Raw genomic sequence first — 57,671 nt, 5'->3', positions numbered from 1 at the left:
GTTTACAATAATAAAGTACTGGGTAAACCGAAAAATGAGGAGGATGCCTTCGCGATGTTAAAACTTCTTTCAGGGAATACCCACAAGGTATTAACTGGTGTGTGCATCATGGACCATGAAAAAGTAAATAAATATTGTTCAATTAGCGAGGTTACTTTCAACAATTTAAGTGATGAAGAAATCAAAAAGTATATCGCAACCAAAGAACCAATGGATAAAGCGGGGGCATATGGTATACAAGGCTTTGGTGGCTGCTTTGTTAGTGAAATAAAAGGTGATTATTATACAATCATGGGATTACCATTATCATTAGTTTATCAAGAATTAATGAAGATATTTTCTTGATATTTACTAGCTATTTAGTTATTATAGAATAGCGCCGCCTTGGTATAGTGGTAACACACATCCATGGTAAGGATGAGCGGGCAGTTCAATTCTGCCAGGCGGCACCATTTAAATTAAACGAACCTGTGTCAAATGCACAGGTTTTTGTGTGCTTATCTTTAATAGTTATAGGGAATTATCGCTCTTTTACTAATAAATAGGTAGGAGGATATAGGGAGGAAACTAAATAATATAGTTAGTTTTGAAGATGGAGAATTAGAAATTAGAGTTAAGGTAGACAAAATAAACGATACTGTTTGGTTGCTTTACAGATAATATTGGATTACACTTGAAAAATATTTTTAAATGTTGTGGGCTTAACAGAAATTCAGTTACCGAGAATTCCTTGTCAACTGCTAGTGATGGTAGACGATATAATGTTAAAGTCTACAATTTGGATGCAATAATATCCATAGGTTATAGAGTTAACTCAGTGAAAGGAGTTAAATTTAGGCAATGGTCAACAAAAGTACTTAAAGAATACACGTTAAAAGGATTAGTTTGATACGTATGTCTTTTAGTATTTAGTAGACTTTTCTAGTTTATTAGTAAGAAGTTCTCGTGCGGTTAAACAAATAAAAATATCCAGTAGGATATTTTTTGATTGTTTTTATGAGCATTATGATCATTTTTCTATTCAAGAATCTTATCAGAAACAGTTACTGTAATTGCGATACCGGTATTACAATCACTATCTCTAAAATCATCCATGTTATTTGTAGATTCAATTGTGTTTTTATCAGTTCCAGTTTTCACAAAAATAGTAGTTTCTTTATTTAGTTCTAAAGGTATTTCATTACTAAGAGCAGTTGCTTGGGTAGAGATAGAATCTTTGAAGTCTGTATCAAGAGAAGGTGTAGAATATTTACTATGTCCATCTTTGTCAATTGTAATTAATTCGAAGCTATTCTCTGTTATTCGAATTGCGATTCGACCTTCTTTACAGTTTAAATCACCTGAAATATTTCCACTTTCCACCCATTGATTTTCTTGATATATCCAAAGTTGTATAGTGATAGATTTCACCTTGTCATTAACAGAGAGATCATAAAAGTAAATGTTATCATCAAATAAATCCAAAATTTCATTTGTTTCTTTAGAAAGTTGACTAGGTTTTAACGACATACTGTTTTTTTGGGTAGTTGTACATGAGGTAAGTGTTAATGTAAGTAATAATAAGAAAATCATAGAATATTTTTTCATTAAATTGCTCTCCCTAAATAGTGTTTTATTTGTATAACATAACACAAAGAAATGGATGAATCAACAGTGCACTATTGTTTTGTATAAATGATAAATAAAACTAAAAAAACAAGTGAAAAATGAAAAGAAATAGAAGATGAATTTAATGGAAAATAAATTCATTTTCTTTTTGTTTTTAATTCAATATTCTTTTGATTTTAAAAAGAAAAACTAAGTTTTTACTTTAATGTTCTATTAATTTTTCTTAATATTTTGTTTAAACTTTATGTGATTTTAAAATTTATTTATTGGTAAAAAATAAAACCAGTACAATGTGTTAATAGTTTTTAAATAGCATGAATAAAGGACATGTAAATAATTTTTTATAACTAAACTTATAGAGTAATGTTAATGGATACTTTTGAGTAAATCACATTAATTGACCATATAAATATCGAGTGTTATTGTGAATTTATCGATAGAGAAGGATTGAAATTTGATTGCGATAAAGCAAATGTTTATTCGTTTCAACAACTCTCTACTGACCATAATAATCGTTATCTTGTTCAAATAGAAGGAAGTGGGGTGAGCGTGCTCAGCAAGAAAAAATGGTTATTATTGGAAATCGAGATTTACCCAAAAAAAGGAGCATAAAAAAACATGTTACATTTTAAAAAAGACCTAAAAAAAGACTCTAAGAGTCTAACACCAAATCTAGCAGTATTTACAGAGGATACAAACTTCCCTAAAAACAAATTAAATGAAGAATCTATCCCTGCAGAAGTTGCTTACAGATTGATTAGTGATGAATTAATTGATGAAGGTAATGCAAGACAAAATCTTGCAACATTCTGTCAAACATATATGGAGCCAGAAGCTAATAAGCTAATGTCTGAATGTTTGGCAATTAATGCTATCGATAAATCAGAATATCCAAAGATGACTGAAGTAGAAAATTATTGTGTTAATATTCTAGGAGATCTTTGGCACGCACCAAGTAATGGTACAACACTTGGTACTTCAACAGTAGGATCATCAGAAGCATGTATGCTTGGTGGACTTGCAATGAAATTCAAATGGCGTGAAGAAGCAGAAAAAGCAGGAATTGATATCAATGCGAAGAAACCTAATTTAGTTATTTCTTCAGGATTCCAAGTTTGTTGGGAAAAATTCTGTGTTTATTGGGACATCGAAATGAGAGAAGTTCCACTTGATGAACAACACATGAGTTTAAACATTGATAAGGTTCTAGATTACGTTGATGATTATACAATCGGTGTAGTTGGTATATTAGGAATTACTTATACAGGAAAGTTTGATGACATCAAGGCTTTAGATAAGCTAATTGAGGAATATAATAAAACAGCAAAAATTAAAATTGGTATCCACGTGGATGGTGCATCAGGTGCAATGTTTGCCCCATTTGTTCATCCAGAAATTGAATGGGATTTCAGTTTGAAAAACGTTCGTTCAATCAGTACTTCAGGACACAAATATGGATTAGTATATCCAGGTGTTGGTTGGGTTTTATGGAGAGACCAAGAGTTCTTACCTAAAAACTTAATCTTCTATGTTAACTACTTAGGTGGTGAAGAACCAACAATGGCTATTAACTTCTCACGTTCAGGAAGTCAAATAATTGGACAATACTATATCTTTATGAGATATGGCATGAATGGTTTAAAACTTGTTCAACAACATACTCGTGATATGGCAGTAAGTATTACAAGAGAAATTGAAAAAATGGGAATCTTTGAAATTTACAATGATGGTGATAATGTTCCAGTAATTTGCTATCGCTTAAAGAATCCTGAAAATCATAAATGGAGTTTATATGAATTAGCAGATCGTTTGGCTATGAAGGGATGGCAAGTTCCAGCATATACATTGCCAGCTAATTTACAAAGTACAGTAATTCAAAGATTTGTTATCCGTGCAGATTTTTCTGCAGAAATGCGTGACTCATTAATACAAGATTTAACAATGGCAATTGATTATCTTGAAAAGAATACTCACACTGATACTGCAGGTAAATCAATGTTAGGAAAACAAGGATTTACACACTAGTTAGTAGTGTTAAGAGAGGAGATTTAATATGTCTAACAAAAACCCAGTTAATACCAAAAAACATTTAACATTATTTGGATTCTTTGCTTTAACAGCAACGATGGTAATGACTGTATATGAATATCCAACATTTGCATCATCTGGATTATCATTGGTGTTCTTTCTAATTGTAGGTGGTCTATTCTGGTTCTTGCCAGTAGCACTATGTGCAGCTGAAATGGCAACAGTAAAAGGATGGGATACAGGAGGTGTATACTCTTGGTCTGGTAATGTCCTCGGCGAAAAATGGGGCTTTGCCAACATTTTCTTCCAATGGTTTCAAATCACAGTTGGATTTGTAACAATGATTTATTTCATACTAAGTGCATTATCTTATGTATTGAATTGGGCACCATTAAACAATGACCCAATGGTAAGATTCTTCGGTGTACTTATCGTATTCTGGGCTTTAACTTTCTCGCAATTTAAAGGTACAAAGTTAACAGCCAAAATTTCAAAAATTGGATTTAGTATTGGAATTATGATTCCAGCAGTAATCTTATTTATTCTAGCAATTGCATACTTTGCAACTGGTGGAAAGAGCAGCATGTCATTAGAACTTAGTTCTATGATCCCAGATTTTTCTAAATTAAATACATTAGTCGTATTCGTTTCATTCATCCTTGCTTATGCAGGTATTGAAGCATCAGCAACTCATGCAAACGAAATGACAAACGTTAAACGTGATTATCCATTAGCAATTCTTGGATTAGTTATATTAGCAATTATTCTTAATACAATTGGAGGTATCTCAATTGGTGCAGTTGTTCCTGCAGATAAATTGGGACTATCAACAGGTGTATTACAAGGATATAGCGGATTATTAGCACATTTTGGTAAAGGATTAGATTGGGTAGTAAGAATCATCGCATTATTAATTGCAGGTGGTGTTATTGCCGAAGTATCAGCTTGGGTTGTAGGACCTTCTTGGGGAATGCAAGTAGCTGGTAAACAAGGGTTATTACCAAAATCATTATCAGCAACAAATAAAGAAGGTGTACCAACAAAGTTCTTATTACTTCAAGGAGTAATCGTAACAATTTGGACAGCTATCTTAACATTTGGTGGAGGTGGTAACAATAACTTATCATTCTTCACAGCAATTTCATTGACTGTAGTTATCTACATCATTGCATATATCATTTTCTTTGTCGCATACATTGTGTTTGTATTAAAACATGATGATCTACCACGTGCATTCCAAATTTCTAAGAGTAAAGGTATTCGTTTATTCTTTGGATTCTCAGGATTAATTTTATCAATTATCGCATTTGGTATTTCATTTGTACCTCCATCTCAATTATCTGGTCCAGGTGTATCGACAACTTACTTAACTATTCTTTCAGTTAGTTTTGTGGCAGTATTGTTTATACCATTCATTATTTATCACTTTATGAGAAAGAAAAACCCACTTCCAGCTGGTCAAAAAATGCCAGACCTAAGTGATGGTAGTGATGAATAAAAATAACTGAAGAATAAAACGGTGATTTAAAATCACCGTTTTTATTTGCGTTTAAATAGATTGAGGGGAAGTTCTTTAAGAAGTGGTGCTCTAAATAAGAATAGAATTAAAAAGTATGTTAAGATTCCTACGGATATTTGTAAAAGATTAACAAAGAAATTAGCTCCTAGAAAAACACCAATATAATGTGTAGGGATAAACATGATAAGTGAAGCGATGCATACAATAAATAATTCCTTTACTTTAAAGTCAAAATCAATTCTATTCTTAATATAAAAGTATTGAACAAGTGTAACACTTAATTCAGCAACCACAGAACCAATAATAGCGCCAAATACACCATAGGTAGGAATAAGAGTCCAGTTGATTAAGAAATTAACAATAGCTCCCACTACAACAGAAAGTGTGTAGGGTTTTGTATTTCCTGTAGGTACAAGAAATTGAGTTCCAAATACATTACTTAAGGATATAAATAAAATAATAGGTGATGTGCATTGGATGAGTAGTCCAACAATTTGATAAGATTCAGGTAGAAACCAATCCACGAAATTTTGTATCATTGCACTTATTCCAAAGATCATAGGAATTGAAAGGTATAAAGCCAGGCGCAATGTTTTGTTGAGGTAGTTATTTACTGCAACCCTGTCACCTTTAGAGTGGACATTTGATACACGTGGTAACATAACTGTTCCAATTGAAGTTATAAAGAATAAAAACATTTTTACAAATTTTTGTGTTTGCTCATAAAGGTTTGTCTCAACGTAGACAGGTCCAAGAATTTTAAGCATAGTGATATCTAAAATGGAATATACGCTAATTGCGATTTGAGGAATAAATAAGGCAATATTTGGTTTAATATGTTGGATAATACCTTTTAGAGAAATAGGTACAAAATGAATGTATTGTTTGAGTTGTAACCACATAATGATTTGGCCAAGAACTCCAGTACATGTGTTAATTAATACAAATATAAATAAATCATTAGGACCTTTTACTAGCATAAAGATGAGAACAACACCAATGATTTTGACTATCATATTCCTAATTGATGCACTTTTGAAATCTTCTACACCATAAAAGAACCAAGTAATATCAAAAGCTACACTAAGTAGTGAAATACTTTGTATAAGAAGAATTGTTTGGTATTGATCGCCAATGATATAGATGTAAAAGAAAAAAGCTAATGAAGCAATGAGCATACTAAATACTTGCATTGCGAAAATTTCAAAAAATGTTTTTGATAATTTTGTAGAATCATCACGAACCCTTGCAATTTCACGATTACCGTAAATATTGATTCCCATAATTCCAAATAATACAAACCACTGAACAAGATTTGTGGTATTTGTATTAATTGTTAATGCATTAATACCAATTACACGAGTTGTATAAGGTGTCACAATAAGAGGCATTATTACAATTAACATTTGATAGATGACACTATAAATATAATTTTTAACAATTTTTCTTTCCATATGAATAACTCTTTTCTAAAGTTTGAAAATGGAGATATCAAAGTTGATACCTCCATTGTAAGGCATAAAATATGCAAAGTCTAAATTTTATTCATAACGTAATGCTTCGATTGGATCCATCTTTGCGGCACGGTTAGCTGGATAATATCCAAAGAAAACACCAATACTCATACTAAATACTACAGAAATTATACAAGCTGATATGCTTGTGGTTGCAGGGTAACCCATGAGTGATGAGCCGATTGAACCCATTATTATACCTAGAATTACACCAAGCAATCCACCAATTAAGCAAATCACCACGGCTTCTACAATAAATTGAAGTCGTATATTTCTGTTGGTTGCGCCAAGTGCTTTTCTAGTTCCTATTTCTCTAGTTCTTTCGGTGATGGAAACGAGCATGATGTTCATAACACCGATACCACCTACCAACAAACTAATCGCAGCAATGGCGGCAATAGCAAGAGTAATGGTGGATAACATTTCGGTCATAGATTCAAGCATACTTTCCATGTTTGAAGCAGAAACAGTATATGAATCATTTAAAGTATAATAACTTTGAAAGAATGAAGTTGTGTTCTTTAAAAATGAAGAACTATCCACTTCACTATTTGCTACAACAGTGAAGGAACTATATCCTGCTTGAGAATTTGTGTATTTCTTAGCTGTGGTAATGGGTATGTAGCAATCAGTGGTTATAGACGAAGAACTCATGACTTGTCCATTGGAATCATATTGATAAACACCGACAATGGTAAATGTTTTAGAAAAACCATTTAGAGTCAATTCAATTGTTTGACCAATTGCATTTGCACTTGTACCGAAAATATCTTCAGCAAATTCAGTCGAGATAACACATAACAATTTTTCAAGATCCATATCGGATTGATTAATAAATCTTCCGGTAACTAACTCAATGTTATTTGCGATTTGGTAGTCTGAATTAGTACCTACTAAATTAACGGTTGCAGTGTTTTGATTTTTTGTAATCTTGGATTGGGATAAATTTTCAGATATCGAAATTGCTTTAATTTCATTTGAAAATACTTTTCGGTAGTCATCAATCATTTGATTTGAAATTAAATCTTCATCATCGTAAGAAGGTTTTGAAAACATTCTTATAGAAGTCATCCCTTCACTTGTATTTGTAGATGATTTTTCGACTAAAGAAACATTAACGTTTTGAATGCCAAAGCTTGACATTGAATCGGTAATTGAGGTAGTCATTGAATTACCTAATGTAACGATAGCAATAACAGCACTAATTCCAATTATAATTCCAAGCATTGTTAAGAGCGCACGCATTTTATTTACTCTTAGACTTTGAAGTGCGAGAAGTATGTTATCCCAAATGTTCATGATAACCTTCACCTTTACAATCACTAATAATTTGTCCATCTTTTAATGTAATGATGCGTTCTGTTTCTTTTGCGAGTTCTTGACTGTGTGTTATTAAAACAATCGACATTTGTTTTTCTTGATGGAGTTTATGAAATAAGTCCATGATTGATCGTGATGTTGATGAATCTAGAGCTCCTGTAGGCTCATCGGCAAGAAGAAGGGTTGGATTATTGCTAATTGCTCTTGCAATCGCTACACGCTGTTTTTGACCTCCTGAGAGCTCATTAGGTTGATGCTTCATACGATCTTTCATACCCACAAGTTCAAGTAATTCCTTTGATCGTTTTAAACTTTCTTTTTTACTTACTCCAGCATATAACATGGGTAACTGAACATTTTTAATTGCAGATAATTTTCCAATTAAATTAAATGTTTGAAATATAAATCCGATTTTCTTACAACGTATATGAGATATCTCAGTGTCTTTTACTTTTGATATCGGAATATCATCTAATATGTACTCACCTTCAGTTGGTCGATCCAATGCACCAATGATATTCATCAAAGTCGACTTACCACTACCGGATTCACCTACAATTGCTACAAATTCACCAGGATAAATTTTTAAGTTTAAACCATGAAGAATTTCTAATTCGTTTGGTTTTCCAACAAAGTAGCGTTTTATAATGTGATCTAATTGAATAATTGGATACTTATTCATTATGGTCGACCTCCTTGTCCGCCAGGCATAGCACCACCAGACGATTCGGTAATAATGACATTACCACTCATTGCAGGACCACCAGATTCAGAGAATGAATTCATATTGCTGTCAGTGACAGTTGCTTCTTCTTCATTTGCACTTGCACGAACTTCTATGCCTTCTTTGATATTGGCACCAGAGATTTCTGCATAGTAATCTGTTTTATTACCAACAGTAACTTCAGTTTCAACAAATTCACCTTTTTCATTCTTTACATAAATAATAGAAGTTCCATCTTCTTTTTCTTCGATGGCATCAAGTGGTACTGTGAAGACATCATCAGTAGAAGAAATTAATATTTCAACTTTTGCACTCATACCAATAAGAAGCGTACTATTTGAAGAAGTAATTTCTACCTCGACTTGGAAACCACTAGATGAACCCTGTGATCCAGCAGTTGCAACAGGTGATATTTGAGTTACAACACCCGTTAACTCTTCATCAACTGCATCACTTGTAATACGTGCAGTCATTCCAACAGCTATTTTTTGAATGTCGTATTCATCGATAGAGAATGTCATTTTCAATGAATTGGTATTTTGTATAGTTGCAATTGTACCGCTTGCTTTACTACCGATTGTGGCATTTAAAGAAGTTACTTTACCACTTGATTTTGCTTTTAGTGTATAGTTTTCAAGTTGTTCTAATAAATCATTTAAATCAGAAGCAGAGCTTGTAGTAGATGTAAGTGTTTTATATGTTTCGCTTACTTTTGCATCTGCACTACTAAAAGTTTCTTGTAACTTGGATAGTTGTGAATTTGCACTATCATATGCTGATTTAGTAGATGTCATTGCATTGTATAATTCTTGATAGTTTGAATTTGATTTAGCTTGATCTAAATTTGTTTTTGCTGTTTCAAATTCTTGGTTTGCTAAATCATAATCATTCTTTGCAGTTGTATATTCTGTATATTCAGTTGAACTTGTTGCATCACTGCAATCTGATTGATATCCTTTCGCAAGACATGAGCCTTCTTTTTGATTTAGTGTAATCCCTTTATCTTGTAGATTACTTTGAGCGCTATTAAATATATTCTGTTGTGTAGTAATTGAATTTTCTACGACTTGATATTCGCTCAATGCTTTTTGATATGCAGTATATGCGTTATCAGTAGTTGTTTTTTGTGAATTGTAATTATTCCATGCAGTATCTTTTGCAGCTAATGCATTATCATAATTAGTTTGATTTGTTTCTTTATTTGTTGATTGTGAGTCTCTTGCTTTTTCAATCTTTTTTTGTAGTTCGGATGAATCTAATGTACAGATTACATCTCCTTCTTCAACAGTATCCCCAACTTGAACAAAAACATCTTGTATAGCTGCCTCGACATTACTTGTCACACTACTTGTATCTTGGCTTTCGATGTTACCAGTTGCACTAACTGTTTCTTCTAAATTACTTTTTTGTAATATTAACGTACGTACATAACTTTCATCTTGTTTCTTTGGACTTGTAGTTTTTGCAGAAACCTTATTAAAAATAGTTGTAATGAGTATTCCTGCACAAACTAATGATACAAGGATCATAAGAATTCTTATCTTCTTTGGTAAATGTTTTACCGCTTTAAAACTAGTCTTTTTCATAGTACTCTCCCTCATAGTAAGTAAGTTTAGATTAAACGACTTATTTGAGGATAAAGTGAGTGTTGATTGAATTTTATGTGAAGAAAGCTGTAATCTAGATGACTAAACTACAGCTTTCTTATTTCTTTCGTAAATAATTTTCATGCCTCTGAAGGCTAAATCAGGAATGAAATCATCAATTAAATCAGTTTCAGAATAGATGATTTTTCCAAGTCCACCAGTAGCAATAACTTTTACATCTTTTCTTCCTAACTCTTTGAGCATTTGTTTAACAATATATTCAACTTGACCAATATAACCAAATACAATTCCGGATTGCATACCATTGATGGTATTCTTTGATAGGATTTGATTTGGTTTTTTTATTTCGATTTCTGGAAGTTTTGCGGTTTGATTCCAAAGCGCTTGGGCAGAGATTTCAATACCTGGTGAGATCACAGTATATTCAAAGACTCCCTTTTCTGATACATAATCAAATGTAGTTGCAGTTCCAAAATCTATGATTAAACAAGGTTGATGATAAGTGTGATAAGCTGCGGCAACATTTACTATGCGATCTGCACCAACTTCTCTAGGATTATCTGAATTCACTTGAATACCTGTTTTGACACCAGGACCAATAATGATCGGTGTGCGGTTTAAATATTTGATTATGCAACTATTTAGTGAATACATCACTTTTGGCACAACGCTAGAAATAATTACATCTTCAATTTGTTCGGAGTCTATATTGTATTTAGCTAATAAGGTACTTAAACAAATACCATATTCATCAGAAGTTCTTGGTGTTTTTGTAGTAAGTCTAAAATTACCTACTAAGGTATCTTCATCAAAAATACCCATCGTTATATTTGTATTGCCAACATCAATTGTGAGTAACATAGTCTTCTCCTTTAAAACATTCTTCGAGTACTCGGTAAGCTAACTCCTCTTTGCTCATTAATTCAAGGTGAGTGATGGATTGAGGACGAATGATAACAACTTTGTTTGTATCTGTTTGGAATCCAGAATCTTTTTCATTAATGCTATTTGCGATAAGCAAGTCACAGTTTTTATTGATACATTTGTTTGAAGCATTCTCAATTAGATTTTCTGTTTCCATAGCGAATCCACATAATATTTGATTCGCTTGTTTATTCTTACCAAGGTAGGCAAGGATATCATCAGTTTTACTTAATTCTAATGTGAGTGTTTCACCTTGTTTCTTTATTTTATTAAGAGCAGGTTCTTTTACTGTATAATCAGCAACAGCTGCAGTTTTAATAATGCAGTCTTGATTGCTAGCGTATTTTTTAACTTCTTCAAACATTTCTTTGGCACTTTTAATTTGAATTGTATTTATCATAGGGCAAGGCTCTAAATTAGTTTGACCGCTGATTAAAGTGACATCTGCGCCAAGGTTTCGTGCTGCCTTTGCGATAGCGTATCCCATTTTTCCGCTAGAATGATTTGTAATAAAGCGAACAGGATCAATTGCTTCTTGCGTAGGACCAGCAGTTACAAGAACTTTTTTTCCAAGTAGAGGTTTGGGAGAGCATGCATATTCAATTGCATCTTCGATGGTTTGTACATCAGCAAGCTTTCCTTTTCCTTCATCACCACAAGCGAGTAGACCACTTGTTGCTTCAACGATCATGTAACCTAGCTGATTGCACTTATCTATATTCTCAACAGTAACAGGATTATTTAACATACCCGTATTCATAGCGGGGCAAATGATTTTTTTGCAGGATGCTGCCAAGAAGGTAGTTGTTAGCATATCATCTGCTAAGCCATGCACTATTTTAGCGATAACATTTGCAGTTGCCGGAGCTATAACAAAGACATCGGCTTTTTTAGCGAGTGAAATATGTTGAACATTGTATTCGAAGTTACGATCAAATGTATCAACACTAACTCGATTACCACTTAGCGATTCAAATGTTAAGGGTGCAACAAATTCAGTTGCATTTTTGGTCATAATAACGTGTACTTCATACTCTTTCTTTTTTAGGTTACTTACAAGTTGACAAGCTTTGAATGCTGCAATACCACCTGTAACACCAATGACAATACATTTTTTCATAATTAATTCCTCTCTACAATAGGTTTTAATGCTTTATATAATGCTGTAACAAGAACAGCTGCAACAATCATTTCGGCAATACCATTGGTTGTGATTACGGCAATTAAAACGTTCATAAGTTGAGAAACCAAGACACCTTTTGCAGCAGCGTATGAACCACCAAAGAAGATGAAAATGAGTCCCATAACCAATAAGGTATGAATTAATGTATTGATGATAGCAGTAAGTGCTACATTCAATGTTGGTTTCCATTTAAAGCGATTAAAAAACTGATACAACCATCCGCTAAAGAATCCCAAAAAGATTCTAGGACCAAACACAATAAGCAAACTTGCAAAATTACCACTTGTTCCCCCTATTGATACAAAAGGTGAGAAAACAAAAGAAGTAATTGTGGGTTGTGATGTATTAATGATTAGACTCATTAAGCCAAACACAAATCCAACTGCAGCTCCATATTTGGAGCCAAGCAAAATACCTGCAAGAATTACTGGAATGTGCAAAGTCGTCGCGCGAATGACTCCAAGTGGAATAAATCCAAGGGGAGTAAGCATCAGTACAATTTCGATTGCGATAAAAAATGCTAGAAAAACAAAAGGTTTAAGTTGTTTAGATTTCATAAGTTCCTCCTATCACTTCCTAAATGGAATGCAATGAATTGAAATCGGTTTGATATAAACTTTATAAACGAATAAGGGTCCAAAGGATACCTTTTCTAAAGTGATTTTATTATAGCGCGTATCTTTTGAAATGTCAGTAATTTTAAATTATAATTAATTTATAAAAGGAGTACCTACATATGAAATATTTAGTTTTTTCAGATATACATGGTTCATTAGAAGCGGCACAATTTATACAAAAGAAATTCTTAGAAGGGAAAGTAGATAAGATTTTATGCTTAGGGGATTTTCTATATCATGGTCCTCGAAATGATTTGCCAGAAGATTATAATCCAAAAGAAGTATTTGGTATATTAAACTTAATGAAAGATCATATTTTAGCGGTTAGAGGTAATTGCGATAGTGAAGTAGATCAAATGGTTCTAGAATTTCCAATGATGAGTGATAATTATGAATTCATGTTAGGTGATAAAAAAGTATGCTTAACACATGGTCATCTAAACATACCGGATAAGAAATTTGATGTTATTTTAAGTGGTCATACGCACATTCCTGTAGCTGAAAGAGAAGAGGGTGTTGTTTATTGTAACCCAGGATCAATTTCTATTCCAAAGGGTGGATATGATAAGAGTTATGGTGTATTGAGTGAAGATGAATTTATCGTGTTAACTATGGATGAAGAAATCTTGATGCAAATTGAAATTTAAAGAAAATAGGATATCCATTAGGATATCCTATTTTAATGATCTTTCTAAACGAGCATTACTAACTGCAATCGTTTTATTATTCTTGATATAGACTCTTGTTAATCTCTCACTCAAGTTAGTTAGTATTTCATAAGGAATCGTTTCTAAATCTTTGGCAACTTCTTGTACAGGGATATGTTGTCCAAAAAGTTCAACTTTAGTACCTACTGGATAAAACTTGGTTGTATGAATCATGCATTGATCCATGCAAACTCTTCCAACGATAGGAGCTAATTCACCCTCGATATATACAGAGCGTCCTTGATTTTTTCTTAACCAACCATCTGCATATCCAATTGGTAGTGTTGCGATAATCTCTTTTGATGTTGTTGTATAGGTCGCACCATAGCTGATAATTTCACCTTCATCAACTTCTTTTATACAAGATATTGCTGAATATAAAGAGAAGACAGGGTGAAGTGTTTTATCATGTGCACTAATACCATACATAGAAATGCCAAGACGACCATAATTAGTGAAATCTTCATCCAATGACAACAAAGCGTCGGAATTATCACAATGAATATAATCGAAATTATAATCAAGAGATTTTACTTGTTCAACAAAACGGTTGTATTGTTTCAGTGTTAATGTTTGATTTGGATCATCGGAACAAGCAAAATGAGTAAAAATTCCCTCAGGTAATATTTGATTTTGAAGACAAAGGGATAAGGCTTCTTTACACTCTTCTATCTTTTTAAGACCAATACGATTCATCCCAGTATCAACTTTAATGTGGACGATTAAGCCTCGTACATCTTTTTTTATAACTTCTTTAAGCCAATCTAACGAAACGACGGTTGTAGAAATATTGTATTCGATACACAAGTCAATGTCTTTTGGATCAACGTAACCTAAAATAAGTATCTTTTCGCGACAACCCTCATTTCTTAAAACAATAGCTTCATCTAAGCTAGACACTGCAAAAAAGCGAATTCCTGATTCAATAGCAGTTTGTATAATATATTGATCACCACTACCATATCCATTCGCTTTGATGACACAAATTAACTCTTTCTTCGATTTTTGAAGAATGTATTCAAAATTCTTCTTTAATGCATCAAGGTTGATTTCAACCCAACTCTCTCTGTACATGTTTCTCTCCTAAACAATTCTTGAACTGTAGAATGCTGCGTAAACTCCTCCAACCCTAAATAAGATACCAAGTAATGAATTAAAGTTAACATTTAATAAAATTCTTAAATAAGTTTGGAAAGCACCAATGAATAGATTTAAATCTGTAAAAACACCAAATCCAAAATAACTAATCATATCAGCTCCAATAAAGCATACCACAGCACAGATGGCACCGAGTATAGAAAATTTTAATTGTACACCACGACCATAAGTACGTATTGCCCAACCAATTGCATATCCTATTAATAGGAAAGCAACAGAAAATTCAATTCTTAATATTTGAGATAGCCAACCATAACCAATCATTAGAACAATTGTAGCGATAATTCCTGCAAGGACTCCTCTTTGAAAACGTTGATTTCTTGATAGTGCTTCCGTATTAAATACCTTTAACATATGTGTTACCCAATATATGAAACACAGGTTTATTTAGCCTATGTTTGCTTATATTCCTTTCAACAAAAAAAGTATACCAAAAAAGTGAAGAAATTTCCATTAATGTGTTGACTTGGGTTTTTTGGTATGATATATTAAGTAAGCACTAAAAATAAATGGAGGTTTAGCTCAGTTGGGAGAGCATCTGCCTTACAAGCAGAGGGTCGGCGGTTCGAGCCCGTCAACCTCCACCATTTTTTTGAAGCAACAAGTTTATTATAGAGGATTAAGAAACCGCCCTCAACATACATGCCGACTTAGCTCAATTGGCAGAGCAATTGATTTGTAATCAATAGGTTGTAGGTTCGATTCCTATAGTCGGCACCATTTATTTAAACTTGGAGAGGTAGCGAAGTGGCTAAACGCGGTTGACTGTAACTCAATTCTCTTAGAGTTCGGCAGTTCGAATCTGCCCCTCTCCACCATTTTCTACTCAAGTATAGCTCGGGGAGAAAAAAATATAACGCGGTTAGTTGCATTTGATTGGGGCATAGCCAAGCGGTAAGGCATCAGACTTTGACTCTGACATTCCCCTGGTTCGATCCCAGGTGCCCCAGCCAATTTATTTTGTCCCGGTAGCTCAGGCGGTAGAGCAACTGACTTTTAATCAGTGGGTCGGAGGTTCGATTCCTCTCCGGGACACCAATTTGCGGATGTAGTTCAATGGTAGAACTTCAGCCTTCCAAGCTGACTACGCGGGTTCGATTCCCGCTATCCGCTCCAATCGCTAAATAAGTCGAGTATTCGACTTTTTTTGTGCATAAAAAAAGAAAACTAATCTAGTTTTCTTTTCAATACTGCAATACATTGCATGGTTAAACCAATAAGTGAATATTTACTACTTCCTAGATTAGTAGAAGAAGTTACATTTACAAGCTCCCAACCCTGAATACCTAATTCATTTAATCTACCTTGAAAGTCTCCATCTATCATATCTTTTTCAACTAAAGCAGTGATAACTTTATATTCGAATTTTTCCATTCTACTTTTCTCCTTGCTAAATAAACCCATAGGATTACCAAAAAATAAGTTTCAATGCAAAGCCTACAATCGCAATGACCACTGCACCCACCACGATTAAGATGATTAGGGGTATCCACATTACAACGGAAAGAATCCAAAATGGTAATGTCAAAGCTAAACCTATAACAGATATAATAATTCCAAATAACCAAAATAACATAGTTCTACCTCACTTCTATAAGTACTTGTTTATAGCTTAATTTTATTTAGAATGTTGGTTGCACACCACCAACAGTGCTTTGCATAGTGGAAACTCTTGGTTGCATTTGAGAAAATACAAATCATTTCTCAAGATTTTAGAGATTTGTGATAGAATAGTAGAGATTTGGATTTGGGGAGATGTTTTATGTTTAGAACTATAAATTGGAAGAAGATAGGTCAATATGCTATATCAATGACCCTTCTATTTCTATCAATATTGATGATTAGAAGTACAGATTGGGCTATTGATACATTTAATGCAATCGAATTTTCAGAAATTGTGTATCATCTAAAAGTTCCTATTGAAGGGACTAGTAGTTCAATTTTAGAGAGTTTCTTTTTAAATTCATTCTTATTTTCAGCAGTTGTAACCATAGTCATTGCTTGGTTGGTATCATACTTTTGTAAAAAATATGAAGATAAGAAAATATTTGAATTAATTCGATGCAGGAAGATTGTTTCAGCAATTATTGTGTTTGTTGTATTTGGATGTTTTTCACTGCTTCGTGTGAATGCACTAGATTATGTTATTGATATAACGACGCAATCTTCTTTTATTGAAGAAAATTATGTGGATGGTAGAGATGTAAATCTTAATTTTCCAGAAAATAAACGCAATTTGATTTACATATTTTTAGAATCAATGGAATCAACTTATCTATCAAATGATATGGGTGGGTTTATGGAAGATAATTTACTTCCAAATCTTTCGCAATATGCGAAGGAAGGTGTCAATTTTTCAAATACAAATGAAATGGGTGGTTTGTATGTACCACAAAATGCTAGTTGGACAATTGCTGCTATGGTGGCACAAACAACAGGATTACCGCTAAGTGTTCCAATTGATTCAAATCAATACTATGGGGAGAAACCATTTTTACCAGGTGCTTATTCAATTGGTGATATTTTAGAATCAGAAGGGTACAATCAGGAATTATTGATTGGGTCTAAAGCAGAGTTTGGTGCAAGAAATCTCTTGTTTATGCAACATGGTGATTACAATATCGATGACTATCATGCAGCGATTGATGATGGAAGATTACCAAAAGGATATTTTGAGTGGTGGGGATATGAAGATTCAAAATTATTTGATTATGCCAAAGAAACATTAGTTGAACTATCATCAAAACCAGAGCCATTTAACTTAACAATGTTAACAGTTAATACTCATTTTCAAGATGGGTATTTAGAAGAATCTTGTGAAGTAGATTATGATGATCCATATTATAACGTAATAGCATGTTCTGATTCACAAGTTTATGAGTTTGTTGAATGGGTAAAACAACAAGAATTCTATGAAAATACAACGATTGTAATTGTAGGTGATCATTTATCGATGAATAGAAAAACATTTGATGATATTGAAAAATCAGATCGTACGGTATTTAATGTTATTTTAAATAGTGTAGTTGAAACAAATAGAACTCAAATGCGCACAGCTACAACATTCGACATGTTTCCAACAACTCTTGCAAGTCTTGGTATTGAGATAGAAGGAGAACGATTGGGGCTAGGTGTTAATTTATTTTCAGAGAAAAGAACACTTGCTGAGAAATATGGATTAAAAATGATGAATGAAGAGTTATCATATTTTTCAAAGTTTTATAATGATAACTTATTATCGATTGAAGAATGAAATGATTGCAATTGAGGTTGGTAAGTAGATATGAAAAAGAAACTGTGGAAAGAATTGAATAAAAAGAAAAATAGTAAATATTTTATTGTTCTTTTACTTTTATTTCTTGTTGTCACTATTGCTGAATTACAATTTAAACCTCAACCATTAGAAGCAAATAAAGTACTCTTAACGAAATGTGTAGATGGTGATACAGCACATTTTGATATTGACGGCAAAGATGAAAAAGTTCGATTTCTAGCGATTGATGCACCTGAAATCGCAAAGGGTGGTAAAGCAGCGGATCCTTATGGTGATGATGCTGCAAATTATACGTGCAAAGCTCTTCAAAATGCGAAAGTTATAAAAGTGGAATATGAAGAAGAAAAGGTTGATAAATACAATCGAAGATTAGCTTGGGTTTGGATAGATGGAGAACTTTTACAAGTAAAACTGGTTGAAGAGGGATTAGCTAAAGTTAAATATTTGTATGATGATTACCAATATACAGAAATTGTACAAAAAGCAGAAAAGATAGCTAAACAAGAAAATAAAGGGGTTTGGAGTATAAAATAAAGAGCAAAATCGATATAATGATTGTGACTCAAGGAGATATTGAATATGGAAAAGGTAGGACTTATATTAGAGGGTGGAGGAATGCGTGGTGTGTTTACAACCGGTGTTCTTGATTGTTTTTTAGATCATGGAATTGAATTTCCTGAAGTAATTGGTGTATCTGCAGGAGCATGTCATGCTTGTAGTTATGTATCAAAACAACGCGGAAGAGCGAAATCAATAAGCATTGAGTATATCAATGATAAAAGATATTGCAGCGTGTATAGTTTGGTAACCACAGGGGATATGTTTGGTGCTGATTTTGTTTATAGAGAAATACCAGATATTTTAAATCCATTTGATCATGAAACATACAATAAAAGTGAGTCAAAGGTATATGCAGTTGTCACAAATCTTGAAACTGGAAAAGCTGAATATCATCACTTGGATGATATGAAATACAAAATAGACAATCTTCGTGCCTCGGCATCACTACCATTTCTTTCTAAAATTGTTAAGATTGATGGGAAGAAATATTTAGATGGAGGTCTAACTGATTCAATTCCGATTCGTAAAATAGAGTCAGATGGATACATGAAAAATGTGGTTGTTTTGACACAACCTAGAGGATATCGCAAATCAGAAAATAAACTAGCATCCCTTGCAAAACTAGTGTATTCAAAGTATCCCAAAGTAAGTGAAATCATGAAAAATAGACATCTTCTCTACAATGAAACGGTTGATTATATAGAAGAGCAAGAAGATAAAGGGAACATCTTTGTAATTCAACCAAAAGAAAAATTAATTGTAGGAAGAATTGAAAAAGACAAAAATAAATTAGAGGCTGTTTACGAAATTGGATATAAGTGCGGACAAGAAATGATAGAAGATTTGAAAAAATTCTTAAATAAGTAGTATTGAGATGTCGTTACTAGACATTTCTTTTTTTTACGGTAAACTAAAAGCACGAGGATGGAGACATGGCAAACGAGAAAAAAAGAATTCTATTATTGTTTCACATTCTTTCAAGTCAAGCAGGATATGTACGATCCTATGAACTTGCTGAAAAAGCGTGTGTTACAGAAAGAACAATTAAAAATGATATCCGTGAGTTAAGAGATTTTTGTAAAGCATCAGGAGCAACATTGCACTCACGTAAAGGTAAGGGATATTATTTAGAGATTGTTGACCGCAATTGTTATAAACAAGTAAAAGATCAAATGAATATTCATTTTATGTACAAAAATGAAACATTGACGGTTCAAAAAAATAGAACAAATGACATATTAAGGAGAATTATTTGTGAAGCAAACTACTTAACAATAGACGATATTGCTGATGAACTATATCTTACAAAAAGTTCTATAAAAGAAGAGATGCAAGAAGTTAATGAGATATTAAAATCTTTTAACATGTCATTTCGAAAGAAAAATGAAAGTGGTTATTTAATTAAGGGTAGCGAGTTTGACCGCAGAATGTTGATGCTATCCTTATTTGAAGTTTACTATCATGAAGCGATTCCATTTTATAAAAGCTCTGATTTTACACAGTTTTTCTATAGAGATGACCAAGAAAGATATGATATCCGTCACATATTTCTTGAAGTTATGCGAGAAGAGAGATGTTTTATAACAGATGAACAACGATTGAGTCGTTATTTATGTTTGATGAGTTCACGATTTAACTCTCAATGTAAAGTTACTTTTAAAGAGGAACAAATAAAATGGATTCAAACTTTCAAACAATATCGAGTTGCCAAAAAAGTTGTTCATCGTCTTCGCGAGCGATTTCATGATTTTGATGTAGATGATAATGAAATTACTGCGTTAAGTCTTGTTTTTTTATTCTTTGATAATATTGCAGAAGGAATTAATTTAAATAAAGACTACAAATTAATCTATGAAGAAGTAAATGAATTCATACAAGATTATGTTGAATTAATCAAAAATGAATATCAAGTTGATTTGAGTCTTGTTAAAAACTATGAAAGAATTTTATTTTCTGTTTCAGCGCCACTAATAATTCAAAAAGAATTTAAATCTGCATCCTACTTAATTTTTAATTATCATACCTTTGATAGACAAATAAAAAATAGTTTGTTTAGCACAAATTTTGCAATGGATTATGGGGATTTATTTTATAAAAAATATAAACAAAGAATTTCACTAATTACCATTTTAAGTATAGCCAATGCAATTAGAATTATATTGTCACGAATTAATTTTTCATTTAAACCTCTTAAAGCAATGGTAACGACACAAAGTGGATTTGAAGCGAGTTATCATTTAAGAGATGTAATTAAGGGAAGATTCAATACTTATTTTGAAAAATTAGATGTGTATGAATTTTATGATATGCGAAGAATTAAAAAGACTGAATATGATTATGTCATATTGAGTCTTCCATATTTTACTTATAAGTATGAGTGGCCGTGTCTAGTCATTGATGATGTACCTACACAACAACAGCTAAATGATATTTACAATCAAATTGTTTTAAAAGGAGTTCAGTTAGAAAGCATTGTAAAGAAAATGGAGTTACCTAACATTAATATTTACCATGATTTTGACTTTGATAATTATGAATCATTTATAAAACTAATTAGTTTTAAAATTGCAAATTCATCAACTTCAATTAATCACATTGAGAAAGAATTAAAACAAACATCAGAAATTTGTTGTTACCGAAAAATATGTATCGTGTTTGTTAAAAGGAAATACACAATGAATCAAATTGTGGATTTATATCACTTGAAACAAACAAAATTATGGCGAGATAAAGAGATTAATGATGTACTTGTATTAAGCGTAGACTTCAAATTCGATTTGGAAATAGTAAGATTCATTAATGATTTACTCTACCAAATATCCAATAATACTGAATTAACAGGTTTAATTATTGATCAAAGCAATTCAAATACATTAATTGAAATAGTGAGAGATAGTTTAAAAGCACTACCAATTTCACTTAAGTAAGGGAAATAGTTTATGATTTCCCTTTTTTCTATGAAAAAGACAATATGGAGAAATAAAAAAAGTGAAGCTATAGTATGACTATAAATGAAAACGCTAACATAAAAGAAAGGGGTGAAATCATGTTGAAGATATTCTTAGCGTCACATGGATGTCTTGCAAGTGGAATGAAGAGTTCTTTGGATATTCTACTGGGTAATTCAGATAAAGTAACTGTCTTTGATGCTTACATCAATCAAGATTCAGTGCAAGAACATGTTGATGCTTTCTTTCAAGAAGTCAAAGAAGATGATGAGGTGTTGATGTTGTCCGATTTATATGGAGGAAGCGTCAATCAGGTTATGTTTCTATATTTGGATAAGCCAAACACAAGACTTGTAGCAGGAGTTAATTTAGCCTTTGTACTTGAAGTTGCAAATCGAGAGACGATAACTAATTCAGAATTAGATGAAATTGTAGAAATGAGTCGTCAAATGTTGGTTGTTGTTAAGCCAGAAGAAGTAGAAGAACAAAGTGATTTTTTTTAGAAAAGAGGATTTAAAATATGATTAAAATGATTAGATTAGATGAAAGAATGATTCATGGACAAGTTGCGATTAAGTGGTCACGTCATTTGGGAGTAGATCGCATTATCGTTGCAAATGATGATGCAGCAGCAAATCCAATTATTCAAAAATCATTAATGATGGCAGCTCCAACAACTGCAAAGGTAGCTATTAAAAGTGTTGTAGATTCAATAGCTCTATTGAAAGATCCACGTGCGAATGATTTAAAAATTTTAGTAATTGTAAGTAATCCTGAAGATTTATTGATGATATTAGAAGAAATAAATAATGTGCCACTAATTAACATTGGTAACTATGGCAGAATTGCTAAAAAACAGGGTGAAGCAGTTAGGAAGACATATGGCTCTAATTTATATGCATATGATTCTGAAGTAGAAACTTTCAAGAAAATTTTAAGTCATAAAGTAGAAACAATTTATCAAACAACCCCGGAAGATACACCAGAAAAATTAGAAAAAGTATTAGCGCTATAACATTTATTTATAAGGAGGAATAAATTATGGTAACAGCAGCATTTCAAATTTCACTAGCTTACTATATCGTTGCGGTTTTAGACCCTTATATAGTATCTTGGCAATGTCTAAACAGACCTATCGTAGTTGCTCCAATCGCAGGATTAATTCTAGGTGATTTTACAACAGGTATTATTATGGGTGCAGCATTGGAATCCATTTTCATGGGTATCTCTGCAATAGGAGGATCTATTCCGGCAGATGCGACAACATCAAGTATCATCGCAGTTGCATTTACAATACTAACAGGTGCAAATATTGAAGCAGGATTAGCTCTTGCATTACCTATTGGTACAGTAATGGCATCATTAGTTGGTTTATTAACACCATTATTTGCAGGTGTTGCAGCTTATTGGGAAAAGTTAGCACTTGAATGTAAACCAAAGAAATTCTTAATTCAAAACTTACTATTCTCATGTTTAACAGCACCATTAATTAATGCAGTTATCTTATTTGCAGCAGTTGCTTATGGAGTAGAAGGATTAAGTGCATTCTTAGCTTCGCTTCCTGCTTGGGTAATGGTTGGGTTAGGTGCAGCAAGTGGAATGATGCTTGCGGTAGGATTTGCGATTTTAACATCTATGATTTGGAATAAAGAAGTAGGTTGTTTCTTCTTTCTTGGATATGTATTTGTTAAATATTTAGGTTTAAACACACTTGCAATTGCAATCATTGGTATCGTAATTGCGATAACGATGTTCTTTACTGAAAAAAGAATCATTGATTTAAAGAATTCATTAACCAATAAAACAGTAAGTAATAATGAGGAGGACTTCTTCTAATGGAAAAGAAAATACTTAGCACTGAAGAGAAAAAGGTTCTTCGTTCAATGTTCTTCCGGTCTCACCTAGTTTTCTTATCATTTAACATGGTGAAGATGGAAGCAAATGGGTTTACCGCAACAATGGCTCCAGCAATTGAATCTATTTATAAAGATGATATGGAAGGAAAGAAAGAGGCGTATTTACGTCATCAAAACTTCTTTAATACCCATGCAGTACCGTTCTCATTTATTGCAGGCTTAGCTTATGCAATGGAAAAAGAGCATAAAGAGAAAAACTCAATTGATGGGCAAACAATTGATAGTATTAAAGCAGCATTAATGGGACCAACTGCAGGTATGTTTGATAGTTTATTCTTTAACTGTTTACGTATTATTGCAGCAGGTATTGGTATTGGATTATGTTCTCAAGGAAATATTCTAGGAACAATTATCTTTATCTTGATGTATGGAGTTTCTCAATCAGTATTCAAATATTTCTTTGTTAATTGGGGATACACATATGGAACAACATTTATTGATTCTGTCTTCTCATCTGGATTAATGGGTGCATTAACAAAATCAGCTTCTGTATTAGGGCTAATGATGGTAGGTGCAATGACAGCGCAAATGGTAAATGTACCTCTAAATTGGACATTGAATGTAGGTCAAACATCAGTTGTTGTTGCAGATGTAATCAATTCGATTTTCCCAGGATTACTTGGTGTATTGTTGTTATTCTTATTAGTTAGCTTAATTAAGAAAGGTGCAAGACCAACGCAACTTATTATTGGAATATTCGTATTTGCTTTATTAGGAGGATTTATTGGAATATTTTAAATAAAAGCTACGGACTTCCGTAGCTTTTGATACTTGGAGGAAATATGAAAGATCTAATGATGTTATATGGAGTAACACTAGGTATACGAAATACAGTGAAGCAAAAGTTATTCTTTTTAGAAGAAACAATTGAAATGTTAAAGAAAAGAAAAATTGAATACAAAGTTGTTTCAAAGAAAGTGATGAATAAGAAAATTAATAATCTATATATTGGAAATATAAACAATGCAAAAACAATCATTGCATGTGCTTATGATACACCACGTAAGACAATGATGATGAATAATAAATATTTTCCATTCAACTCAAAGAAAAATGTATTTTATTTAACTTGTGACTTGATTTTTAGAATGATTGTTCTAGCTATTCTTCTATTTGTTTCATATTTATTGTATTCAAATTTGTTAAGTCAATATTTCGGTTATACCTTATCGATTGGTTTACTTTTTGCATGTGTGATTGTTTCTTTCTTACTTGTTAAGGAAAATCCAAATAAAGTTAATTTTAATTTAAATAGTGCCTCACTAGCCTTAGCACTTTCATTAGTTGAAGATAGAAATATTGCAATTGCTTTAGTTGATTATGGTACAGAGTCTATTGATGGATTTAAATTATTAAAGGAAACAGTCAATATAAATCAAACGGTTGTTATTTTAGATTCTTTAGCAGCAGGGCAACAACTTGTATGTGCACACAAAGAAGATGTCGATTGCTCCATGTTTATTAAGTCAAAATTAAATTTCTTTGAAAAGATATATGCCAATGAACCTAATAATCGATTAGGACTTTATGAAAAAAGTATATTAATTGCTTCGGGTCAAATTGTAAATAAGCAATTTGAAGTAAAAAATACAAAATCTAAAAAGGATCATGAAATAGATATGGTTCGTTTAGAAAAATTAAGAAATTTATTAGAACATTATGTGGGAGGTAATAATGAAATTATTGTTTCAAAGTGATGATTATGGATTTACAGATGCTGTGACTGATGGAATTATAAAAGGGATACAAGAAGGAATAATTCGAAATACTGGATTATTTGTGAATATGCCGAGTAGTCAAAGAGCGGCAAATTTAATAAAAAATATAGAAGGTATCAGTGTGGGTATTGATATTAATCTTGTTGCAGGTTATCCTATAACCAAAGATAAAATTAAAATCACCTCACTCATTCGTGAAGATGGACATTTTATACCTTCAACTGTGCAAATGAAGAAAATGAGAAAAGAGGGCAATCAACATTCAATTGAACAAATGTTTGATGTTGATCCCTATGATTATGAAGAAGTACTTTTGGAAACAGAGAATCAAGTTCTAAGATTTATAGAACTAATGGGTAGAAAGCCAGATTATATTCACCCTCATTCTTTAGTTACTAAAAATTCAATTCAAGCATTAATGGAAATCGCAAAGAAATATGAACTTGTATTTTCGGGCAAAGCAATGAGAAATGATAAGATTCACATGATTCCATGTGATTGGACACCGAAACCATTTCCAATTAGTGAACAAGTGAATACACAAGTTGAGGATAAATTACTTACCGCTCTTGAAAATTCATTAGAACATGAGATAGCTTATTTTATTTGCCATTGTGGTTATGTGGATAGTGCACTACTTTATGAGTCGACTTATTCAATAATTAGGTGCAAAGATTTAGAGGCAGCTACATCTTCGAAAATAAAAGAGTTTATTAAGGAAAATAAAATCGAGTTAATTAATTACAATGATATAAAGGAGATCATCATATGATAATTAAATCTAAGAGAATTTACACAAGTGATGGAGTAGTGGACGGGTATATCCAAATTGAAGATGGAAAAATAAAAGATATACTCAAAACATGTGAAGAAAAAGTAGACAAAGATGTAAGTGATAATATAATCATTCCTGGAATTATTGATACGCATAATCATGGGACTATGGGATTTGGGTTAATGGGCGATGCGGTAGATAAGGAAAGAGAAGTTAGAGGTTACTTAAAAGGAGTTGCATCACAAGGTGTAACGGCTTGTTTACCTACTGCTGATTTCACATTACTTGATACAATTGCAAGTGTATCAAAAACTAAAATTGATGGTGCAAAACCGATAGGAATTCATACAGAGGGTCCATACTTGAACCGTGTAGGTGAAAAAGGAATTGATACAGGGCATCCTGAAATTGATTTAAAACACTGTCAAGAAATGATGGACAAGGCAGGGGGTATGTTAAAGCTCGTTGCAATAGCTCCTGAAATTCCTAACGCAAAAGATGCGATTGAATTATTTACTAAAAATGGAGTTCGTTGTGCATTTGCACATAGTAATGCAATGTATCAAGAAGCACTTGAATCGTTTAAATGGGGGATTACTGTGACAACACACACAGCAAATGTCATGTCGGGTATCCATCATCGAAATATGGGTGGACTTGGTGCTTGTCTTTTAAATGATGATGTATACAATGAATTAATTGCGGATGGTTTACATGTTTCTAACGAAATGATAGAAATCATGTTAAGGACAAAGAAAGATGCAATCAACAAGTTTTTGCTGATCTCTGATAATGTTCCGATGTCAGGAGCACCTATTGGTCGTTACAATTTAGAAGGTATGTTTGAAGTGAATATAGATGACAAAGGATACTGTTTATCAGACACAGGTAGATTATGTGGCTCTACACTTCCAGTTATTCGTGGAATTAAAAACTTAGTAACAAACTTAGATATTTCTTTAGAAGATGTGATTAAAATGGCATCAAAAAATCCAGCACATGTTTATGGAGCAACAACAAAGGGTGAATTAAGTAAAGGAAAAGATGCAGACTTTGTCGTGATTGATGATGATTTCAATGTTCAATACACTTATTCAGAAGGTGATTGTGTTTATGATTGCCAAAAAGATACAGATTTATTTAATAGTAACTTCATGGAGCGTTGTTTTCTAAAATGATGATTTTAGCATCTGATTATGATGGAACATTGAAAATCAAAAATGAAATCTCTAAAGAAGATAAGGAAGCAATTTCATTGTTTAGAAGTTGTGGTCATAAATTTGGTATTGTAACAGGAAGATCCATAGGAATGATTCGTAATGAATTGAAAGCATTGAATTTTGATTATGATTTCATTGTAGGTGGTAATGGCGCTGTGATAGCGAATGATAAAGGTGAAGTGATTCAACAATTTAATATTGAACCAGAGGCAGCAATGCAATTAATTCACCATGTACTTCTTGATGAAGCAAATATGATTGGTGTAAGCAACGGAATTGAGTTTGGCAATATTCAAGATGGATTAATACAAGAAGACAAAAATCACAATGAGTTAATTCATACAGAAATGTTAAATGGATATGATATTGTAGATTCGAAACAAATTAATTCATTTTATTTTAAATCAAATACAAAAGAGAAAACGAAAATGCTCTATGATGAATGTGTTCGTTTGTTTAATGATGAATTAAACTTTCATTTTAATAATGGCATTATTGATGCTACAAAACGAGGTATTGATAAAAAAAGTGGAATAGAGAATCTAACACATTTAATAAAGGGTGAAATTCATGTCATTGGGGATGGATTTAATGATTTACCCATGATTGAATATTATGGTGGATACACATTACATCATGCCGATATTGCAGTAAAAAAGAAAGCAACACAGGTTTTCGAAAGTGTTGCATCGTGCATTGAATATATTTCTAACAAATAAAAATAGAGAATAATTTCTCTATTTTTTTATGATTTGGTGTACATCTTCAATCATATTTAAGTTTGCATGAGAATATTCATTTTTAAACTCTTGGATATAATCATTCATTTTGTCATAATATTTTGGGTCATGGCAATCCAATCCAAAAACACAGTCATTTTCATATTTTTCAATAAGCGCAATCGCATTTTTATTTGGATAGAAATAAGTTGTTTCATTCTCAAAATCATGTTTTCCATAAGATAACCCTTTTAGATTGATTTCTAGTGGCATGTTGAATTCTTTTGCAGTTTTGCATATTTTGGTAATTGCTTCTGTACAAGCACTACTCCAAGCAGTTCTTGGTAACATGAAATATTCAGGATGTGCAACATAGGAGAAGTAACCTGTTTTTATACCTTGGCAAACTAATGTTGCATAATGAAGTACTTCATCATCTGTAGCACTCTCTGAAAAATCTGTACCTGTTTGATTAGGGTAATGTTGGCCAAGAAGAAGATAATCAACTTTGGTTAATAATTCTTTATAGTGATCATCTAACTCGGGGAAGTATTCGCATTCAAATCCTGAGTAAATTGTAATTTGATCTTTATATTTTTCTTTTAGAGTTTGGATGGATGTAAGGTATTCATTCATTTCAGACATTCTCATTCGATCGCGATCGGGGATGTCGTTAGAAAAAGGAACATGATCACTAAATCCAAGGTACTTTAAACCATTTTTAATTGCAGCTACTACATACTCTTCATCACTTCCAACAGCATGATGACAACGAGAAGTATGACTGTGAATGTTGAAATTTTGCATGAATATTTCCTCCATCAATTTAATAAAATTATTCTATCATATATTTATAAATAAAAATTACAAATTGTTATTGAATTTAGTATTCATCTAGTGATAGACTATATCTAAGATTTTTTTTGAAAGGGGGAATGAAAAAATGGAGAAAGTGAATAAGATAACGGATGGAATCATATGGAAACAAATACTTATTTTCTTCTTTCCGATTTTGTTAGGTTCCTTCTTTCAACAACTTTATAATACAGTGGATGCAATTATTGTTGGTCAGTATGTGGGTGCAAATGCACTTGCTGCAGTAGGTGGATCAAGTGCTCAGATCATTAACTGCCTAGTTGGATTTTTCTTAGGTATATCATCAGGAGCAAGTATAATTATTTCTAGATATTATGGCGGTAAAAACCGTGAAATGACTTCTAAAGGGGTTCATACTGCAATTGCGCTTGCGATATCATTTGGAATTATATTAATGTTTTTGGGTTATTTCTTTGCACCAACTGCGTTAAAAATGATGGGAGAACCAGCGGAAATTTTTACGTTGTCTCTTGATTATATTCGTATTTATTTCTTTGGGTCTGTTTTCTCTCTTACCTATAATATTGGAGCAAGTATCCTAAATGCGATTGGTGATTCTAAAAAACCACTATACTTCTTAATTTGTTCGACGTGCATTAATGTTGTGTTGGATATCTTGTTTGTAAGGGGATTTGGTATGGGTGTACAAGGTGTTGCGATCGCAACAATCATCTCTCAATTTTGCAGTGCTTGTTTAGTCTTATTTTCATTATCAAGAACAAAAGATATGCATCATTTTGATTTTAGAAAACTAAGATTTGATCCAGAAATTCTTAGAAAGATTATTTATATTGGTTTTCCTGCTGGTGTACAATCAATGATGTATTCGATATCAAATATCTTTATCCAAAGTAGTATCAACTCTTTTGGAACCACGACCATTGCAGCCTATACTGCTTATGGGAAAATCGATGGATTATTTTGGATGATGATGAATGCATTTGGAATTTCAGCAATGACTTTTGCAGCACAAAACTTTGGAGCTCATAAGATTGACCGTGTAAAAAAATGTGTAAAAACATGTTTGATCATGGCTGCAATATCTACGATTGTCATGAGTGCATTCCTTTATTTCTCAGCTGATGGATTCTATCGACTCTTTACTCAAGATGATTCAGTAATTGCGATTGGTCTACAGATGTTAAGGTTCTTAACGCCGATGTATATATTCTGGGTAGGAATAGAAATCTTGTCCAGTGTTGTTCGTGCTTCTGGAGATTCATTGGGTCCACTTATTATAAGTGCAATTGGAATTTGTTTAGTTAGAGTTCTTTGGGTATTCTTTGTCGTTCCAACTTATCATGACATCATTGTGCTGATTGCATGTTACCCAGTTACATGGATTTTATGTACTGTAGCATTTTCAATCTATTATCGAAGAAAACAATTGAAGTGGTATTAATACCACTTTTATTATGTATAATGAATATAGCGAGGTAGGGAGTATGGAAATTGCGAAGTTTGGTGTAGAAGATTGGTTAAATGTTTGGGAGAATGATGCAATTTATGATATTGCGGGTAGTTCCATTGCTTCAATGACTTTGGAAGAAGTTTTACAAACAATACAAATAGATAAAAATGAGTTTATGAACTTATGCTTTAATAAGAAAATGAATTATGGGTGGATTGAAGGTTCACCTGAATTTAAAGCTGAGGTATGCAAATTGTATAAGCAAGTTACGCCAGAGCAAGTTTTGCAAACAAACGGTGCAACAGGTGCAAATTTTCTTGTGTTGTATGGTTTGATTAATCCAGGTGATCATGTGATATCGATGTATCCAACTTACCAACAATTAATAGATATTCCTAAATCATTTGGAGCAGAAGTTGACTTGTGGCAAATACATGAAGATGATAGCTGGTTGCCAAGCTTAGATGAATTACAAAGATTAATTCGTCCTACAACAAAAATGATTTGTATTAATAATGCAAATAATCCAACTGGAAGTATTATGGATGAAACCTATTTGAAGAAATTAGTTGATATTGCAAAATCAGTAGGCGCATATATTTTGTGTGATGAGGTGTATAAACCATTAACAGAGGAGATACAAGTTCCTTCAATCGTTGATTTATATGATTTAGGAATTGCTACAAATAGTTTATCAAAAACATATTCAATACCTGGTGTTCGTATTGGATGGGTTGTATCGAATTTAGAAGTAGCAGAAATTTTTCGCAAAATCCGTGACTACACAATGATTTGTGCGGGGGTATTAGATGATATGATTGCGACGTATGCACTAAGAAATGCAGCACTTATTTTAGAACGCAATAAAAGAATCGTTCAAGAAAACCTTGCTATTTTGAAGGATTGGGTAAATAAGGAACCACGTGTATCTGTGGTTTTTCCAAAGAATGTTTCTACCTCTTTTATAAAATTAGATATTCCTGTAGAAACAGAAGAGTTCTGTATTCAATTATTGAAAGAGAAAGGCGTTCTTTTAGTTCCTGGTAATCGCTTCAATATGCCAGGATATGCTCGTTTGGGGTATTGTACACGAAAAGATATCCTTGAAAAAGGACTAGAAGAGTTATCTTCTTTTTTGAGATCATATGATGAGTAAAACGGGGAAAAATAATACGTTAGTTAGTTTTATAGATTTAACAAATTTTATTCCTTTGGGATTATTGGTAATTGGATTTAATTGGTTGTATGCAAATTATATCTTGTCTGTTATTTTTACGTTATTTGTTATTGGTTATGTTCTTTACACTGAGTATACATTAAGAAAAAATGAAGAGCTGGCATTGCTTCAATATTTTCATAAAGTATTAATGTCAGCTATTATTGGATTTATCGTATTCTGCGTTGTTGTTTTTATTGAGATGAATTTAGCAAGAGATCCTTCAGCTACAGGTGGCGTTTCAAATAATAGTATTGTGATTATTTTTGTAGCTTTACCATTAACTTTTATCTTCTATTTTGTATTCACTTTATTTATGGTGAAAAGAAATAGAAAGTTTCTAAAATAAAATCTAGGTAACTAGGTTTTTTTCTTTTACTTTACAAGTAATGAGCAGAAAGAATAAAAAAATACAACAGCGAACTGTTGTATTACATAAATGATTGTAAGAAATTTTTCACCACATCAAATCCACCAATTAGCGTACCCAATGTACTAAATAGATTTGCGAAGACAACAACTAATAGAATATGAGTGACACGATTCTTATAGAATCCTTTTACTGAATTTACATCATCAAGTATGTTTTCAAAATCTTTAACTTTGGGTTTTTTGACAAAAGCTTCTACTAATCCTGCAAACCAGCCAGCAGCTAATAAAGGATTAAGCGATGTAATGGGTGCTGCAATAAATGCAGTTAGTATTGCTAGTGGATGTCCCCATGCAAGTAAGACACCAATGGCAGAGAGTGAACCGTTCCAAAGAATCCAATTGCGAATTTGTTCAATTCCAAGCTCTGTATTAATACTGAACATTGAGATAATCATTGCGATAATGAGGATTGGAACAACCCACCCCATGATTTTAGAAGAAGGCTTTTTTTCAGGGATGCTTTCCAACTCCTTAATATCATAGGTTTTTCCTATTTCTTCTTTAATTCCTGGAATATGTGCTGCACCAAGTACTGCGACAATCTTCTTGCCAGGTGCATTTTTAATCTTATATGCAAGCACTTGATCTCTTTCGTGAATAAGTACTTCTGCTACAACAGGAAATTCTTTTGCAACTTCTTTAAGCGCAACATCTAAGACTTCAGATTGTTTAAGATTTTCAATGTCCTCGCTACTAATGTCTTCATCATCAAAAATTGACATGATGAGGGATGTAAGTAATTTGATCTTTTGAAAGAAATTATGTTTACGATAAATTCTTTTGAAGGTTGTTTGAATATTTCGATCAACTAATACAAGTTTTGCACCAGTTTCTTTTGCACTTTCAATTCCTTGAATCATTTCTTGTCCAGCTTGTACATCCATCTTCTTTGCAATTCTTCTTTGGTAAGAAGATAGAATAAGATTAGCTAACATATATCCTGTTTTTTTCTCTTTGATTACTTGGATAATATCGGTATCTTCCCAACGTTTTGGGTTATTAAAAGCAGCATATCTTTCATCATCTAATTCGATGCAAATGCTGTCAGGTTGTACCTCATCAATGCATTCTTTTACATCTTGACGACTTGTATGGGATACGTGTGCTGTACCAATTAGGTATATTTCTTTGTCATTGACTTCAATTTTTGTTATGTTTTGATTCATAATATTCCTCAATTTCTAGCTTATTTATTATATCATATTGAAAAATAATAGGAATATAGGGGTTATTTTAAGTTTTCAATGAACTAAAGGGTATGGTATAATATCATGAGCAAAAGGAGGTAAAAAAGTGATTAATTTCAACCTTGGCTTAACATTTGATAGTCTAAAAACGATTTTTCGCATGGTGCTTGATATATTCATTGTGTGGATGTTGTTATATTATGCAATTAAGATTGTAAGAACAAACTCTAGAACCATACAAATATTTAAGGGGATTGCCCTTATTTTAGTGGTGAATGGTGTCGCTAAATTTTTAGGTTTAGATACCGTTATTTGGTTATCTGATCAATTTCTTAACTGGGGGTTCTTAGCAATTATCGTTGTATTTCAACCAGAAATCAGATCAGTGCTTGAAAAACTTGGAAAGAGTAATGTTTTTTCACGTATTTCAACTTTGACTGGAAATGAAAAAGAAAAACTTGTAGATGAGTTGGTAACAGCAACAATGCTTTTATCGCGTGATCAAACTGGTGCTTTAATCAGTTTGGAACAAGGCCACTCATTAACTGATTTTATAAAAACAGGTACACCAATCAATTCTGTAGTTACTGCAGAACTTTTAACATCAATTTTCGTAACTTCAACACCTCTTCATGATGGTGCTGTTATTATTCAAGGAGATCGCATTGCATGCGCAAGTGCTTATTTCCCTCCAACAAACTTAGATTTACCTTCTCGTTATGGTGCAAGACATCGTGCAGCTATTGGTATTAGTGAGATTACAGATGCAGTTACAATTGTTGTTTCTGAAGAAACTGGTGCTGTATCAATTACTGAAGGTGGTAAAATTTTAACAGTAAATCGTAAACAATTAAGAGAATATTTATTCCGTGTTATTTGTGGTGAAGAGACAGAAGTTAGAAATGTTAAACCAACACCTCAAAGACAATTGATTATAGAAAAAGAAGCTCCTCAAGATGTTCCTGCACAAGAGTACATCGTTGAAGAAAAAGCGAAAGAACAACCTCAAGAAACTAAACGTGATAGTAAGTTTGATACTGCAATTCTAAGTAAACTTGCGATTAAACGTCATGCTGAGGCAGAAGCGGATTCTGAAGAAACAACAGTTGGTGAAATTGAAATTCATGGACCTGTAGTTGAAGAGAAAACAGTTGTTCAACCAACAGCGAAAGTTAAAGAAAAGAAAAAATTTGGTTTATTCAAATCTAAGAAAAAAGAAGTAAATCCTCAATCGAAAGAAGATATTGAAGCGCAAACATATCAAGCTTTAGATGAAGAAGAAGCGAGCATTAAACTTCCTAAGAAAAAGGAACGTCCAGCACCATCTTATCCTACACAAGAAGTAGTAACAGAACAAGAATTTATGGCTCCTATTGAAGAAACAATTGTTGAAGATATTATGGCACCAAGTGAAGAAAAAGCAGTTGTTGATTCAGGTAAAATCGAAGAAATTATTAAGAAAGAAATGGATAATGCAAATGCAATCCATAAATCTCAACAATTTACTTCAATAAAAGAAGAAAAATCTACTCCTTACAGTGGATATGAACATGTTCGTGTAATGGGTGATAAAGTACCTTCTGCTCAATCTAAAGTAGTTTCAGAAGGAATTACATCTGAAATGACAGGTGATGAAATTAGAAAAGCTCGTTTAGAAGCTATTAAATCTGGTAAGACATGGAATCAAGCTAAAATTCAACAAACAGCTCCTCAACCTGTTGTAAAAGACTCTATGACTCATCCGATTCATGAAACCAATTTAGAAGATATTATTAAACCGATTGAACAACCAAAGAAGGCTGACAGTCGTCCTAAATTTGCAATGGATTTCAATGACAAGAGTGAAACTGCTAACATTAATGGACTTACAGGTGAAATCAAAAAAATTAATCTTGCTGAACTACATACAACGCAACATAAGAATATTGAAGATTTGATTCAAGTTGATGATAATTTGGAAGATCAATTTGCGATGCTAGATACAATGAGTATTGAAAAGCCGAAAGTAACAGAAGTTCTTGATATCAAACCGGCAAATAAACAAGCTGGAGGTGGCAAGTAATGACAAATATGAAGAATAAGAAAATCAAGGATAACAATCCTGATAGCAAGCTTGAATTAGCAAATAAAATTGCTAAGCAAAGTAAAAAAGTAGTAAATACATATGCTCACTTTGAAGATTCATTGTTTAGAGTTATTAGAAGTTTTAGTTCTTGGATTGATAATGTATTATTCAATCAAAGATTCAGTGTTATCGTATCCCTTGGATTAGCAATTTTAATTTATATTACAGTAAACTTTAACTCGCAAAATTCAATTTTCGGTAATCCTTTAGTTAATGCAAAACCAATAAACAATGTACCAATTGTTGCTCGTTATAATACAGATACTTTTGAAATTTCTGGATTACCTGCAACAGCGAATATCACAATTATTGGTGAGGGATCAAATGTAAATGCAGCAGCTAATCAAAAAGGTACTATTGTTGCTAATCTTGAAGGCTTAACAGAAGGACAACATACTGTTCGACTTCAAGCAGAAGGTTATGGGGATAATGTACAAGTTAAAACAGATCCAACGGATGTTGTTGTGACACTTAAAAAGAAGAGTACTGGTCAATTTGATATTGGTTATGATTTCATTAACCAAGATAAGATGAATAGTATTTATAGTTTAGGTACACCTGAATTTGAATATTCTAAAGTTAATGTACGTGCTTCAAAAGATACATTAGATAGCATTGCATTCATTAAGGCATTAATTGATGTTACAGGTGTTGAAGGTGATTTTGAACAAGAAGCAACACTAGTGGCATATGATAAAAAAGGTGTCCCAGTAAATGCGGATATTGTACCAAATACAGTGAAAGTTAAAGTACCAGTTACCTCGCCAAATAAGACAGTACCAATTATTGTTGAGACTGTAGGTGATGTACCGAATGGTATGGCAATTCAAAGTATTACAATGGATCATGAATCAGTTACGATTTATGCATCTGAATCAGTATTAAGTAAAATTAATGAAGTAGGAGTTACACTTGATGCATCTTCATTAACTAAAGATTCAAGTGTCTTAAGACCAATCACACTTCCAACAGGAGTTAAATCTTCTAGTGTAAATCAAGTTACAATGGATGTTAAACTTGCTAATGGAGTTACTAAGATCATTCCAAATGTACCTATTTCATACAAGAACAATGTAAATAAATATAAATTTACTACTCTTGATGGACAAGCTTATGTAGATGTTGAAATCTTTGGTACACAAGAAAATATAGATAAAGTAAATGTTGATGATATTGTTGTTTATTTTGATATGGCTAATGCAACACCAGGTAACCAAGAATTTAAGTTATCTGTTGAACAACCAATTGGTTCATTAGTAAAATACTCAGTATCTCAACCAACAATTTCTGTAACTGTATCAGGTGAAGTTGATAATACAATGGAAGAAAGCGTAGGAACAAACTAATGGGAAGATATTTTGGAACTGATGGCATTCGTGGTAAAGCCAATGTGAATTTGGATGCTGAAAGAGCATTCAAAGTAGGACGATATTTAGCATATTACTATAAACAAAAAGGATTAGGTAAAATCCTTATTGGAAAAGATACTCGTTTATCAAGTAGTATGTTTGAGTTAGCACTAGCAGCAGGTGCTACTGCAAATGGTGCAGATGTTTATTTACTTGGATATTGTCCAACACCTGCAGTTGCATACCTTGTAATGCACAAAGATTTTGATTGTGGTGTGATGATTTCCGCAAGTCATAATCCTTATTATGACAATGGTATTAAAGTATTTAATCATGATGGTGTAAAACTAGATAGTAGCATCGAAGGATTAATAGAAGATTACATTGATGGTAAAGAAGAAATCACATATGCAACAGATGATAAAATTGGGCATGTGATAAATTATCAAACAGGACTTGAGTTATATCTTGATTGGCTTGAACAAACGTATCCACTAAACTTAAAAGGGGTAAAACTTGCGGTTGATTGTGCTAATGGTAGTGCATCGACCACGGCAGTTCAATTGCTTACTCGTTTAGGCGCAACAGTTTCGGTGATTCATAATGATCCTACTGGGGTGAATATCAATACAAAATGTGGATCAACTCATCCCGAAGAATTACAAGAAAAAGTCAAGAATGGTAATTTCGACCTAGGACTTGCATTTGATGGAGATGCAGATCGTTTAATTGCGGTGGATCATACAGGAGAATTAATTACTGGTGATCATGTAATTTATGTTTGTTCTAAATATTTAAAAGCTAAAGGTGAATTGAATAAGAATACAGCAGTTACCACTGTAATGGCGAACTTAGGATTATTCAAAGCACTTGAAGTAGCGGGAATTGATACATCAATTACTGCAGTAGGTGATAAATATGTTTATGAAGATATGGTAAAAAATGATTACGTCATCGGTGGAGAACAATCAGGACATATCATCTTTAAAAAGCACCTAACAACAGGAGATGGTCTTCAAACAGCACTTAATCTTCTTGAAATCATGGTTGAAACAAAGAAGAATATGACTGAACTTTGTGAAGGGCTAAAGATTTATCCGCAACTTCTTGTAAATGTACCAGTAAAAGATAAAGAAGCAGCACTTAAAGATGAAGATATTCAAAAAGAAGTTGATGACGTTACTGCAAGACTTGCAGGAAATGGTCGAATTCTTGTACGCCCAAGTGGTACTGAACCACTTGTACGTGTAATGGTGGAAGCAGAGAATGATGAAATCTGTCATGACTGTGTTTATCAAGTTGTACGTGTTATCGAAAAGAAATTTCAATAGAACTCATGGAAACATGAGTTTTTCTTATGTATAATGATAGTAGAATGTGAGGTAAGCATATGACAACTCGTAAAGTAATAAGTATTGTTGAAGACGAGAGAGATTTAAATGAGTTAGTTAAACGATATCTAGAAAAAGAAGGATATGAAGTACGCTCATATTTAACTTTTGACGATGCCTTTGAACATACTAGTGATGATGATGTACATTGTTGGGTATTGGATATAATGTTAGATGATAAAAGTGGTTTTGATTTAATTGAGGAGATACGTTTGCATGCACCAGAGGTACCTGTCATTTTCATGTCTGCACGTGATAAAGAATTTGATCGAATCATAGGACTTGAAAAAGGTAGTGATGATTATATTACAAAACCATTCTCACCAAAGGAATTGGTATTGCGCGTAAATAATTTAATAAAGAGGACCTATAAAAATGATAATTCACGTATTCAAATTGATGGATATGAAATTGATGAATCACAACGCTCTGTTTATGAAAATGGTGTGGAATTAGAATTAACAACTAAAGAATTTGATTTACTTATGTTGTTTGTAAAGAATAAAGGAACAGCATTTCTTCGTGAACAAATTCTTGAAAAAGTATGGGATATCAATTATTTTGGATCAGACCGTGTTGTAGATGATACATTAAGACGTTTAAGAAAGAAGATGCCTAATTTAAGTATTCATACAATTTATGGATTTGGCTATCGTTTAGGTTAATGAAAAGACTAAGAATTTGGATAAAAGAATTATCATTGTCACAACAGCTATTAACAATTATTTTCTTTGTAATAGCGGTTTTTGGTTTGTTTTTCTTTGTGTTTCTTGCGGATTCAGTTGATACATTCGTACAAAATGAAATGTATAAAATGTTACATCGATCACAGGAAAGTGTTGTCTTTTATGCAAACAACAACATTCCGTTGGATACAATTGGAGAAACCAATGAAAGTAATATTATCCACATTTATTACAACTCAGTGAAAAGCAGATTTGAAATATTAGGTCAACAAAATGTGACAAGTGAAGTAATCGATAATATTTCTTCTAATATTCCTTTGGTTAAAGAAGGCTATAAAGATTTTATCTTTGAATACAATAATAAAAAAACAATGTATTCAATTTTGAAACTCAATGAAAATAATTATTTGATTTCACTAGTTACAGATGCTTACCGCACAGAATTTAGAGCAGCTTTAGTAAATAGTGTAATCAATTTGAATGTACTTGTCGTGGGGATTCTATTTGTTATTTTGATGTTATGGGTAGCCTCACTCATCTATCCGTTAAACCAAATAAGAATTTATATGGAAAGAATACGAAGAAATGAAAAAGCAGAATTAAGAATTGATCGACGTGATGAAATTGGTGAGGTAGCAGATGCTTTAACCATGATGGAAGCTGAATTGGATAACCAAAAGAAAATTCGAGAAGAAATGATTCAAAACATTTCTCATGATTTAAAAACACCAATCGCAACCATTAAATCTTATGGGGAAAGCATTAAAGATGGTATTTACCCATATGAAACTTTGGAAAAGAGTGTTGATGTTATCATCGAGCATGCGAATCGTTTAGAAAAGAAAGTATATAGCTTAATCATGTACAACAAGATGGGTTATTTACTTGATAATGATGAAGATTCAAACGTTGATATGAAGAGTATTATTGAAAAAGTAATTATGTCACTCAAAGTTATACGTCCAGAGATAAATATTGATGCAGACCTTCATGAGGCAACATTTCATGGTGAAGAAGAACCTTGGCGTATTGTTGTTGAGAATCTATTGGATAATGCATTACGTTATGCAAAAACAGAAATTAAGTTAACACTAAGTGAGAATGAATTAATGATTTCAAATGATGGAGATCAAATGTCAAAAGATCGTTTGGAAAAATTATTTAGACCATATGAAAAAGGAACGGATGGAAAATTCGGTTTAGGCTTATCGATTGTCTATCGTGTGTGCAGTACGTATAACTATTTAGTAGAAGCGGAAAACTTGACGAATGGTGTATGCTTTAGAATTTCAAGACCACAGTCAAAGAAAGAAAAAAAGAAGCAAGTAAAGGATGAAAAAAAGGAAGATTAATTTCTTCCTTTTTGTTTATTTCTTAGGATCTTTTAATACTTCCCCAAGACTTGCTAGTGTTCCAGCGATATTTTGTAACTCAGATGGAACAATAATTTTTGTTGATTGACCATTTGCTAATTGTTGTAAAGCTTCATACCCTTTTAAAGTTAAGAAACCTTTGCTTGGTCCTGCATTGTTAATCATTTCAATACCTTTCGATTGTGCTAAGAAGACTCTTTCCATTGCTTGAGCTTCACCTTCTGCTTCAGCAATCATGGATTCCTTTTTAGCATTAGCACGAAGAATCATAGATTCCTTTTCACCTTCAGCAGTAAGAATTGCAGCTCTTTTTTCACCTTCTGCACGAAGAATTGATTCACGACGTTCACGTTCAGCACGCATTTGTTTTTCCATTGAATCTTGGATATCGCGTGGTGGAATAATGTTCTTCACTTCTACACGAGCAACTTTAACTCCCCAAGGATCAGTTGCTTCATCTAAGATAGCGCGCATTTTTGTGTTGATAATATCACGAGAAGTAAGTGTTTCATCCAGCTCCAAATCACCAATAATATTACGTAATGTCGTTGCTGTTAAATTTTCAATGGCATTTAGTGGACGCTCAACCCCATATGTATATAACTTTGGATCTGTTATTTGGAAATAAACAACTGTATCAATTTGCATTGTTACATTATCTTTTGTAATAACAGGTTGAGGCTCGAAATCTTTTACAATTTCTTTTAAAGTTACTTTATTTGATATGCGATCAAAGAAAGGTACTAAAATATGAACGCCAGTGTGCCAAGTTTTGTGATAAGCTCCTAGACGTTCTACTACGTAGGCTCTTGCTTGTGGTACGATGCGTACGCAGTATGCAATAATAGCTGCAAATACTGCGAGTACAATTAAGAATGCTAAAATTTGAATTATATTCATCTTATTTTCTCCTTATATAATGAACTATATTTTCTTTACAATTAATTTTGAACCTTCAATGGCAAGTACTTCAATGACATGATCTTTTTCAATCGTTTTTCCATCAACGGATACGGCATGCCATTCTGCACCTTGAATTTTAACTAGACCCCAATGTTCGTCGGTAATAGATTCAAGCAATTTTGCTTGTTGTCCAACTACACGATCTGCATTAGTAGGAACAATATTCCCTCTTAGGTATTTTTTTGCGATTGGCCTACAGGTTAGTATAAACAAAACCGATACGACAAAGAAGATAATCATTTGTCCTATAAGTGGCACTCCACATTCTAATGCAATAAGTGCACCTAATGCTCCAACAGCAAACCAAATTGTGATTAATTGGGATACAGTGATTATTTCAAGGATAATTGAACCAATCAGTATAGATATCCATAACCAAAATTCCATATTCTCTCTCCTAGCTTGATTCTTTCAAATCAATGATAAGCATACGCTCTTTCTCATCGAATGTTGCATTGTACTTTATTCCATTGCATTCTTTATGAAGTAAAGCTGCAATCTCATCGAGAATGAGCTTATTGCTAATTCGTGCATATCCTTTACCAATTGATACTTTATGTAGTTGATCAAGTGGTACAAGGTTTAAATCGATTTCTCTTTTAGCGATGGGTTTAATCGCCACTTTAAGTGCTTTCTTATCTAATCCAATGCAACACCATCGTACATCATTGAAATAAGTTGCAGCTGTATTATTAAGAGTGAAATTGTTTGGATACAATGTTACCACTGTAGAATAAGCATTTCCAGGAATCCATTCAAACATAGTCAGTCACCTCTCTATATTTATAGTATATACCTCTCTTACATAATTTACAATTCTTATTTTACTTATTACGCATATTTAGGTTATTCTTTAAAAAGTATGCGTTTTAAAGTACAATAATATGGAAACGAGGAAAAGCGATGTCAAAGTTAGATGTTATGGGTGTGTATTGTAATTATACAATACAAGGATCAGGTAAAGATGTAATTCTATTACATGGCTGGGGACAAAACACTCAAATGATGCAATTTATCCAAGATCATTTATCGAAAGACTTTCGAGTTTTTAATCTTGATTTTCCTGGTTTTGGTGAATCAAGCGAACCTACATCTGCTTGGGGTGTTTTAGAGTATACTGAATTCTTACATCAGTTTTGTATATTAAATAAGATAGAGAATCCAATTTTAATTGGTCATTCATTTGGTTGTCGGGTTTCAATTCGTTATGCTGCTTTATACCCAGTAAGAAAAATGGTACTTACAGGAGCTGCTGGTTTACTGCCAAAACGCGGATTAGAGTATCAACTTCGTACCAAGGTATATAAATTAGGGAAGAAAGCGGTTCAATTGACTGGTTCTAAAACGTTAGAAGAATCATTAAAAAATCACTTTGGTTCAACAGATTATAAGAACACCAGTGGTGTTATGCGTGAAAGTTTTGTAAAGATTGTCAATGAGGATTTAGCGCCTTATTTGGATAAATTTGATTGTCCTGTTCTCTTGGTGTGGGGAGACCAAGATGATGCAACGCCATTATGGATGGGAAAAGTGATGGAAGAAAAGATGAAAAATGCCGGTCTTGCTATTTTTGAAGGAGATGATCATTATGCTTATTTCCATCAAAGTAGAAGATTTTGCTTAGTTTTAGATGCTTTTTTTGAAAAGGATAAGGGGTAAAAATTGAATGATTGAGAATTATTATTTAATACTTGGATTAATGCTGGTGGTCTATCTCATATTTTCTTGGGTACCAATGAAACACGCATTGCATATGTTTCAACAAAACCGTTACGAAAATGGACGATATATTGCATGGCTTAAAAAGACAATAAAATCATTTTCTGGGAAATCTTTTTTGCCAGTAGTACTACTAATTTTAATTGTATTGTCTTCATTTGTGATTGATCGTGGAATTCATCAAGTTGTTACGGTAGCCATTGTTTCTATTTGGGGATGCTATTCTATATTTAACGAATTAAAAGTAGAATACATTAAACCACTTGTTTATACAGACCGCGTAAAAAGACAAATTGTAGTTATGACATGTTTAAATATTATAATCTATATTATAATTTTTAACTTCACAACATATTGGGATACGTTGGGATTACTTTATTCTTATTTGGGAGTTTGGTTGATGATATTGGTTATGAATTGGATTACACAACCCATTGAGAATGCTGTAAAGAAAAAATATTTAAATGATGCAAAATCAATATTAGAGAATCAAACCAATCTCATTAAAATAGGAATTACTGGAAGTTATGGGAAAACATCAAGCAAAACAATTCTCCAAGAAATTTTATCGGAAAAGTTTTACTCATTGATGACACCTGCTTCATTTAATACACCTATGGGAATTACACGTACTATTCGCGAATATTTAAAACCTATTCATGAGGTATTCATTTGTGAAATGGGTGCTGACCATGTGGGGGATATTCAAGAACTATGCGACTTTGTTCATCCTAAAATTGGCTTAGTTACATCAATTGGTCCTCAACATTTAAACACATTTGGATCGTTAGAAAATATCATCAAAGAGAAAATGAAATTAATTGAAAACTTACCTGCAGATGGCTGTGGCATTATTAATATGGACAATGAATACATTCGCAATTATTCAATAAAAAATAACTGTCGTTTAGTAAGCTATGCAATTCATGATGAAAATGTGGATTACTATGCAACAAATATCACCTACACACCAAAAGGAAGCACCTTTGATGTGGTTACAAAAGAGGGTACTTATACTTTTGAAACAAAATTATTGGGTGAGCACAACATTGCAAATATTTGTGCTGCAATTGCGATAAGTAGAGAATTAAATGTTGAGTGGAAAGAGCTTCAATCAGCAGTTAAAAAAGTAAAATATGTTGAACATCGTTTGGAATTAAAGAAAATCAACGGTTATACCTTTGTTGACAATGCCTTTAATTCAAATCCTGTTGGTTCTGCAATGTCACTTGAAGTCATGAAAATGATGCCAAATAAACGATTTGTGATTACACCAGGTATGATTGATTTAGGTGAAAAGCAAGATGAACTCAATAAAGAGTTTGGAAAGAAAATGAAAGATAGAGTCGATGTTGTTATTTTGGTCGGTGTACAGCAAACAAAACCTATTGTACTAGGACTTGAAGAAAGTGGATTCGATTCAAATCACATCCATATTTGTAAAACTGTAAGAGAAGCATTCCAACTAGTTTATACTCTTGCAACACCAGAAGATACAATATTACTCGAAAATGATTTGCCAGATGCATTTAACAATTAAAGAAGGTGCTGTACGATTTGTACAACACCTTTTCTATTCTTCGATTTTCTGCTCATCTTCAGGATATACAGAATCCGTGGTAACAAGCAATTTTTGTTTCTTTAATCGGTAGTTTACAAGTTCACTTAGAAGATTATAAGTTACTGCAGTAAATGGTACTGCAATTAACATACCAAATAATCCCCAAATAGATCCAAGTACAATGATGGATAGAAGTACCCAAATACCAGGTAATCCAACTGAGTTACCTACAACTCTTGGATAAATTACATTGCCTTCAAATGTTTGTACGGCTTGGAATACAATGATAAACCAAACAATATCAATTAAAGGTCGTACTGCAAGAATAAGTAAACATCCAAATGCCATACCAAACATGGCACCAAACATTGGGACGATACTTGTAATCGCGATAACACAACTAATTAACATTGCGAATGGGAAGTTTAATAGATTCAATACAATGAAGTAAATTGTACCGAGAATACAAGCTTCTACAAGTTGTCCAGAGATGAAACTATTGAAGATGCGATTTGATTTTGCTCCAACTTCAAAGATTTTTAAGGACCATTTATAACCAAAGATAGATACGATAATTTTTCTAGATTGGCGAATGAATTTCTCTTTACTAGAGAGTAGATATAAGCTAAGCATAAATCCTGTAAACCAATTTGCAAGTTCAGTAGTGAATGCAAGTGCATTGTTGATTATACTTGTTCCTGTACCAATAGCCCAGTCACCCATATTTTTAACAATTGTTTCCCAATTCCAACCCATTTGTGTAATAAATTGATTAATTGAGTTTGAATCAAGGTTTATATTAAGTTGTTCTAGGTTGAAAAATTCCAATACTTTATTAAAGTTATTTAAAATTGACATGATGTAGTTGGTACCATTTTGAAGAAGTAGTTGTAAACTTGAACCAATTTGTGGCGCTACAATACTGAATAAGATATAGAGAACTGCAGCAGCGAAAATAAGTGTAAGAGTAACAGAAATACCTCGAATTTTATTGTGAAACCAACTTTTTTCCTTAATCCATTTTTTTAAATATTTCTCAAAGATACGCAAAGGTATATTAAGTACAAAGGCAATACCAATTGCATAAAGTAAAGGCATAAACAACTGTACTAATCGCTTGAGAAAACTTAGAAAATTAGGTATCGCAATAATTGCGAAAATTAATAATACTGTATACGTAGCTAAATAAAGATAAGGCTTTATTTTTTTCATTTCATCTTTGTTGATATTCATGGAAGGTCTCCTTTATTAAAGTGTACACGATAGTACGCTAAATTACAATTTTGAATAATAATCATTGAGTTTGACTGTTATTGTAGTCAATAATTTTGTATAATGATATACGTAATCGAATTGGAGTGAATATATGAAAATAAAAGTAGCAGTCTTTTTTGGCGGAGAATCAGTAGAACATGAAGTAAGTATTATTTCTGCTAAACAAGCAATGGAAGCTTTGGATCAAGACAAGTATGAAATAATACCTATTTATATTTCAAAATCACGTGATTTCTATTGTGGTGAAGAGTTAAGAGATTTATCTCAATACAAAGATATGAAAGCACTACTTACAAAAGTACCACAAGTAACTTTAGTAAAAAGAGATCAAAAAGTATTTATTGAGCCTGTAAAGAAAGGTTTATTTACAAAACCAATTAATACTATTGATATCGCTATTCCAGTAGTTCATGGTACCAATGGAGAAGATGGTACACTTCAAGGGTATTTAGAAATGCTAAAGCTACCCTATGCAGGATGTGATGTTATTTCAGCTGCGGTAGGGCAAGATAAAGTAGTAATGAAACATATTCTAGAGAATTCAAATATTCCAATGACACCATGGTTTTGGTTATATGCGCATGAATTTGAAACTAGAAAAGAAGAATATATTAAAAAGGCAAGTGATTTAGGTTATCCACTTGTATTAAAACCAGCATGTCTTGGTTCTTCTGTAGGCATTGTGATAGCTCATAATGAAGAAGAATTCGTAGCTGGAATTGATGAAACTGGAAGTTTTGATTTTAAAGTAGTTGTAGAAAAAATGGTGCCAAACTTAAGAGAAATCAATGCTTCTGTATTAGGTTCATGTTTCAGTGCTCAAGTTGGTGAATTAGAAGAAGTTGCGAAAAATGATGAAATCTTATCTTACAAGGATAAATACCAAGGTGGATCAAAGAGTACAAAAGATACTTCTGGTTCTAAAGGAATGGCAAGTACTTCAAGAATCGTGCCAGCTGCAGTAAGTGAAGATGAAACAGTGAAAATAAAAGAATTGGCTTTAGAAGTGTTTAAAGTGCTAGGTTCAAGTGGAGTTTGTAGAATTGATTTTATGATGAATGGAGAAACACATGACATCATGGTGAATGAAATCAATACAATTCCTGGTTCATTGGCATTCTATTTATGGAGTCCAGTTGGTATTGATTTTACAAAATTGATGGATGAACTAGTAAAAATTGCATTAGATCGTCATAGAAGAAAAGAAAAGATGACTTTCTCTTATGATACAAACTTATTAGAGAATTATTCAGAATCAGGTAGCAAAGGTTCTAAAGGTGCAAAGCGCTAGAACCTTGATATAATTAGAAAAATGGAGGAAAAATTATGTCAACACCACATAACGCCGCTGAGAAAGGGCAAATCGCAAAAACAGTATTAATGCCAGGAGATCCTCTTCGTGCAAAATTTATCGCAGAAACATTCTTAGAAAATCCTGTACAATTCAACACTGTACGTAATATGTTCGGTTATACTGGAACATATAAAGGAAAAGAAATTTCTGTAATGGGTTCAGGAATGGGTATGCCAAGTATTGGTATTTATTCTTATGAACTTTATACTCAATATGGAGTTGAAAATATCATCCGTATTGGATCAGCAGGAGGATATACAGCAGATTTAAAAGTATTTGATGTTGTCTTAGCAAATAGTGCATACAGTGAATCAAGTTATGCACGTGTACAAAGCGGATATACAGAAGATAAAACTTATCCATCTGAAGTATTAAATGGGAAAATTAAACTCGCTTCAAATCAAGTAGGTATTCCTGTTATAGAATCTTGTATTCATTCATCAGATGTATTCTATCGTGAAGGTGGATTGGATTATGTTAAAGTCTTAGTTGATGAAAAGAAATGTACTTGTGTAGAAATGGAAAGTTTTGCATTATTTCACAATGCTAAAGTATTAAATAAACATGCGGCATGTTTAGTAACAATTTCAGATAGCTTTGTAACAAGTGAAGTTACAACTGCAGAGGAGCGTCAAAATTCATTTACAAATATGATGAAAATCGCTCTTGAAGCAGCAATTATGTAATTGAAATTTCTCTTATAAAAAATTAAAAAAATAAGAAAAAAGTACTTGCCTTCAAAAATGCTTTATGGTACTATGATATAGCACTGTTAAGTATTACATGAAGAAGTACTCAAGAGGCTGAAGAGGTGCCCCTGCTAAGGGTATAGGTCGGGAAACTGGCGCGAGGGTTCAAATCCCTCCTTCTTCGCCATAATATGGTCCGGTGGTGTAGCGGTTAACATGCCTCCCTGTCACGGAGGAGATCGCGGGTTCGATTCCCGTCCGGACCGCCATTTATAAGTGCCGCGATAAATATCGCGTCAAAAAAACCCTTTGTAAAAAGGGTTTTTTGTTGTTTTGTCAAAGATATTCGATTGTAGAAACTATAAATATCATTAAGTAAATACAATTCTAGAATTTGTTAAGTATGTAAAATAAGTAGGATTGCTAGGTATTGCATCACAATAGTATAGCAAAGGTTTGGTCATAAATATTAGGATGCCATTGTAATGGGTATTCAAAATAAGAATCTAATAATATTAATATAATTAGTGGTCATAATATTGCGACCAATATGGTTGGTTTATTACAAATGTTAATTATATAATATATATAATAAGGAATAGTGAATTATTTCAATTACTTAACCGGCTATTAATAAATTAGGAGCGTAAAAGATGAAAAAATATTTAATTGCTATATTAATTATGATATTAGTTGGATGTAGTGCTAAAGTAGATTATTTGAACATTGATGATGATACTTTAAGAGATACGATAGTAAATAATTTTAAGAAAGAATTCAATGATAAGTTCACAGTTGATGAATTTAGTTGTCGTGTAGTTGAGGAAAAGAAATATGGCAATGTAAAATCATGCAGTTATGTATTATTGAGTGATAAATATCCGGATTATCCAATATCAGGCACTAAGTTGTCTACGAATCTAAAAGTGGAAGAATTAGAGAAAAGGGAATATAGTCAAATTCAATATACAATAAAAATGAACAATATTTATCAAGATAAGATAGAAGGAATTCTAAACACGGGTATACTACTTTTCGTAGACGAAAAAGATAACTTAGCTAATGATGGTAAATGCGATAGTTTCTGGAATACTGACTGTAAGATATTTACATTTTTTATTGCAATTCAGGTGAATGATTATGAAGAAGCAGATAAGTATATAGAGAAACTTAAAGAGTTAAATGAACAAGTGAAGTATCAAAGTAATAATTTCAAGACCAATGATATCTGGGTATATTTTGTAAATGATTTCAGTCAAATTGAGTATATTAAACATTTAGCGTCGGGTCCAGGAATCAACGGAGGAAAAGTATACTTTGGACATACAGATCTATCTAATGATGGCTTTGATGTGCTAAGAGAAATAAAAAGTGCTGACTTAATTGATTAGGGAACATTTTAATTAAATTAATTAATATTTGCTCACATAATATTTGTTCTTTGAATAATCAAGATATTTTTTGAACAACAACAAAACTAAGTGAGTAAGTGATTATATTAAAAAACACCACATCCCCTAATTATTTAAGTTAAATGGTGCACATCAAAATAAACTCTGTTATGTTCAAACATATTATAAACCAATCATATAGTAACAACGCATATATTAGTAAATGAAATAGATAAAACAATATATTAAAAAATAATAAATTATTTTTCGTATAAAACATTCATCAATGATTGAAGATCCTCTGAACTTATTCTTGAAAATTTCGTTATATCATCGCATTCAAACAAATAGTATGCTATGAATTGTTGAATTGAGTAGATTGAGTCAGATAAATTCGAAGTTTTTATATCCGAGCAATTACTTCCTGAAGTTGTTAACGGATTTAAATTAATAAGACATCCTTGAAAGTCTATTGTATTATTTTTGATTGAATATTTGTATCCGTCAGTAGCATTTGACCCAAATGGTCCAATTAATTCTAATGTTTCAATATTAAATGTATGTTCAATTTCTCCTGATTCACCTTTTCTCTTGTATACAATATTATCAGCTGTATAAAATCCGTTTTCTATCAATACTTCAATAGAATTTCCTCTCAGTTTGCATGTTTCTAAAAAGGGTTTTTCACTTACCATTGGAGTAGGTTCAATGGTTGAAACAGTATCTTTTTTTTCTACATTAATTTCTTTTGAACTACACCCTACTACTATAAATACAGTCATAAACAGTATAATTTTTTTCATAATTTAGTCTTATTTCTCCCATACACAATATACTGGAATTATAATATTAATGCAAATGATATATTCTAACAAAATAAATTATTCGATTATATTCCTTTGCACACCTTCTCGTGAATTGTTAAGCTTGCTTTCAATATTATAATTCGCATTCTATAAATGAATTTCTTCCAATCTAAGTTAATATTTATCTACAATGTTTTATTAATTCTCATACGATTTAATAAGTTCTATTAATTTTCTTTGAAAGTTGAGATTTTCACCTGAAAGTGATTTTCTATCTTCAAATAATAATAGTTAAATTTGTATATGAGTGTTTATTGTCGATTATATTTCCAATGGATTCTTAACTCAAATAACTTATATTTCTTGTCTAGTTATTTTTACTTGCTTACATATTGTCATAATGACAGTTTCTATACTCAAACTTTTATGTTAATCTTAGGTATCTTAATACTTCTTTGCTTTACATTATTATTTTTTGATCAAATAAAACTAATTATAGATGAATTGATTAAAGAAGGAAGTATTAATATTGTGTTCATGATATGGAATCGTCTTGAAAATAGAGGTGAATATGGCAATTTGGACATTGAGGTAACACTTACTATCATTTTTGTGAAAGGAGAAGAAAAAGATGAATTTTAAAACAAAACTAAACTTGATGAGTGATGCGAAGAACGAGGGTAGCAACAGAAAGGTTATTATATTTAGTATGGATAGTATTACTTTAACCCCAATAAATAACGGAGTGAATCCATATACAACAACACTTGCAACAAAGATGAATATGTTTGCTAAAAAGAACAAACTTAACATTTTTACAGATGTTAGTCGGTTTTCTAAAATCGATTCTATTGGATTGGATGCAGACATTATATTGTTAACTCCAGAGCTTAGTGAATTAAAAAATGAAGTCAAAGATAAATTTCCTGACAAAATTATTGAAGTGATTGAAAAAGCTGACTATGGCTTATTAAATGTAAACAATATTTTTAAAATCATTACAAATTTAAACTATCCTGGATCAAAATAGGATATCATAAGACTTCTACATTTTTAGGAAATCTAAATTGATTATTATTTGTAAATTTATAAGAAGTCATAAACTTGACAATGGATTAATCAAAGATGATGAGTTCGAAGGCGGTACACACACCATTAAGTGCATTAAACCTGTGTCTAATTGATACAGGTTTTTTTATGCTTTCTAGAATTAATTTCTCTACTGTAGTTGAATAAGCGAAATAAAATGAGTGAGCATCTAGCGATGGAAAATATTCTATGTACTCTGAAATTAATAGCGAAATAGATTGGTATTTAATTTAACTGAAAAGAACATAATAAATTTCAAAATAAAACGTAATTCAAGAGACAGTTAATCGTCTTTTATTTAAGTATAATTTGGATAATAAGTATAAAGATTACTTTTCTTGAAAATAAGTGAATTGGATAACATAATGAAAATATAAGCTGCTGAAATGATCAGCACTAGAAAGGCTTTACTATCTGAAGCAAGTCCAACGAGGGAAAGTATGAAACGATTTTTTGCTATCATAACAACAATGGCAATGTGTATATCTACATCGACTGTCATTGCAGAAACAACACCAGAACCAGTAACATCACCTGAAGTTACAGAGATTCCAACTGAAACACCAGAGGTAAGCACAAGCCCTGAAATAACACCAACACCTGGTGATTTTTCTACGCCTGATGCTACGGTTACACCTGACGTCACAGCAACGCCTGAAATAACAACAAGTCCTGAAGTGACAACAACTCCATCACCAACACCAACGGATGATGTATCAAGTAGAATTACTGAACTTCAAAAGAAGATAAAAGATCTTAAGATGTTTTATGATGATATAGCTATTAATCCTATTTCTATTAATACAGATGGGACATTAATAGATGAAACACAACGAAATACATTTAATGAAGAATTTGATTTAATTATGGCTATGGTTGATGAAATAGCTACAATTGATAACACTGTCTATGATCAAATGGAGAATAACCCAGATTTTGTATTCTTAATGACAATATACCAATCCACAAACTCTATGCAAGTGGCAGCTTTATTATTGACGGCTCCATCAGTTGATACATTAAGTAAAATTGTTTATGGAAATGGTAATCCGTTAGTTATTGTTAGTAATGGATCTGGCGGAACTGATGTTTATTGGGATAAAAATGGAAATGGACTAGTCGATGATTCAGTTGCTGCATTGGCATCAGGTGATTTATCGGGGTATGACATCTATGGTGGTGGAAACCTTAATTTAATTACGGGTGATACATTAGTTACTATGACGGGTGGAACTGTTAATAACATTTATGGGGGAGGCAATATTGCTTCTGTGAGTGGGAATTTGATTATTAATATTTCTGGTGGAACAGTTCTATCAGGCGTTTTTGGTGGGGGTAAGGGCGCACTTGCTACTGGGACTAATGCAACAATAAATATTAGTGGTAGTGCTAATTTAAATACTGTTTATGGTGGTGGAGCTAGTTCTTCTTTATCAAATTCCGAAACAATCAATATGACTGGAGGAACAGTTCAATGGATTTATGGAGGAAATTATACAGGAATTACAACAGCACGAATCAATATAAATATAAGTGGAGGAACAGTAGTAAATACTGTTACTGCTAATGGTAATTTATCATTAGGTACGGGAACAAAAATATTAAGAATTAGTGGTAATCCTGTAATTGGTGATAAAACATCAAAAGGTATTGATCTTGCTAGCTTATCGGACTCTCGCTTTATGGTAAATAAGGCACTAACAGGTAATATGGCAGATATTACAATTATCAATACAATTACTATTTCTGATACAGTAATAGCAACTGCATCAGATGGAGTAACAATAGATCCTAGTAAATTTATTACTACAAATAAATATGGATTAAGTGTTAAGGAAAAAGATTTAATTATAAAAAGAGCACAAGTTACAATAGGATTATCTTCTTCGAGTAGTAATATCACAGAAAAAAATAACTTTAGTTTAAGTGCAATTTTAAATATTGATTGGAAAGGTACACTAGTTCCAGCAGCCAATTATTCATTACCAAGTACAATCACAATTACTGTTGGTGGGATTACTTTACCATCAACAAGTTACAGTTATAATTCAACCACTGGAAGTTTAACTATATTTGGTGGAGCAATAACAGGGAATATTTTAATTACAGCAGTAGGTGTGTCAACTACGTACTCTGTTGTTTATAATGCGAATAATGGAACAGGTAGCATTCCAGCAACACAAAGCTATCAAAAAAGTAGCACAGTGAATGTAGCTTTTACACCATTACCTACATTAAATTTCTATTCATTTACTGGATGGTCATTAGTGAATAAAGGAATAAATGGAACTCCGGATTATACACAAAGTGGAGCAAATAGTTTTACAATTAGTAATAATGTAACGCTATATGCAACATGGCAAAGTGGAACAGTAAAATTACTAAATCAATCAGTCAATGGAATAAATGCTACTGCAAAATTCGAAGTAAATTTTGTTGGTGCTCCTAGTGGAGTATCTCAATATGGTATTACTATCAATGGAACGTATTATGCAATGGATGCAAACTCATTAGTTGATAGTGGAAATGGGAGAGGAAGTTATACAGTAACAGTGACAACATTAACTGCATCAGATACATTCACAGTAAATGCTAACATCAATAATCAACTCTTAACTGATTATGCTACAACGGTTACTATGCCTGCATATGATCCTTCTAACATCCAATTTAACGGCTTGAATTATACCCTTTCACCAGTATTTGCGGGGTTAAGTATAAGCTATGATAATGGAAATACATGGACTTCAATGACAAGTCAAAATGTTATAAATGGAACTTTTCAAATACCATTAAACTTTACTGGTTCTTCGGTATGGATTTATAGACCAGGGAATGGAGTGATTCCAGATAGTACGATAAGAAAGATTAATTTATCGAAAGCTAGTGTACCTACAGTAACGGTTAATCAACCAACAACTGTAAGTGGCAAAGGATCGATTAAAAATATTAACGCAAATGTCATGTATAGTTTAGATGCTGGTGTAACATGGCTAGGATCAGTAACAGAGTTAGAAAATTTAGCTCAAGGTACTACGGTTTTGTTGAGAACTAATGGAGGCGCCAATATGCTTTGCAGTGATCCAATAACTGTAAGTATCAATACTGTGTTAGCTATGGATGCGCAAACTTATACAATAACTCCATATACTGGCACTTATGATGGGCAAACTCATAATGCAATCAATATAACAAGTACAATACCAGGGGCAGTTATTCAATATGGTACAAGTCCAAGTAATCTTTCACCAACTATTCCACAAATAAAAGATGTGGGAACCGTAAAGGTTTACTATAGTATTAGCGCAGCAGGGTATGAAACAATACAAAGCTCAGTGGCAGTGAATGCGACTGTATCAGCAAAAGAATTAACAGCAACTTATCAGGGAGAAACAATTGTTTATGGAGGGTTACCAACCTTACAAGTTAATGTGACTGGATTTGTAAATGGCGAAAATGCAACAACCGATAACACATATATTAATCCAATAGTAATAAATACAAACACAAATGCAGGTGTTTATACATTGACACCAAGTGGAGGAAATCCAGGTAAGAATTATGTATTTGCATACACTTCTGGATCATTAACTATTCAAAAAGGTAGTCTTCATGTCAATATTCAAGGTTATTCAGGTATCTATGATGGATTAGCACATGGACCAATAATTAACAACAACGATGCAGAGCAAATTAGATATACTGTTAATAATTTTGATATGGGAACAACTGTTCCAGTATTCAAAAATGTAGGAACGTATACAGTGCAATATGTTGCTAGTAGAAATAATTATGTTGATAAAACGGGAGAATTTCAAGTTGTAATTACACCGAAAGATATTAGTGTTACTGTTCAATCCATCAATTCCAAAACATATGATGGAACAACATCAAGTAGTGGTGTTCTTAATATAGAAGGAATAATTGGAAACGATAATGTCAGTGCAAATGGAACATTTGAATTTACAGATAAAAATAGTGAAAATAACAAAATAGTAAATATCACAAATATTCGTTTATCAGGAAGTGATGTAGCAAATTATAATTGTTTGACGACATCATTAACAGGTAATGCTAATATTAAACCTATTGTTGTAGGTATTACGTGGACTAATACAAATACAAGATCTTATGATGGCATAGCAAGTAATGTAAGTGCTTCTATTTCAAATGCAATTTCAGGAGAATCTCCAGCCCTTACTATAAGTGGAAATGCAGCAACTAATACAGGCATTCATACAGCGATGATAACAGGAGTAAATGATAGCAATTACACATTGACTGGGGCTTCTAATTTAAGTCAACGGTATACTATTTCACCAAGAGAGATTACTATTGCTTGGAGTAATAATTCAACTAAAGTATATGATGGTATCTCCAGCAATGTTACCGCAACAATTACGAATTTAGTTGATAGTGATGAATGTAATTTATTAATATCGAATAATACACAAACCAATGCAGGTATTCATACAGCGACAATCACTGGTTTAGCAGGAAATAAAAGCGATAATTATAAACTACCAACGATTGGTTTGACAACCACATATACAATAACTAAAGCGTCATTAACGGCATCATTTGATAGTAAAACAATAACTTATGGAACTACGCCGAATTTAGAATTGAATGTGAGTGGTTTTGTAAATAATGAAACGATATTGAATGCTAGTAATTATGTATCTCCAACAGTAACGATCAGTCCTAACTTTGATAATCAAAGTATGCCAAGTGTTGGGATATATAACATTACTCCTGTAGGAGGTAGTGCAGATAATTATTCATTTATTCATATTTCAGGATCATTAACAATTAACAAAGCGGATTTAACAATACATTCAACAGGGTTTAATGGAACATATGATGCGAAGAGTCATGGTGTATCAGTGACAAGTGATCAAGAAGGGGCTACCATTCTATATGGTGAAACTGCAGGAAATTACACACTTAATCAATCGCCACAATATACAAATGTGGGAAGTTATACAGTTTATTACAAAGTAAGCAAACCAAATTACAATGATTATATTGGTAGTGAAACTGTAGTAATCAATAAGAAAACAGTTACTCCAATTATCCTAAGTGTAAATGATAAAGTCTATGATGGAACTACTACTGCAAATGGAGTACTTAAATTAAGTGGTGTTGAAGATGTGGATGCCTCATCAGTAACAGCAACAGGTACATTTACATTTTCAAATAAAGATGCAGGACAAAATAAAAAAGTAAATGTAGCCAACATTGCATTTAATACACCAAATTCAAACTATCAATTGAGTGTAGCACAATTAAATGATATAGAGACTACTGCTACTATAACCAAGGCAGTTTTAACAGCAACATATAATGCAACGATAGAGTATAATGCTACACCTCCAACAACTGTGATAGTGAGTGGTTTCGTGCATAATGAAAATGCAGAGAATGCTACTGATTATAATGCCCCAACAGTAACGATTAATCAGACTAATCACGGTACTTACACAATAACACCAACTGGTGGAAGTGCCTTGAATTATAGTTTTAATAATATTCCAGGAACATTAACGATATTACCAGAAAATGTATCAGTGACTGTTAATAATTATGTAGGTGTTTATGATGGAGAATATCATTCAGGTTCTGTTATTGTAACGAGTATTGATGATGAATATGAATATACATATAGTGAAACACAAGATGGTATTTATACTTCAACTGTACCAAAATATAAGAATGTAGGTAATCATCAAATCTGGTATAAAATTAGCGATATCAAAGATTTTGATGAAGAAGATTTAACAGGTTCGATTACTGTTACCATTACCAAAAGAGTAGTCAGCGCAACTATAAATCATGTAGATGATAAAGTTTATGATAAACAAACTAATACTACTGGAACATTGAAGTTTGATGATAGTGTAGCACAAGGTGATGATTTAACTGCAATTGGACAGTTTGCATTTACGGATAAAAATGTTGGAGATGATAAAGCTGTTCTTGTTACAAATATTCAACTCACATCTGATTCGCAAAACAATTATGAACTAGATGACACATTTATAAATGAAACAAGTACTACCGCTAAAATAAAACCAAAACCAATAACATTAACATGGTCAGGTTTAAATCCAAGAATTTATGATGGTAAGAGTAGTAATGTATCAGCGATTGCAAATGGATTGTATGAAGGTGATACGATAACTATCAATGTAAGTAATGGAAATAACATCAATGTTCTTCGTAATCCAGATTCAAAAGTGGTTACAAATTATACCGCAACTGCAACTCTTTCTGGAAATGATAACTATATCATCGAATCAAATCATGAAACTGAAGACTATACAATCATTCCTGCAGAGCTTCAAGCAAAATATAGTGGAGAGAATATTGTTTATGGTCAAACTCCACAATTAGCAATTAACGTCACAGGTTTTGTCAATAATGAAGATGCAGCAATCCAAGGTTATGTTGCACCAGTTGCAAGTGTTACATCAACATTGAATGACTTAAATAAACCTAATGTAGGTAGGTATGAAGTTGTTGGAAAAAATGGAAGTGCAAACAATTATGATTTTATTTATACTTCAGGTGTTTTAGTAGTTAACCCAATTGACATAGATCTTCAAATCAATGGATATGAAGGTATTTATGATGGAGAAAAACATGAACTTGATATTGTGAAGAAAGATTCAGATGTAACGATAGAATATCGTTTATCTGAAAGTGATCCATGGGTTAGTGATGAATTTGAATTTG

51 protein-coding genes and 9 tRNA genes (2 of these 60 running past the window's edge) are annotated in these 57,671 nt (G+C 32.3%); 41 read left to right on the top strand and 19 right to left on the bottom strand.

Annotated features, from left to right (window positions below; genetic code table 11):
- The 3 genes from B5D14_RS00880 to rhuM form a co-directional block, all read left to right on the top strand.
- Positions 1-345, top strand: partial view of a Maf family protein gene (locus B5D14_RS00880; RefSeq protein ID WP_078710696.1) — the 3' portion only. The gene continues 222 nt to the left of window position 1, outside the view; only the last 345 of its 567 coding nucleotides appear in the window; its start codon lies beyond the left edge, outside the window; its stop codon occupies positions 343-345.
- Between the two features lie 33 nt (positions 346-378).
- Positions 379-452, top strand: a tRNA-Thr gene (locus B5D14_RS00875).
- 221 nt (positions 453-673) lie between these two features.
- Positions 674-889: a RhuM family protein gene (gene rhuM, locus B5D14_RS12345; protein WP_280940278.1), complete on the top strand. Its 216-nt coding sequence runs from the start codon at positions 674-676 to the stop codon at positions 887-889.
- A 128-nt stretch (positions 890-1,017) separates the two neighbouring features.
- On the opposite strand, the gene B5D14_RS00865 is transcribed toward rhuM, so the two are convergent.
- Positions 1,018-1,587 (bottom strand): hypothetical protein, encoded by a 570-nt coding sequence (locus B5D14_RS00865; RefSeq protein ID WP_078710694.1) that lies wholly within the window; start codon positions 1,585-1,587, stop codon positions 1,018-1,020.
- A gap of 639 nt (positions 1,588-2,226) precedes the next feature.
- Here B5D14_RS00865 and gad point away from each other — a divergent pair.
- Both gad and B5D14_RS00855 read left to right on the top strand, forming a co-directional pair.
- Positions 2,227-3,633, top strand: a complete 1,407-nt coding sequence (gene gad / locus B5D14_RS00860; protein WP_078710693.1) for a glutamate decarboxylase — start codon at positions 2,227-2,229, stop codon at positions 3,631-3,633.
- A gap of 28 nt (positions 3,634-3,661) precedes the next feature.
- Positions 3,662-5,134: an amino acid permease gene (locus B5D14_RS00855; protein ID WP_078710692.1), complete on the top strand. Its 1,473-nt coding sequence runs from the start codon at positions 3,662-3,664 to the stop codon at positions 5,132-5,134.
- Between the two features lie 41 nt (positions 5,135-5,175).
- Here B5D14_RS00855 and B5D14_RS00850 read toward each other — a convergent pair whose 3' ends face one another.
- The 7 genes from B5D14_RS00850 to B5D14_RS00820 all read right to left on the bottom strand — a co-directional run bounded on the left by B5D14_RS00850 (position 5,176) and on the right by B5D14_RS00820 (position 12,984).
- Positions 5,176-6,609 carry an oligosaccharide flippase family protein gene (locus B5D14_RS00850; protein WP_078710691.1) on the bottom strand — a complete coding sequence of 478 codons (1,434 nt, stop codon included), beginning with the start codon at positions 6,607-6,609 and terminating at the stop codon, positions 5,176-5,178.
- An 87-nt stretch (positions 6,610-6,696) separates the two neighbouring features.
- Positions 6,697-7,968, bottom strand: a complete 1,272-nt coding sequence (locus B5D14_RS00845) for an ABC transporter permease (protein ID WP_078710690.1) — start codon at positions 7,966-7,968, stop codon at positions 6,697-6,699.
- Complete coding sequence (locus B5D14_RS00840; RefSeq protein ID WP_078710689.1) at positions 7,952-8,671, bottom strand: ABC transporter ATP-binding protein; 720 nt, start codon at positions 8,669-8,671, stop codon at positions 7,952-7,954. The genes B5D14_RS00845 and B5D14_RS00840 overlap by 17 nt, the downstream gene beginning before the upstream one ends.
- A complete protein-coding gene (locus B5D14_RS00835; protein ID WP_159443672.1) occupies positions 8,671-10,299 on the bottom strand; it encodes an efflux RND transporter periplasmic adaptor subunit in 1,629 nt (542 codons plus the stop codon). The genes B5D14_RS00840 and B5D14_RS00835 overlap by 1 nt, the downstream gene beginning before the upstream one ends.
- 102 nt (positions 10,300-10,401) lie before the next feature.
- Positions 10,402-11,181: a type III pantothenate kinase gene (locus B5D14_RS00830; protein WP_078710687.1), complete on the bottom strand. Its 780-nt coding sequence runs from the start codon at positions 11,179-11,181 to the stop codon at positions 10,402-10,404.
- Positions 11,165-12,364 carry a bifunctional phosphopantothenoylcysteine decarboxylase/phosphopantothenate--cysteine ligase CoaBC gene (gene coaBC, locus B5D14_RS00825; protein ID WP_078710686.1) on the bottom strand — a complete coding sequence of 400 codons (1,200 nt, stop codon included), beginning with the start codon at positions 12,362-12,364 and terminating at the stop codon, positions 11,165-11,167. The genes B5D14_RS00830 and coaBC overlap by 17 nt, the downstream gene beginning before the upstream one ends.
- A 2-nt stretch (positions 12,365-12,366) precedes the next feature.
- Positions 12,367-12,984, bottom strand: coding sequence for an ECF transporter S component (locus B5D14_RS00820; protein ID WP_078710685.1), 618 nt, complete (start codon positions 12,982-12,984; stop codon positions 12,367-12,369).
- 179 nt (positions 12,985-13,163) lie between these two features.
- Between B5D14_RS00820 and yfcE the strand changes: the two genes are divergently transcribed.
- Positions 13,164-13,691, top strand: coding sequence for a phosphodiesterase (yfcE, locus tag B5D14_RS00815; protein ID WP_078710684.1), 528 nt, complete (start codon positions 13,164-13,166; stop codon positions 13,689-13,691).
- Positions 13,692-13,718: 27 nt separating this feature from the next.
- On the opposite strand, the gene alr is transcribed toward yfcE, so the two are convergent.
- Complete coding sequence (alr, locus tag B5D14_RS00810) at positions 13,719-14,825, bottom strand: alanine racemase (protein ID WP_078710683.1); 1,107 nt, start codon at positions 14,823-14,825, stop codon at positions 13,719-13,721.
- A 9-nt stretch (positions 14,826-14,834) separates the two neighbouring features.
- Positions 14,835-15,263: a hypothetical protein gene (locus B5D14_RS00805; RefSeq protein WP_078710682.1), complete on the bottom strand. Its 429-nt coding sequence runs from the start codon at positions 15,261-15,263 to the stop codon at positions 14,835-14,837.
- Positions 15,264-15,420: 157 nt separating this feature from the next.
- Here B5D14_RS00805 and B5D14_RS00800 point away from each other — a divergent pair.
- The 6 genes from B5D14_RS00800 (at position 15,421) to B5D14_RS00775 (ending at position 16,025) form a co-directional block, all read left to right on the top strand.
- Positions 15,421-15,496 (top strand) — tRNA-Val (locus B5D14_RS00800).
- Between the two features lie 57 nt (positions 15,497-15,553).
- Positions 15,554-15,629, top strand: a tRNA-Thr gene (locus tag B5D14_RS00795).
- 13 nt (positions 15,630-15,642) lie between these two features.
- Positions 15,643-15,727: transfer RNA gene (locus tag B5D14_RS00790), tRNA-Tyr, on the top strand.
- A 59-nt stretch (positions 15,728-15,786) separates the two neighbouring features.
- Positions 15,787-15,862 (top strand) — tRNA-Gln (locus B5D14_RS00785).
- Between the two features lie 9 nt (positions 15,863-15,871).
- A tRNA-Lys gene (locus B5D14_RS00780) sits at positions 15,872-15,947 on the top strand.
- Between the two features lie 4 nt (positions 15,948-15,951).
- Positions 15,952-16,025: transfer RNA gene (locus tag B5D14_RS00775), tRNA-Gly, on the top strand.
- A gap of 51 nt (positions 16,026-16,076) precedes the next feature.
- Here the strand turns inward: B5D14_RS00775 and B5D14_RS00770 are convergent.
- A complete protein-coding gene (locus B5D14_RS00770) occupies positions 16,077-16,283 on the bottom strand; it encodes a DUF4177 domain-containing protein (protein WP_078710681.1) in 207 nt (68 codons plus the stop codon).
- Between the two features lie 34 nt (positions 16,284-16,317).
- Complete coding sequence (locus B5D14_RS12105; protein ID WP_159443671.1) at positions 16,318-16,485, bottom strand: hypothetical protein; 168 nt, start codon at positions 16,483-16,485, stop codon at positions 16,318-16,320.
- Positions 16,486-16,671: 186 nt separating this feature from the next.
- Here B5D14_RS12105 and B5D14_RS00765 point away from each other — a divergent pair, with 186 nt between their 5' ends.
- From B5D14_RS00765 to B5D14_RS00710, 12 genes are all read left to right on the top strand, one after another.
- Positions 16,672-18,162 (top strand): LTA synthase family protein, encoded by a 1,491-nt coding sequence (locus tag B5D14_RS00765; protein WP_078710680.1) that lies wholly within the window; start codon positions 16,672-16,674, stop codon positions 18,160-18,162.
- A 30-nt stretch (positions 18,163-18,192) separates the two neighbouring features.
- The gene (locus B5D14_RS00760; protein ID WP_078710679.1) at positions 18,193-18,717 is read left to right on the top strand and encodes a thermonuclease family protein; all 525 of its coding nucleotides are present in this window, start codon (positions 18,193-18,195) and stop codon (positions 18,715-18,717) included.
- Positions 18,718-18,762: 45 nt separating this feature from the next.
- Complete coding sequence (locus B5D14_RS12340) at positions 18,763-19,611, top strand: patatin-like phospholipase family protein (protein ID WP_078710678.1); 849 nt, start codon at positions 18,763-18,765, stop codon at positions 19,609-19,611.
- A gap of 65 nt (positions 19,612-19,676) precedes the next feature.
- Positions 19,677-21,671, top strand: coding sequence for a BglG family transcription antiterminator (locus tag B5D14_RS00750; RefSeq protein WP_078710677.1), 1,995 nt, complete (start codon positions 19,677-19,679; stop codon positions 21,669-21,671).
- Positions 21,672-21,790: 119 nt separating this feature from the next.
- Positions 21,791-22,195 carry a PTS sugar transporter subunit IIA gene (locus tag B5D14_RS00745; protein ID WP_078710676.1) on the top strand — a complete coding sequence of 135 codons (405 nt, stop codon included), beginning with the start codon at positions 21,791-21,793 and terminating at the stop codon, positions 22,193-22,195.
- A gap of 17 nt (positions 22,196-22,212) precedes the next feature.
- Positions 22,213-22,707 carry a PTS sugar transporter subunit IIB gene (locus tag B5D14_RS00740; RefSeq protein ID WP_078710675.1) on the top strand — a complete coding sequence of 165 codons (495 nt, stop codon included), beginning with the start codon at positions 22,213-22,215 and terminating at the stop codon, positions 22,705-22,707.
- Between the two features lie 26 nt (positions 22,708-22,733).
- Entirely contained in the window at positions 22,734-23,528 is a 795-nt protein-coding gene (locus B5D14_RS00735) for a PTS mannose/fructose/sorbose/N-acetylgalactosamine transporter subunit IIC (RefSeq protein ID WP_078710674.1), read from the top strand.
- On the top strand, positions 23,528-24,346 hold the full coding sequence (locus B5D14_RS00730; protein ID WP_078710673.1) for a PTS system mannose/fructose/sorbose family transporter subunit IID: 819 nt from the start codon (positions 23,528-23,530) through the stop codon (positions 24,344-24,346). The genes B5D14_RS00735 and B5D14_RS00730 overlap by 1 nt, the downstream gene beginning before the upstream one ends.
- Positions 24,347-24,390: 44 nt before the next feature.
- Positions 24,391-25,305 (top strand): hypothetical protein, encoded by a 915-nt coding sequence (locus B5D14_RS00725; protein WP_078710672.1) that lies wholly within the window; start codon positions 24,391-24,393, stop codon positions 25,303-25,305.
- Complete coding sequence (locus tag B5D14_RS00720; protein WP_159443670.1) at positions 25,283-26,098, top strand: ChbG/HpnK family deacetylase; 816 nt, start codon at positions 25,283-25,285, stop codon at positions 26,096-26,098. The genes B5D14_RS00725 and B5D14_RS00720 overlap by 23 nt, the downstream gene beginning before the upstream one ends.
- A complete protein-coding gene (gene nagA / locus B5D14_RS00715) occupies positions 26,095-27,279 on the top strand; it encodes an N-acetylglucosamine-6-phosphate deacetylase (protein WP_078710670.1) in 1,185 nt (394 codons plus the stop codon). The genes B5D14_RS00720 and nagA overlap by 4 nt, the downstream gene beginning before the upstream one ends.
- Entirely contained in the window at positions 27,276-28,040 is a 765-nt protein-coding gene (locus tag B5D14_RS00710) for an HAD-IIB family hydrolase (RefSeq protein ID WP_078710669.1), read from the top strand. Before nagA ends, B5D14_RS00710 begins: the two co-directional genes overlap by 4 nt.
- Before the next feature lie 18 nt (positions 28,041-28,058).
- Here B5D14_RS00710 and B5D14_RS00705 read toward each other — a convergent pair whose 3' ends face one another.
- Complete coding sequence (locus B5D14_RS00705) at positions 28,059-28,847, bottom strand: histidinol-phosphatase (RefSeq protein WP_159443669.1); 789 nt, start codon at positions 28,845-28,847, stop codon at positions 28,059-28,061.
- Between the two features lie 136 nt (positions 28,848-28,983).
- Here B5D14_RS00705 and B5D14_RS00700 point away from each other — a divergent pair, with 136 nt between their 5' ends.
- Genes B5D14_RS00700 through B5D14_RS00690 form a run of 3 tightly spaced genes read left to right on the top strand, consistent with a single transcriptional unit; the run spans position 28,984 to position 31,892 of the window.
- Positions 28,984-30,318, top strand: coding sequence for an MATE family efflux transporter (locus B5D14_RS00700; protein ID WP_078710667.1), 1,335 nt, complete (start codon positions 28,984-28,986; stop codon positions 30,316-30,318).
- Between the two features lie 43 nt (positions 30,319-30,361).
- Positions 30,362-31,483 (top strand): aminotransferase, encoded by a 1,122-nt coding sequence (locus B5D14_RS00695; RefSeq protein WP_078710666.1) that lies wholly within the window; start codon positions 30,362-30,364, stop codon positions 31,481-31,483.
- Complete coding sequence (locus B5D14_RS00690; protein ID WP_078710665.1) at positions 31,476-31,892, top strand: hypothetical protein; 417 nt, start codon at positions 31,476-31,478, stop codon at positions 31,890-31,892. Before B5D14_RS00695 ends, B5D14_RS00690 begins: the two co-directional genes overlap by 8 nt.
- A gap of 82 nt (positions 31,893-31,974) precedes the next feature.
- Here the strand turns inward: B5D14_RS00690 and B5D14_RS00685 are convergent, their stop codons facing one another.
- Positions 31,975-33,141, bottom strand: a complete 1,167-nt coding sequence (locus B5D14_RS00685) for a TraB/GumN family protein (protein WP_078710664.1) — start codon at positions 33,139-33,141, stop codon at positions 31,975-31,977.
- Positions 33,142-33,268: 127 nt separating this feature from the next.
- Between B5D14_RS00685 and cdaA the strand changes: the two genes are divergently transcribed.
- Genes cdaA through B5D14_RS00660 form a run of 5 tightly spaced genes read left to right on the top strand, consistent with a single transcriptional unit; the run spans position 33,269 to position 40,065 of the window.
- Entirely contained in the window at positions 33,269-35,224 is a 1,956-nt protein-coding gene (gene cdaA / locus B5D14_RS00680) for a diadenylate cyclase CdaA (RefSeq protein ID WP_143254358.1), read from the top strand.
- Positions 35,224-36,633, top strand: a complete 1,410-nt coding sequence (locus B5D14_RS00675; RefSeq protein ID WP_078710663.1) for a CdaR family protein — start codon at positions 35,224-35,226, stop codon at positions 36,631-36,633. Before cdaA ends, B5D14_RS00675 begins: the two co-directional genes overlap by 1 nt.
- Positions 36,633-37,967: a phosphoglucosamine mutase gene (gene glmM, locus B5D14_RS00670; RefSeq protein WP_078710662.1), complete on the top strand. Its 1,335-nt coding sequence runs from the start codon at positions 36,633-36,635 to the stop codon at positions 37,965-37,967. The genes B5D14_RS00675 and glmM overlap by 1 nt, the downstream gene beginning before the upstream one ends.
- Positions 37,968-38,026: 59 nt before the next feature.
- The gene (locus B5D14_RS00665; protein WP_078710661.1) at positions 38,027-38,692 is read left to right on the top strand and encodes a response regulator transcription factor; all 666 of its coding nucleotides are present in this window, start codon (positions 38,027-38,029) and stop codon (positions 38,690-38,692) included.
- A complete protein-coding gene (locus tag B5D14_RS00660; protein WP_078710660.1) occupies positions 38,692-40,065 on the top strand; it encodes a HAMP domain-containing sensor histidine kinase in 1,374 nt (457 codons plus the stop codon). Before B5D14_RS00665 ends, B5D14_RS00660 begins: the two co-directional genes overlap by 1 nt.
- Positions 40,066-40,080: 15 nt before the next feature.
- Here B5D14_RS00660 and B5D14_RS00655 read toward each other — a convergent pair whose 3' ends face one another.
- The 3 genes from B5D14_RS00655 to B5D14_RS00645 are packed head-to-tail and all read right to left on the bottom strand — an operon-like array spanning position 40,081 to position 41,812.
- Complete coding sequence (locus B5D14_RS00655; RefSeq protein WP_078710659.1) at positions 40,081-40,986, bottom strand: SPFH domain-containing protein; 906 nt, start codon at positions 40,984-40,986, stop codon at positions 40,081-40,083.
- Between the two features lie 24 nt (positions 40,987-41,010).
- Positions 41,011-41,436 carry an NfeD family protein gene (locus tag B5D14_RS00650; RefSeq protein ID WP_078710658.1) on the bottom strand — a complete coding sequence of 142 codons (426 nt, stop codon included), beginning with the start codon at positions 41,434-41,436 and terminating at the stop codon, positions 41,011-41,013.
- 10 nt (positions 41,437-41,446) lie between these two features.
- On the bottom strand, positions 41,447-41,812 hold the full coding sequence (locus B5D14_RS00645) for a hypothetical protein (RefSeq protein WP_078710657.1): 366 nt from the start codon (positions 41,810-41,812) through the stop codon (positions 41,447-41,449).
- Between the two features lie 140 nt (positions 41,813-41,952).
- Between B5D14_RS00645 and B5D14_RS00640 the strand changes: the two genes are divergently transcribed.
- Positions 41,953-42,708 carry an alpha/beta fold hydrolase gene (locus B5D14_RS00640; RefSeq protein ID WP_078710656.1) on the top strand — a complete coding sequence of 252 codons (756 nt, stop codon included), beginning with the start codon at positions 41,953-41,955 and terminating at the stop codon, positions 42,706-42,708.
- Positions 42,709-42,715: 7 nt separating this feature from the next.
- Positions 42,716-44,308, top strand: a complete 1,593-nt coding sequence (locus B5D14_RS00635) for a Mur ligase family protein (protein ID WP_078710655.1) — start codon at positions 42,716-42,718, stop codon at positions 44,306-44,308.
- Between the two features lie 33 nt (positions 44,309-44,341).
- Here B5D14_RS00635 and B5D14_RS00630 read toward each other — a convergent pair whose 3' ends face one another.
- Positions 44,342-45,562, bottom strand: a complete 1,221-nt coding sequence (locus B5D14_RS00630; protein WP_078710654.1) for an AI-2E family transporter — start codon at positions 45,560-45,562, stop codon at positions 44,342-44,344.
- A gap of 133 nt (positions 45,563-45,695) precedes the next feature.
- On the opposite strand from B5D14_RS00630, the gene B5D14_RS00625 reads away from it, so the two are divergent.
- The 5 genes from B5D14_RS00625 to B5D14_RS00605 all read left to right on the top strand — a co-directional run bounded on the left by B5D14_RS00625 (position 45,696) and on the right by B5D14_RS00605 (position 49,038).
- Complete coding sequence (locus B5D14_RS00625) at positions 45,696-46,895, top strand: D-alanine--D-alanine ligase family protein (protein WP_078710653.1); 1,200 nt, start codon at positions 45,696-45,698, stop codon at positions 46,893-46,895.
- A gap of 35 nt (positions 46,896-46,930) precedes the next feature.
- Positions 46,931-47,644, top strand: a complete 714-nt coding sequence (gene deoD, locus B5D14_RS00620) for a purine-nucleoside phosphorylase (RefSeq protein ID WP_078710652.1) — start codon at positions 46,931-46,933, stop codon at positions 47,642-47,644.
- A gap of 99 nt (positions 47,645-47,743) precedes the next feature.
- A tRNA-Ser gene (locus tag B5D14_RS00615) sits at positions 47,744-47,834 on the top strand.
- Between the two features lie 6 nt (positions 47,835-47,840).
- Positions 47,841-47,916 (top strand) — tRNA-Asp (locus tag B5D14_RS00610).
- A gap of 384 nt (positions 47,917-48,300) precedes the next feature.
- Entirely contained in the window at positions 48,301-49,038 is a 738-nt protein-coding gene (locus B5D14_RS00605) for a hypothetical protein (protein ID WP_078710651.1), read from the top strand.
- A gap of 260 nt (positions 49,039-49,298) precedes the next feature.
- On the opposite strand, the gene B5D14_RS00600 is transcribed toward B5D14_RS00605, so the two are convergent.
- Positions 49,299-49,841 carry a hypothetical protein gene (locus B5D14_RS00600; protein WP_078710650.1) on the bottom strand — a complete coding sequence of 181 codons (543 nt, stop codon included), beginning with the start codon at positions 49,839-49,841 and terminating at the stop codon, positions 49,299-49,301.
- Between the two features lie 634 nt (positions 49,842-50,475).
- Here B5D14_RS00600 and B5D14_RS00590 point away from each other — a divergent pair.
- Positions 50,476-50,874 (top strand): hypothetical protein, encoded by a 399-nt coding sequence (locus B5D14_RS00590; protein ID WP_078710648.1) that lies wholly within the window; start codon positions 50,476-50,478, stop codon positions 50,872-50,874.
- A gap of 499 nt (positions 50,875-51,373) precedes the next feature.
- Positions 51,374-57,671, top strand: partial view of a beta strand repeat-containing protein gene (locus B5D14_RS12335; RefSeq protein ID WP_078710647.1) — the 5' portion only. The gene runs 3,092 nt beyond the window's last position; only the first 6,298 of its 9,390 coding nucleotides appear in the window; it begins with the start codon at positions 51,374-51,376; its stop codon lies beyond the right edge, outside the window.

Origin of the sequence: Anaerorhabdus furcosa (assembly GCF_900167375.1) — a bacterium.
GTDB lineage: Bacteria > Bacillota_I > Bacilli_A > Erysipelotrichales > Erysipelotrichaceae > Anaerorhabdus > Anaerorhabdus furcosa.
This window is presented reverse-complemented; position numbering and strand designations above follow the sequence as displayed.

Excerpts from the sequence above, each read along its gene's own strand:
- B5D14_RS00865 (WP_078710694.1), bottom strand. The coding sequence starts at position 1,587 with ATGAAAAAATATTCTATGATTTTCTTATTATTACTTACATTAACACTT.
- gad (WP_078710693.1), top strand. The coding sequence starts at position 2,227 with ATGTTACATTTTAAAAAAGACCTAAAAAAAGACTCTAAGAGTCTAACA.
- B5D14_RS00855 (WP_078710692.1), top strand. The coding sequence starts at position 3,662 with ATGTCTAACAAAAACCCAGTTAATACCAAAAAACATTTAACATTATTT.
- B5D14_RS00850 (WP_078710691.1), bottom strand. The coding sequence starts at position 6,609 with ATGGAAAGAAAAATTGTTAAAAATTATATTTATAGTGTCATCTATCAA.
- B5D14_RS00845 (WP_078710690.1), bottom strand. The coding sequence starts at position 7,968 with ATGAACATTTGGGATAACATACTTCTCGCACTTCAAAGTCTAAGAGTA.
- B5D14_RS00840 (WP_078710689.1), bottom strand. The coding sequence starts at position 8,671 with ATGAATAAGTATCCAATTATTCAATTAGATCACATTATAAAACGCTAC.
- B5D14_RS00835 (WP_159443672.1), bottom strand. The coding sequence starts at position 10,299 with ATGAAAAAGACTAGTTTTAAAGCGGTAAAACATTTACCAAAGAAGATA.
- B5D14_RS00830 (WP_078710687.1), bottom strand. The coding sequence starts at position 11,181 with ATGTTACTCACAATTGATGTTGGCAATACAAATATAACGATGGGTATT.
- coaBC (WP_078710686.1), bottom strand. The coding sequence starts at position 12,364 with ATGAAAAAATGTATTGTCATTGGTGTTACAGGTGGTATTGCAGCATTC.
- B5D14_RS00820 (WP_078710685.1), bottom strand. The coding sequence starts at position 12,984 with ATGAAATCTAAACAACTTAAACCTTTTGTTTTTCTAGCATTTTTTATC.
- yfcE (WP_078710684.1), top strand. The coding sequence starts at position 13,164 with ATGAAATATTTAGTTTTTTCAGATATACATGGTTCATTAGAAGCGGCA.
- alr (WP_078710683.1), bottom strand. The coding sequence starts at position 14,825 with ATGTACAGAGAGAGTTGGGTTGAAATCAACCTTGATGCATTAAAGAAG.
- B5D14_RS00805 (WP_078710682.1), bottom strand. The coding sequence starts at position 15,263 with ATGTTAAAGGTATTTAATACGGAAGCACTATCAAGAAATCAACGTTTT.
- B5D14_RS00770 (WP_078710681.1), bottom strand. The coding sequence starts at position 16,283 with ATGGAAAAATTCGAATATAAAGTTATCACTGCTTTAGTTGAAAAAGAT.
- B5D14_RS12105 (WP_159443671.1), bottom strand. The coding sequence starts at position 16,485 with ATGTTATTTTGGTTATTTGGAATTATTATATCTGTTATAGGTTTAGCT.
- B5D14_RS00765 (WP_078710680.1), top strand. The coding sequence starts at position 16,672 with ATGTTTAGAACTATAAATTGGAAGAAGATAGGTCAATATGCTATATCA.
- B5D14_RS00760 (WP_078710679.1), top strand. The coding sequence starts at position 18,193 with ATGAAAAAGAAACTGTGGAAAGAATTGAATAAAAAGAAAAATAGTAAA.
- B5D14_RS12340 (WP_078710678.1), top strand. The coding sequence starts at position 18,763 with ATGGAAAAGGTAGGACTTATATTAGAGGGTGGAGGAATGCGTGGTGTG.
- B5D14_RS00750 (WP_078710677.1), top strand. The coding sequence starts at position 19,677 with ATGGCAAACGAGAAAAAAAGAATTCTATTATTGTTTCACATTCTTTCA.
- B5D14_RS00745 (WP_078710676.1), top strand. The coding sequence starts at position 21,791 with ATGTTGAAGATATTCTTAGCGTCACATGGATGTCTTGCAAGTGGAATG.
- B5D14_RS00740 (WP_078710675.1), top strand. The coding sequence starts at position 22,213 with ATGATTAAAATGATTAGATTAGATGAAAGAATGATTCATGGACAAGTT.
- B5D14_RS00735 (WP_078710674.1), top strand. The coding sequence starts at position 22,734 with ATGGTAACAGCAGCATTTCAAATTTCACTAGCTTACTATATCGTTGCG.
- B5D14_RS00730 (WP_078710673.1), top strand. The coding sequence starts at position 23,528 with ATGGAAAAGAAAATACTTAGCACTGAAGAGAAAAAGGTTCTTCGTTCA.
- B5D14_RS00725 (WP_078710672.1), top strand. The coding sequence starts at position 24,391 with ATGAAAGATCTAATGATGTTATATGGAGTAACACTAGGTATACGAAAT.
- B5D14_RS00720 (WP_159443670.1), top strand. The coding sequence starts at position 25,283 with ATGAAATTATTGTTTCAAAGTGATGATTATGGATTTACAGATGCTGTG.
- nagA (WP_078710670.1), top strand. The coding sequence starts at position 26,095 with ATGATAATTAAATCTAAGAGAATTTACACAAGTGATGGAGTAGTGGAC.
- B5D14_RS00710 (WP_078710669.1), top strand. The coding sequence starts at position 27,276 with ATGATGATTTTAGCATCTGATTATGATGGAACATTGAAAATCAAAAAT.
- B5D14_RS00705 (WP_159443669.1), bottom strand. The coding sequence starts at position 28,847 with ATGCAAAATTTCAACATTCACAGTCATACTTCTCGTTGTCATCATGCT.
- B5D14_RS00700 (WP_078710667.1), top strand. The coding sequence starts at position 28,984 with ATGGAGAAAGTGAATAAGATAACGGATGGAATCATATGGAAACAAATA.
- B5D14_RS00695 (WP_078710666.1), top strand. The coding sequence starts at position 30,362 with ATGGAAATTGCGAAGTTTGGTGTAGAAGATTGGTTAAATGTTTGGGAG.
- B5D14_RS00690 (WP_078710665.1), top strand. The coding sequence starts at position 31,476 with ATGAGTAAAACGGGGAAAAATAATACGTTAGTTAGTTTTATAGATTTA.
- B5D14_RS00685 (WP_078710664.1), bottom strand. The coding sequence starts at position 33,141 with ATGAATCAAAACATAACAAAAATTGAAGTCAATGACAAAGAAATATAC.
- B5D14_RS00675 (WP_078710663.1), top strand. The coding sequence starts at position 35,224 with ATGACAAATATGAAGAATAAGAAAATCAAGGATAACAATCCTGATAGC.
- glmM (WP_078710662.1), top strand. The coding sequence starts at position 36,633 with ATGGGAAGATATTTTGGAACTGATGGCATTCGTGGTAAAGCCAATGTG.
- B5D14_RS00665 (WP_078710661.1), top strand. The coding sequence starts at position 38,027 with ATGACAACTCGTAAAGTAATAAGTATTGTTGAAGACGAGAGAGATTTA.
- B5D14_RS00660 (WP_078710660.1), top strand. The coding sequence starts at position 38,692 with ATGAAAAGACTAAGAATTTGGATAAAAGAATTATCATTGTCACAACAG.
- B5D14_RS00655 (WP_078710659.1), bottom strand. The coding sequence starts at position 40,986 with ATGAATATAATTCAAATTTTAGCATTCTTAATTGTACTCGCAGTATTT.
- B5D14_RS00650 (WP_078710658.1), bottom strand. The coding sequence starts at position 41,436 with ATGGAATTTTGGTTATGGATATCTATACTGATTGGTTCAATTATCCTT.
- B5D14_RS00645 (WP_078710657.1), bottom strand. The coding sequence starts at position 41,812 with ATGTTTGAATGGATTCCTGGAAATGCTTATTCTACAGTGGTAACATTG.
- B5D14_RS00640 (WP_078710656.1), top strand. The coding sequence starts at position 41,953 with ATGTCAAAGTTAGATGTTATGGGTGTGTATTGTAATTATACAATACAA.
- B5D14_RS00635 (WP_078710655.1), top strand. The coding sequence starts at position 42,716 with ATGATTGAGAATTATTATTTAATACTTGGATTAATGCTGGTGGTCTAT.
- B5D14_RS00630 (WP_078710654.1), bottom strand. The coding sequence starts at position 45,562 with ATGAATATCAACAAAGATGAAATGAAAAAAATAAAGCCTTATCTTTAT.
- B5D14_RS00625 (WP_078710653.1), top strand. The coding sequence starts at position 45,696 with ATGAAAATAAAAGTAGCAGTCTTTTTTGGCGGAGAATCAGTAGAACAT.
- deoD (WP_078710652.1), top strand. The coding sequence starts at position 46,931 with ATGTCAACACCACATAACGCCGCTGAGAAAGGGCAAATCGCAAAAACA.
- B5D14_RS00605 (WP_078710651.1), top strand. The coding sequence starts at position 48,301 with ATGAAAAAATATTTAATTGCTATATTAATTATGATATTAGTTGGATGT.
- B5D14_RS00600 (WP_078710650.1), bottom strand. The coding sequence starts at position 49,841 with ATGAAAAAAATTATACTGTTTATGACTGTATTTATAGTAGTAGGGTGT.
- B5D14_RS00590 (WP_078710648.1), top strand. The coding sequence starts at position 50,476 with ATGAATTTTAAAACAAAACTAAACTTGATGAGTGATGCGAAGAACGAG.